The sequence below is a fragment of the Microtetraspora malaysiensis genome (assembly GCF_001528665.1).
GTDB lineage: Bacteria > Actinomycetota > Actinomycetes > Streptosporangiales > Streptosporangiaceae > Microtetraspora_A > Microtetraspora_A malaysiensis.
In genome coordinates, this window is record NZ_BBYJ01000015.1 from 112,755 (window position 1) to 168,598 (window position 55,844).

Consider the following 55,844-nt stretch of genomic DNA (forward strand, 5'->3'; position numbering starts at 1 on the left):
CCGGGGGATCCGCAGCTCCCAGATCACGTTGTCGTAGAACCCGCCTCCCGGCGAGAAGAGCGCGCTCAGCACGCTGTCCGGCGGGATGAACCGGCTGCCCACGCCGATCGACAGCATCGCCACGACGCCGACGGCGATCGCGAGGGCCACGAGCCCCGACACCGCCGTCGTCGCAGACCCTCGGGAGGGCATCCCAAAATCACCCCATAGCCCGGCAACAAGGACAGGAACAAAGGTAAGGCTAACCTAATTTCCTGTCGAGTGATCCGGGCGGGGTCCCCCTATGTGCTCATGAACGGTCCGGCGGTCAGCCCAGCGTGGGGCGGGTCGGCTGGTAGAGCCACGCGTCGAACAGCGGCCCCAGCTTCTTGCCGGAGGTCTGCTCGGCCATGGCGATGAACTGGCCCGTCGTGGCGTTTCCGTACTTGTACGTCGCCGTCCACTTCTTGAGCAGGGTGAAGAACGCGGTGTCGCCGATCTTCTGGCGCAGGGCGTGCAGCGCCAGCGCCCCCCGCGTGTAGACCGCGTCGTTGAACAGGTCCTCGGACCGCGCCTTGCCCGGCGGGTAGGTCCACATCGCGTTGGTCTTGTCGGCGTACGCGTTGCGGAACATCTGCTCGGCGGTCGCCCCGCCCGTGTGCTCGGACCACAGCCACTCGGCGTACGTGGCGAAGCCCTCGTTCAGCCACAGGTCCTGCCAGCGCTTGACGCTCACGCTGTCGCCGAACCACTGGTGCGCCAGCTCGTGCGCGATGATGCCGGCGTCGGGCGTGAAGCCGCCGTAGAGGGGCTTGGTCTGGTTCTCGAGGGCGTACCCGGCGTTGAAGTCGTCGATCACTCCGCCGGTCGAGGAGAACGGGTACGGCCCGAAGACGGTCGCCCAGTAGTCGGTGATCTCGGCGGTCTTCGTGTACAGGGTGTCGAGCGCGTCGCGGTACTTCGGGTCGGTCGCCGCGTAGACCGGGATGCCGCCGGGAGAGGTGCCGGTGCGCACGTCGAACTTCCCGGTGGTCATGGTCGCGAGGTAGCTCGCCATGGGGTGCTTCTCACGCCAGACGAACGTCGTCTTCCCGCCGCTCGTCTTGGGCGGGGCCGTCTGCTCGCCGTTGGCGATCGCGGTCACGCCCTGCGGAACGGTGATCTCGAAGTCGTATGTGGCCTTGTTGGACGGGTGATCGTTCGACGGGAACCACGTCTTGGCCCCGTCGGGCTCGGAGGTCACGAACGACCCGTCCGGCGTCGGGATGAACCCGTACGTGCCCAGGTTGGAGGAGTTGCGCACCGGGTCGGGCACCCCGGAGTAGTGGACCGTGACCGTGAAGGGCGCGTTCTTGACGATCATCTTCGGCGCGGTGACGACCAGCTCGTCGCCCTCGCGGGCGAACCTGGCCTCAGAGCCGCCCACGGTCACCTGGCTCACCGTGAATCCGTGCAGGTCCAGGTCGAACCGCGACAGGTTCTGCACGGCCGTGGCCTGGATCTGGGCGCTCCCCGCGAGCAGCTTGGACGCCGGATCGTAGGACAGCTTCAGCGTGTAGTGCCCGACGTCGTACCCCCCGTTGCCGTCGAGCGGGAACGCCGGGTCGCCGATGCCGGGAGCGCCGTCCGTGCCGGAACGCTCCAGAGGGGCGCTGGGCGAGGCCGCGGCCCCGCTACCGGAGGCACTGCCGCCATTGGTGGGGGCCGTCACGGCTCCCTCGGAGGGCGCGCACCCGATCATCGAGATCAGGGCGAGCGTGGCGAACGTGGTGGTCAGTCGGCGTGCGGCCATCATCGAGCCAGCGTATGCGAGGGAGCGGGCACCCTGCGTGACCTGGTGCCCGGCAACGGTGCGGCCGGTCGTCAGGCGTCCACGACGAGGGTGCGCGCGGTCTTGTCGTGCAGCGCCTGCTTCCTGCCGTCGAACACGATCCAGCCGAGGTCGAGGATCCAGAGGCAGCACAGCCAGGCCAGCACGACTTCGGTGAGCTGCCGGACGGCGGCCTGTCCCACGCCGATGCGCTCGCCGTTCTCGCGCACGACGCGCATCCCGAAGATCTTCTTGCCCGGGGTCTGGCCCTTCCAGTACGCGTGGAAGAGCCAGTAATAGAGGAAGCCGACGATGCTCGCCAGATAGGTGTGGGTGACGTCGACGAGGGTCACCGTGCCGGTCTGCGGGTGTTTGACGATGTGCCACGACGTCCACACGACCGGCGAGGAGATGATCGCCACGACGATGATGTCGAAGATGCCGGCGAACAGACGGCGCCAGCGTCCGGCGAGCGAGGGAGCCGCGGGCCCCAGGGGCGGCGGCTCCCACGGAGTCCGCGGCTCGGGTCGCGGTTCGCCTTCAGGCGGAAACGGTGGTTCCATGCCCTTTTGGTCACCTGGCTCCGCCCGCCCGAAAGCCCCAGCGGGGCAAAATCGCTAAAGGTTTCCGCGCAGCGCCTGCTCGCGCTCGATCGCCTCGAAGAGCGCCCTGAAGTTGCCCTTGCCGAAACCGAGCGAACCGTGCCGTTCGATCAGCTCGAAGAACACCGTGGGCCGGTCCTGCACCGGCTTGGTGAAGATCTGCAGCAGATAGCGATATCGTCACGCTCCGCCACTCTCCGTCACGATGGCCAAAGTGTGCAATGCATGACAAAATCGGTAGACAATCTGCCCAGTCATCACCCGCGGATCTGGGAGCACGTTGTGACGATCGATCAGCTCGATGTACGGCTCATCTCCATGCTCGCCGCCGAGCCGCGCATCGGGGTCCTCGAGTGCTCCCGGCGGCTCAACGTGGCCCGCGGCACCGTCCAGGCCCGGCTCGACCGCATGGTGGCGCGCGGCGTGATCACCGGATACGGCCCCGACATCGATCCCGCCGCCCTCGGGTACGGCGTGACGGCCTTCGTGACGCTGCAGATCAGGCAGGTCAGCGGGCACAGCCCGGTCGCCGACCGGCTCGCCCTCGTGCCCGAGGTGCTGGAGGTCCACACCATCACCGGCGGCGGCGACATGCTGTGCCGCGTGGTAGCCCGCAGCAACGCCGACCTCCAGCGCGTCATCGACCTCATCGTCGACGTGGACGGCGTCGTGCGCACGTCGTCGGTGATCGCGCTGGACTCGCCCGTTCCGTACCGGGTCCTGCCGCTCGTCGCCGCCGCCAACCGGGGTGAGAACCGAGGCTGAGCACGGAGCCGAGCACGGGGCCCATGACCGGGGATCGGCCCGGGGATGAGGGCTGTGGACCAGAACGCGCGACATCGTTATGGATCATTTACCGTTGAATGGTTCGCCCAGCTCTCGCCTGGGCAGCGAGAGCGTGAGCAACCGGGGGTAATACGTGGAGACCGAGGAGATTCCGGAGCAGCCGTCCGATCCTGAGCCGCCGTCCCGGCCGACGGGCAAGCGGCCGAGGCGGCGGCTCCTGCGGATCGCCCTGATCGCCTTCGGCGCCTGCGTGGCCGCGGTGGTCGGCCTGTTCGCCATCGCGTGGGTGATGACGCCGATCCCCGACACGACCCAGGACGACGCCACCGCGCAGGGGTCGGTGATCTACTACCGGAACGGCAAGACCGTCCTCGCCACCGAGGGCACCAACCGCAAGAACGTCCCGCTCAGCGAGGTGCCCGAGCCGGTCAGGCAGGCCGTCATCGCCGCCGAGAACCGGACGTTCTACAGCGACAACGGCGTCTCCCTCAGCGGCACCGTGCGGGCGCTGTGGTCGACCGTCACCGGCAAACAGCTCCAGGGCGGCTCGACGATCACCCAGCAGCTCGTCCGCAACTACTACAGCGGCCTCAGTCAGGAACGTTCCATCGAGCGCAAGCTCAAGGAGATCTTGATCGCCCTGAAGGTGGATCGGTCCAAGTCCAAGGACTGGGTGCTGGAGCAGTACCTCAACACGATCTACTTCGGCCGCGGCGCGTACGGCATCCAGGCCGCGTCCCAGGCGTACTTCAACAAGAACGCGCGCGACCTGACCCCGGCCGAGGGCGCCTACCTCGCCGCGGTGATCCAACAGCCGTCCCGCTTCGCGACGCCCAAGGGCGACGATCTCGACGCGGCCAAGGCGCGCTGGCAGGGGGTCGTCGACGGCATGGTCCAGACCCGGGCGATGACGGCCGAGCAGGCCACGGCCCTCACCTTCCCCACGCTGGCCAAGCAGAAGCCCCCGCTCTACCGCAACGCCAAGAACGGCTACATGGTCGAACAGGTGATCGCCGAGCTGCACCGGCTCGGCTACACCGACGAGGACATCCAGCAGGGCGGCCTCAAGATCACCACGACCTTCGACAAGAAGCTGATGAAGCTCGCCGAGGAGTCGGTGAAGGCGGTCCTGCCCGACAACACGCCCAAGAAGGTGCGGACCGGCCTCGCCGCCGTCGATCCCCGCACCGGCGAGGTCCTCGCGTTCTACGGCGGCGACAGCTACACGTCCAACCAGTACGACAACGCCTTCTCCGCCAAGGTCCAGGCCGGCTCGACCTTCAAGCCGTACACGCTGGCCGCCGCGCTGGAGAACGGCTTCAGCCTGACCAACCGGGTCAACGGCAACTCGCCGATGCGGATCGCCTCGGCCACCATCCCCAACTCGGGCGGCCACTCGTACGGCTCGTCCATCGACCTGGTGCAGGCCACCCGCAACTCGGTGAACACCGCGTTCGTGGACCTCGGCCAGCAGGTCGGCCTCGGCAAGGTCGCCAAGGCGGCCGAGGCGGCGGGCATCCCCGAGAGCCAGCTCGCCCAGCACGAGGCCGCCGCCACGTTCCCGCTCGGCGTCGCCTCGGTGAGCGCCGTACAGCAGGCGTCCGGATTCGCCACGTTCGCGGCGGAGGGCGTCCACCACGACGCCCACGTGATCCGCTCGATCACCGACACCAACGGCAAGAAGCGGAAGGTCACCACCCCCGGCGCGCAGGCGTTCAGCGAGGACACCGCCGCCGACACGACGTACGCGCTGCAGCAGGTGGTGCGCGGCGGCACCGGCACCGGGGCGCAGCTGCCGGACCGCCCGGTCGCCGGGAAGACCGGCACCACCGACAAGTCGGCCGCGGTCTGGTTCACCGGGTACGTCCCGCAGCTTTCGGTCGCGGTCAACATGTTCCGCGACGACAACAAGCCCGTCGAGGTCCCCGGATACGGCGCGCTGTACGGCGGCACGTTGCCGACCCAGATCTGGAAGCGCTTCATGAGCGAGGCGATGGACGGCAAACCCGTCAAGGATTTCCCGGCGCCGGCGTCGTACTACTACGGCGGCTACAACTCCTACGACCCGTACGGGTCATACGGCGGCTACGACCGCTTCGGCCAGGGCGGCGACCGCTTCGGCCAGGGTGGCGACACCGCGACGCCGAACCCCGACCCGGGGGCCACCGATCCGGGCTCCCCGGGCGGGACCCCCGGTGGCGGCGAGACCACCGGCCCCGGAGGCCCCGGGAACGGAGGCGGCGGCCCGGGCACCGGTGGCCAAGGGCCGGGTGGCACAGGCGACGGCGGCCAAGGGACAGGCGGCACAGGCGGTGGCGGCCCGGGAGGCGGTGGCACCGGAGGCGGCACGACGGAGCCGCCGGGGAACGGCGGCGACATCGAGGCGCCGCCCGACCAGCCGATCCAGTGACCACCGGCCCGGCCGGCGAGGGAGCCGCTGAGAGCGGCCGGTGACCGTGCGGCCGGCCGGCCGCCGGTGTTTCCTCATCGGGCGGCGTCGCGCGACCGTGGGCCGGCCGGGGAGCTATGTCGCGCGCGTCACCGGGCCAGCTCGGCCTTCAGCTCCTCCGGGGTCGTGACGGGCGCGCGGCAGGCGAACCGGCGGCACACGTACGCCGCGGGCGCTCCGTCCACCGTCGGCCGCCCTTCGAGCAGCGGGACCTCGACGTCCCGCCCGGCCGCGCCGCCGTCGGCGGGCTCCCCGAGCGCGACCACCAATCCTGGGACGGTGGACATGAGGGCGGCGCGGTGCAGCGCCTTCGTCCGCGGGTCGTCCGCCGGGCCGACGATCGCCACCTCGGCCAGGCCGTGCAGCGCCGCCTCGGCCACCGCCAGCCCCCACCCGGCGAACCTCGCGTACTTCCCGGCCAGGACGGTGACCGTGCCCAGCGCCTCCTCGGCGGCCTCCCGATGCCGGGACGAGCCGCTGAGCGCGGCGTAGGAGAGCAGCGCCCCCGCCGCCGCGAACCGGCCGGACGGCGTGGCGTTGTCCGTCGGGTCCTGCGGACGCTGGAAGAGCCGCTCGCCGTCGTCCGCCGTGTCGAAGAACCCGCCCGACCCGTCGGAGAACCGGGTCAGCAGCGTGTCGAGCAGCTCACCGGCCAGCGTGAACCAGCGCGTCTCGCCGGTCACCCCGTAGAGGGCGAGCAGGCCCTCGGCCACGTCGCCGTAGTCCTCCAGCACGCCCGCGTTCCGCCCCGCCCGGCCGTCCCGCGACGTGCGCAGCAGCCGTCCGTCGTCCACGTGCACCCGGGCGAGGAGCTCGGCCGCCGCCGTGGCCGCCTCGACGAGATCGGGCCGCTCGAACAGCGCCCCGGTCTCGGCCAGCGCCGCGATCGTCAGGCCGTTCCACGCCGCCACCACCTTGTCGTCCCGACCGGGGCGCGGCCGCGTCGCGCGCGCCGCCAGCAGCGCCGTACGGACCCGGTCGAGGCGGGCCCGGTCGCCGGGGTCGGCGCGGAGCTGGAGAACCGAGGTGCCGTGCTCGAACGTGCCGGTCACCTCGAAGACGGAGGCCGACCAGGAACCGTCGTCGTCCCCGAGGACCTCGCGGAGCTGGGCGGGGGTCCAGACGTAGAAGAGGCCCTCGCCGTGCCTGCCGTCCAGGTCGGCGCTGTCCGCGTCCAGCGCCGAGGCGAATCCGCCCTCGGGCGTCCGCATCTCGCGCAGCAGCCAGTCCGCCGTCTCCAGGGCCACCCGCCGGGCGAGCGGCGAGCCGGTCGCCCGCCACCAGTGGGTGTACACGCGCAGCAGGAGGGCGTTGTCGTACAGCATCTTCTCGAAGTGGGGCACGACCCATTCGGCGTCCACCGAGTAGCGCGCGAAGCCCCCGCCGAGCTGGTCGTACATGCCGCCCCTGGCCATCGCGTCCATGGTCTTCTCGGCCATGGCGAGGGCGTCCGGGGTCCCGTGCCGGAGCAGGAACTCCAGCACCATGGAGGGCGGGAACTTGGGCGCGCCGCCGAAGCCGCCGTTGCGGGGGTCGAAGCCGCCCGCCAGGTCGCGTACGGCCTGCTCCAGTGTGGCGGCGGTGGGCAGCGGGCCGGACGGCAGCCGGTTCTGCTCGTTGAGCGCCTCGACGATCTTCGCTCCCTGCCGTATGACGGCGTCGCGCTCGTTCTGCCAGGCCTGGGAGACGCTGTGCAGCAGCCGCTGGAACTGCGCGCGCGGGAAGTACGTCCCCGCGTAGAACGGATGACCGTCCGGGGTGGCGAAGACGGTCATCGGCCAGCCGCCCTGTCCCGTCATCGCCTGGGTCGCGGTCATGTAGACCGCGTCGACGTCGGGTCGTTCCTCCCGGTCCACCTTGATGTTGACGAACCGCTCGTTCATCAACTCCGCGGTCGCCCGGTCCTCGAACGACTCATGCGCCATCACATGGCACCAGTGGCAGGCGGAGTACCCGACGCTGATCAGCAGGGGAATATCGCGCCCGCGGGCCTCGGCGAAGGCGTTGGGACCCCATTCGAACCAGTCGACGGGGTTGTCGGCATGCTGCGCCAGGTAGGGGCTTGTGGCGTCCTTGAGCCGATTCATGAATGTCTCCCCGGCATGAGCGTCGCGACCGTCTTCTGTCCAGTAAACAGCCTGCGCGTACCGGGACTCATGACCAGGTACGCGACGAGCGGTCCCACCTGCTCACGGGGGAGGCGGCGTCCAGGAGCGGATCAGCGAAGTCGGTCACGCCCTGCACAACGGCGGTGAAGTCCTTCGGATATCCGGCGCCGTCGACGCCCTGCTTGGCGCGCCAGGCACTGTACGGAAGCTGCCGGGAGGCGGCCAGGTCGCCGATCACAGCGCTCAGCGGGCCGAGCACGAGCCCACGATGCGTGGCGGTCGCGTCGAGAGCGTGTCGCAGCGGCGCCGCCGACAGGTGGTGTCGGCCCGTGAGGCGCCAGACATCGGCATAGTCACGGTCCCGAGTGTTGGAGCTGGAGCGTTCCAAACAAGTGATGACCTTCTCCGCCAGGACGGTCTCGATGGGATAGCCGAGCAGGGGAAAGCTGCCGCCGTCCACCAGTTCGGGATACCGGATCCGCTGCGGGGCCGGGGTGACGGGGTCGCCGAAGCTGATGTCGAGTTGGAGCCGAGCTCGCGCCCGGCCCAGGTGGGCCGGAATGATCACCCGGACCCCGCCGTAGAAGTCGTCCTCTCTGATGGGGGACGTCCGGAGCGCGGAGTGTTCGAAGTCGATCCCGTCGTCCAGCGGCATGGCCGCGATCTTCGTTACATGTGCCAGCACAGTCTTCTCGTCGTTGCTGATCGCGCGTGCCAGGAGGTCGATGTCACGCGTGGTACGGCGAGCCTCGAACAGAGCCAGCAGCAGGCCGCCCTTGAGGACGAACCGGTCGGCGAGGTCCGACGTGCTGATCCGGAAGAGAAAGCGCTCCAGCGCGTAGAGCGTGATCAGTTCCTCGGTGGATCGGCCTTCCCGCCGCGCCAGAGTGCGCAGATGGTTGTACGCCCGTCCGACCGATGTGTCATTGGGGGGATATGGGGACATTATGCAAGCACCACCTCGATCGCCTGTTTCACCGGACCTTCGACGTCGAGAACTCGCGCGAACCGGAGCAGTTCGCCGCTGGTCGTCCCTCGTCGCCGAAGGTAGGAGCGAAGGGCACGTAGGGCGACTTCGTCACCTACGCGATGACGAAGTCGCATACAGTCGACCACGCTCCGTGCGGGACTGTAGATCCGAATGTGCTCGTCAGGGGCGACTTCGCGAATTTCCAGCCCTTCTTCGAAGGTGGCGAGGTTGAAGCGGTGTGCCGTCGTCGGCGGGTAGGAGATGCGGGGTAAACCGGCGTTCCTCGGGACGGCCACGTTGACGGCCGCCGGGATCTCGTCGGTCAGGTCGTGTACGGACAGAGCCGTTTCGAGGCAGAAGATGCCGCGTGGAACCCGTGTCCCGACCGCGAGAAGGTCGAGGAAGGTGGTCTCGGCGGCGTCGGTGCGGCGGTAGACGCCCCGGGACAACTCGTCGATCTCGCCGTTGTCGACGAGCCGCCTCACGGCGCGGGACGACAGGCCCGCCAGCCGCGCCTGGCCGGCCGTGAAGGTAGGTCCGAGATAGTCCGGGAGCTCGGAACGCACGTGCTCACCCCGCGTCAAAGTGCTACCAGCTTGGCTTTCCTGGTAGTAGTTTGATGCACCTACCCGGGCTTTTCCTAGTGGGTGGGGGGATGTGTTCTCGGGGCGGCACGGCGTAGGCTCACGGGGCGTGAGCTTGGATTTGGATTTCGCCGTCCGGCACGCGGGCCGGAAGGCGGACGAGTTGACGCGTCGCGACGTGGCGCGGGTGTTGCTGGCGGTGCCTTCGGGGCATGCCCTCGTCGCCCTTCCGGATCTGAGGCGCGAGCTGCTGGCCGCGGGAAACCCGCTGTCGGTCCCGTTCTGGGAGTCCGCCAAGGCGACGCTGTCCAGCATCGAGTCCGGTGTGGCGACGGTCGGTGACGTCCAGCGCTGGCTCGAATCGACGGGCAGTGAGCCGATTCTGCTCACCCGCAGCTACTTCGTCTGGCCGGAGGAGAGCGAGCGCGGGCCGGTCGCGACCGAGATGCACGCGCGCATGGTCGCCTACCTCGAAGAGCGCGTCGCGTCCGGCAAGATCGATGTGGACGCGCTGGCCGCGGGCGACGTGGACGCCCGGCACGCGTACGAGGAGCTGCAGGAGCGCTGGCTGGGCACGCCGCTGCCGGACGGCCGGGTGCCGGGCACGGCGGTCAGCGAGGAGCAGGAGGAGGAGCTGTTCGCCGCCTGGGACGAGGAGGAGGCGTACGCGCTGGGCGAGCTCCGCCGGGTCCTGGCCGAGCTGCCCGAGCCGCCGCTGCCCGCGAAGGAGCTGCGCTCCGCCGCTGTGCGGCTGCGCGTGACGCTCACCGAGGACAGCTATCCGGGCAACGTGCTGCGGGCCTGCGCCGGGTTCGACGACGGCGTGCTCCCCGACCGTGACGAGGACCTCTGGCTGGCGGTGGCGGCGGGCATCGCCTCGCCGGTGTCGGATCTGCCCGACGAGGAGGACGCCGCCCGGTTCTTCGACCTGGACGGAGAGCTGAGCCACGAGGACTCGATCCTCGCCTCGCTCTGCGCCATCAACCACGCCGACTGGCTCGCGACGGTCACCACGCTGGCGAGGTACGGCCCCGGCGCACTGGCCTCGCCGGAGCGGATCGCACGCTTCATCGCCGACTCGGAGGACGTCGCCCAGGACATCGAGGACGTCCTGACCGAGCCGGAGGATCTGGAGGCGACGGAGATGCTGTTCACCGCCGTCACTCCGCTGTGGGCGCATCTCGGCATCGTGGACAAGGCCGAGGTGTTCACCCCGCTCGGCTGGTGGGGCCTGCCGAAGGCGCTGGAGCGCGCCTGGTCGGCGGACTGATCACCCGGCCGGGACGCCGGGCGGTCACTCCGCCAGCAGGTCGCGGTACTCCGGATGGAGCTCGATGTAACGGGCGACGAACGAACAGCGCGGCTCGACCGTCCGCCCGTCCTCCCGCACCTGGTCGAGGGCGCCGCCGACGAGACGGCCGCCGAGCCCTCTGCCCTCGTACTCCTTGCGGATCTCGGTGTGGGTGAAGACGACCGTGTCGCCGCGCAGGACGTACTCCGCGAAACCGACGACCTCGCCGTCGAGCCGGAGCTCGTACCGGGAGGCCGCCGGGTCGTGGATCACTTCCGACGCTCTTCAAACCTCGCGCACGGGGAAGGCGGCGGGCTGCTCGCGCTCGTACGGCACCTCGATCTTGCCCATCTGCCTGTTCATGGACTTGATCAGGAAGAAGAGGGCGAAACCGATGGCCGCGACGACGATGAAACCGATGAGACCCGGGCCGATGGCCAGGTCGGTTGCGGTGGTTGGAGTCACGCTTCCAGCTTACGAGCAGGCAGGGGTGACCTCCGCGTGGATCCCCGTGAAGAGGTCGTCCTCCGGCAGCGTCGGGTCCACCAGCGACCGGGCGAGGTGGTAGTCCTCGGTCGGCCAGACCTCCTGCTGGATCTCGCGCGGGCAGACGAACCAGAACCCGTCGGGATCGACCTGGGTGGCGTGCGCGATCAGGGCCTCGTCGCGGATCTCGAAGTACTCGGCGCAGGGCACCTTGGTGGTGACCTCCCACTTCTGCGGGCGGTCCTCCCACCGGGCGATCCAGTCGGCGTACGGCGAGCCCATGCCGCGCGCGTTCATCGCCTCGTGCAACGCCTCGAACCGGTCCTTGCTGAACCCCATGTGGTAGTAGAGCTTCAGCGGCTGCCAGGGCTCGCCGGTGCCGGGGTACTTGTCGGGGTCGCCCGCGGCCTCGAACGCCTCCACCGAGACCCGGTTGGTCATGATGTGGTCGGGGTGCGGGTAGCCGCCGTTGTCGTCGTACGTGAGGATCACGTGCGGGCGGAACTCGCGGACCATCGCGACCAGCGGCGCGGCGGCCACCTCGAGCGGCTGCACGGCGAAGCACCCGTCGGGAAGGGGCTCGCTCTCGTCCTCGGGCAGGCCCGAGTCGACGAAGCCCAGGAAACGCTGCTCCACGCCGAGGATCTCGCGCGCGCGTTCCATCTCCAGGCGGCGTACCTCGCCGATGTTCTCCACGATCTCCGGACGGTCCATCTTCGGGTTGAGGACCGAGCCGCGCTCACCACCGGTACACGTGGCGACGAGGACGTCCACACCTTCTCGCACGTAGCGGGCCATCGTGGCGGCGCCCTTGCTCGACTCGTCGTCGGGGTGCGCGTGAACGGCCATCAACCTCAGCGGTGCACTCACGGCTCTCCTCAATGTGTCCAGTCAGCTCCCCGAAGAGGTTAGCTTCTGGAGGGGGCGAGACCCCCGGGTTGGACAATTGTTTCGGACAACACCGTATGACCCCAGGGAGATTCCGCGATGGCCGCCGAATCCAGCAGCAGGCCCGGCGACGGAGCCCGCGACGCCGGTGACAGTACCGGCGCGCCCGTCGTCGCGCCCATCCTCGGTACGCCCGACGACTTCCCCGAGCGGCCGCGCCTGCAAGGGCGCGCGCGGATCCTGACGTACGTGGTGATCAGCGTGTTCGTCGCCGTCATGGCGGGCGGCTGGGGGTACGTCATGATGGTCGCGCGCGGCAACCCGGACGTGCGCGGCGACGTGATCACGTACGACGCGAGCGCGTCCGACTCCGCCGTGATCACCTTCTCCGTGCACAAGCCCACCGACAGCGAGGCGAGTTGCCGGTTGCGGGCCGTCGACGTGAACCACACCGAGGTCGGCAGCAAGGAGGTGACCATCCCGAAGGGAAGGTCGGACCTCACGCTCACCGAGCGGCTGAGGACAAGTTCGCAGGCCACGAGCGTGCTCGTTCAGTACTGCGATCTCGTATAGTGGAATCTTTGGGGAAGCGTTCGAAGGCGTTAACTTGTAAGCCTTTCGAGTCACTTAGAGGAATCAAGGAGAGCCCGTGGCCGTCTCCCAGAACGACAACGTCACCTGGCTGACGCAAGAGGCGTACGACCGCCTCAAGGAGGAGCACGAGTACCTTTCCGGCCCGGGTCGCACGGATATCGCGAAGAAGATCGAAGCCGCTCGTGAAGAGGGCGACCTCAAGGAGAACGGCGGCTACCACGCCGCCAAGGACGAGCAGGGCAAGATGGAGGCCCGGATCTTCCATCTCCGCCAGATCCTGGACAGCGCCAAGGTCGGCGAGGCGCCCCGCGCCGAGGGTGTCGTCGGCCCCGGGATGACCGTGACGATCCGATTCGTGGGTGACGACGATGAGGTGACGTTCCTGCTCGCCTCCCGCGAGGAGAGCGGAGCGCCCATCGACGTCTACTCGCCGAAGTCGCCGCTCGGCTCCGCCATCAACGGCAAGAAGGTCGGGGAGAAGGCGATGTACACCCTGCCGAACGGCCGTCAGAACGAGGTGGAGATCCTCGACGCCGTTCCGTACGTCGGCAACTAGGGCGCGGCCTCGCCCACACCTGCTTCGGAACCCGTCGGCACGTCTTCGTGCCGGCGGGTTCCGGCATGTACGGCGATTGCGGTATTCGCCCCCGTACGGCAGTCTCGTTGATCGAGCTCGACGATCCCTTCCTGGAGCGGGCTCACGGGGCGGAGAAGGGGTGGCATGGTTCTCGACCGGCGCGCGCGGTCCTCGTTCCGGACGAGTGTCGCCCGGGTCGTGTCCGAGACCAGGCAGGACCTGGCCTATCGGCCGAGGATGGCCCGCCGCCGACGGATGCCCCGCGCGGCCGTACCCATCATCGGGGCGCTCCTGGTCTCCGTGTTCACCGCCGACCTGGTGGTGCTCAGCCGCGACCCCGGCACACCCCCGCCCGTACGGCGGGAGGCGACGCGGGCCGGCGCCGAGGAGCGCGGCCGGCACGTGGCGTCGGCCGAGCAGGTCAAGGAGACGACGCCGGCGGTGACGCCGCTGAAGAAGCTGCGCGACCCGCACCTGTTCGTGGTGGCCCGCACGTCGCTCTCCCCGGCCGTCGTGGCGAAGGTCCGCGCGGTGAAGGGCGTGGTCGCGGCCGAGGTGACCGACGCCGCCGACGTCATGATGGACGGCAAGCGGGTGCAGACCCTGGGGGTGGACCCCTCGACGTTCCGCCCCTTCACGCCGAAGACGACGGCGAAGGCGGACGCCCTGTGGAACAACATCGCCGCCGGTGAGGTCGCGGTCTCCTTCGACCTCGGTCAGGACGGCGGCATCAAGCTGGGCTCGACGGTGCCCGCGGGCGGGCGGCACCGACTGCGGGTCGGCGCGTACGCCACGATGGGCATGGGTTCGATCGCGGCCGTGGTGTCCCGGCCGACCGCGCGGTCGCTCGGCATCCCCGAGGGCAACGCCCTCGTCCTCAGCGCGCCCAAGATTGACTCGGGCAAGCTGCGCAAGGTGCTGCGGAAGATCCTGCCCAAGGGCAGCCAGGTCGCGGCGATCAACCCGGTGGTCGTCCTGCCACCCGGCCGGACCACCTCGCAGAAGACCTGGCCGGTGAGCGCCTTCATGTCGGTCGACCAGCTCAAGGTCGCGCTCCAGGCCGCGGTCAGCAAGCTGGGCCGCCCGTACGTGTGGGGCGCCGAGGGCCCGAACAGCTTCGACTGCTCGGGCCTGGTCCAGTGGGCGTACCGCCAGGCCGGGGTCCGGATGCCGCGGGTCACCCACCAGCAGTGGGCGACCGGCCCGCAGGTGCCGCTCTCCCAGGCGCAGCCGGGCGACCTCCTGTTCTGGCGGAACGACCCGACCAACCCCAACTACATCTCGCACGTCGCGATCTACTGGGGCAACGGCAAGATGCTGAACGCGCCGCGTACGGGCGACGTCGTCAAGATCGCCCCGATCTACACCCGGAACCTGGCGGGGGTGGTCCGGGTCAGCCCCTGGGTCGCCGCCCGCGTCCGCTGACCCTGATGTCCGCGCCGAGCGGCCGGGTGCGCTGCGGGCCTGCGGCACGCGGCCCCTCGCGTCCGCCGCGCCCCGGTCAGGCGAGCTTCACGGTCATCGGGTCCAGCCATCCGTACGGCGTGAGCGCGGCCTTGGCGATGCGCTCGGAGTAGCCGGCCACGTCACCGTAGTTCCAGAGCGGGATGGCCGGGAGATCCTTGACGAGCTGGTCCTCCGCCCGCTGGTAGAGCCTGATCGCCTTGGCCGAGGACCGCTCCCGGTCCGCTGCGCGGAGCAGCGCGTCGAACTTCGCACTGCGGTAGATCCTGCCGTCGTAGATGCCGTCGGACGCGAACATCGGGCCGACCGCGTTCTGGATGTGGGGGAAGTCGAGCTGCCAGCCCGCCCGGTACATCCCGTCCAGCTTCCCTGAACGGGTCATCCTCTCGAAGGCGTCGAAAGTCCCCTTCGCCTTGGCCGTGAACTTCACCTTGCCCTCGAACACCTTGTTGAGGCCGGCGACGAGGGGTTTGATCCACTCCCCGTGGACGCTGTCGGCGTTGTAGTACAGCGGCAGCACGGCCGGAGGCCGGAAGCCCGACGCGAGGGCCTTCGCGAGGTACTTGCGCGCCTCGGCCGGGTTGTACTCGCACACCTGCCCGCAGGCGTCCCGCCGGCTGCCTTCGGCGACGGGAGGCGTGAAGGAATGCGCCGGTACCCGCACGCCGAAGAAGACATCCTTCGTGATCGCCTCACGGTCGATCGCCATCGAGACGGCCTTGCGGAAGTCCGCGTTCGCCGCGACCTTGGTCGGGAAGGCGACGATCTGGATGGTTCCTCCCGCACGGTGGATCAGGCGGCCGCCCAGTTTGGTCTTCACATCAGTCAGCTGTCCCGACGTGGGCAGGAACCCCGAGAAGTCGATCTCTCCGGAGAGCAGGGCGGAGTAGGCCGCCGCTCCGGTCTTGACGGCCCGGTAGGCGATCGTCGAGACCGAGGGCTTGACGGTCCCCGCGTATCCGTCGAAGCGTTCGAGCACGCTCGTGGACGACGGAGACCAGGAGACGACGCGGAAGGGGCCGTTGCCGATCGGCTTCTTCTGGAAGCTCGCCGGGTTCTTCAGAACCGAGTCGGGAAGCGGGGAGAAGGCCACGTGGCTCAGCTTGTTCAGGAAGGGGCCGAAGGGCTTCGTCAAAGTGATGGTGAACGTGTGGCTCCCGGTCACCTTGAGCCCGGACATCCTCCGGGTGCTCTTCTCGAATGTGCCGTATCCCTGGATTTCCTCGAAGAGGAAGGCGTTCCCCGCTCTCTCCGAGGCGCTCAGGTTCCACGCCTCGACGAAGTTGCGCGCCAGTACCTCCGTGCCGTCGTGGAACTTCCAGCCCTTGCGCAACGTGACGTGGAAGACCCGGTTGTCCTTCGTCGTGATCGACTTGGCGACCGCGTAAGTCGACCGGGAGGTCGCGGGGTCGAACCTGGTGAGGCCCGTGAACAGCCCGGTCAGCACGTCGGCGCCGCAGGAGTCGGCGTCACCGACCGTCATGGTCCGGTACGGCGCGCACGTCGCGATGGTGATCTCCGCGGTGTCGGCGTGCGCGGTGCCGGCCAGTGCCGTGCCGGGCAGCAGGGTAAAGGCCGCGACGGCGGCGAGTCTCCGACGAGACATTTCTGGCCTCCATTGGCGATTTCCGGTGAAAATCCGGTTGATCACCTTATGAGGGAGGTCAGAATTCCGCCCTGACATCAGGGCCGCGACTTGGTCACGATTTCAGGGTCATGGGCCGGCGGTCATGGGTCAGAGGGGGAGGCCGCCTTCGAGGAGCGCCAGGGCCTCGTCGACCGCGTCGGGCAGGGAGCGGGCGGTGCCCGCGGTACCCCAGCTGTACAGCGCCGGGAGCATCGAGCCCAGCACGGCCCCGGCGAAGGTCCGCACGGCCGGGGAGGTCCGCTCCCGGCCGGTGCGCTCGGCGATCACCTCGGCCATCACGTCCACCGTGGTGAGCAGGTTGTCGAGGCTGCGGGCGCGTACGGCCGGGATTTTCATCATCAGGCGGATGCGGAGGCGGACATCCTCCAGCTCAGGCTCCGGCACCTGTGCGAAGGCCGTGCGGATCCCCTGACGGATGGCGGCGAGCGGGGGCAGCTCCGCGGGCTGCGCCCGGATCGCCGCCGCGATCAGGGGGTCGTAGTCGTCCTGGATGATCAGGTCTTCCTTGGTCGGGAAATACCGGAAGAACGTGCTCGGAGACACCTCGGCCGCCTCCGCGATCTGCTCGACGGTGGTGGCCTCGTACCCCTGCTCGGTGAACAGCCGGAGGGCGTGCTCCTGGATCGCCCGGCGGGTCTTGGCCTTCTTGCGCTCGCGCAGGCTCAGGACGGTCCGCTCCGGGGAGTCCGCGATCCGGTCAGCGCGCTGAGGTGAGCTCATGCTCCGATTTTGCCGTCTTCCGCGCGGGGCGGGGAATGAAGATCCACACCAGTACGGCGACGAGCAGGGACGCGGCGGCGCACAGCAGGATCACGACATCCATGCCGGAGACGAACGCCTCACGGGCGCCGCGCAGGAGCGCCGGGTCGCCGAGCGCCACCGCCGCCGTGACCGAGTCCCCGGCCGCCGGCGGCGCCCCGGACGGCAGGCCCGCGGCGTAGACGGCGGAGAGGAGGCTGCCGAGGGCCGCGACGCCCAGAGCGCTGCCGACCTGGCGCAGGGTCTGGAGCGTGGCGGAGCCGGAGCCGGAGCGCTCCTCGGGCAGCGTGGCGAGCACGCCGTCCATCGCGGGGACCATCGTGAGGCCGATCCCGGCGCCGACCACGGCCAGCCAGGCGGCGACGAATCCGTACGACGAGGTGACCGAGGTGGCGGCGCCGACGGCGAAGCCGGCCGTGAGGACCAGCAGGCCCGCGGTCATGACGGAGCGCAGTCCGAGGCGCTGGACCAGCCGTTCCCCGGCCAGGCCACCGGCCATCAGCCCGGCCACCATGGGGATCAGCCGGACGCCGGTGCCGAACGCGTCGTGGCCCAGGACGGCCTGGAAGTGCTGCGGCACCACGAAGAGCAGGCCGGACATGCCGAGGCTGACGATGGTGGTGCCGGCCGCGCCCCACAGGAAGACCCGGCTGCGGAAGAACGCGAGGTCCATCATGGGCGCGGCGGCCCGCCGCTCGACGGCGACGAAGGCCGCGAGCAGGGCGACGCCCGCGGCGAGGCTCGCCAGCACCCCCGGGTCGCGCCAGCCGTCGATCGGGGCCTGGATGACGCCGTACACGAGGGCGGCTAGGCCGGTCACGGACAGCAGCGCGCCCGGGAGGTCGAGCCGGGAGCCGGACGGGTCGCGGGACTCGGGCAGGAGCACGGCCGCCGCCACCAGACTGACCAGCACGACGGGGATGTTGACCAGGAAGATGGAGCCCCACCAGTAGTGGTCGAGCAGGTAGCCCCCGACGACGGGGCCGAGCGGCAGCCCGAGCGCCATGGCGGCGCTCCACGCGGCGATCGCCTTGCCGCGCTCCTCGGGGCCGAAGACGCTGGGCAGGATCGACATCGACAGCGGCATGATCAGGGCCGCTCCCGCGCCCATGAGCGCCCGCGCCGCGATGAGCGCGCCGGTGCCGTCCGCGAAGGTCGCGACCACGGACGCGACGCCGAACGCCGCGAGACCGGTCAGGAGGACGCGCTTGCGTCCGAACCTGTCGCCGAGGGCGCCCGCCGGGAGCATCAGCGCCGCGAACGGCACCATGTACGCGTCGATGATCCACTGCAGCTCGCCGGTGGTGGCCTTGAGGTCGGTGGCCAGCGTCGGCAAGGCCACGTTGAGGATCGTCGCGTCCAGCCCGAGGACCAGGACGCTGAGGACGAGCGCGCCGAGGGCCCACCAGCGCGCAGAACTGAGAGTCGCCATGAAATGAAAGTAACTCTCATAAGAGTTGAACTGTCAATTCCTGGCCTGGCGGCGAATATGGGTGTAATCTTGATTACATGGAGAAGGAAGAGCAGGTGCGGAGCTGGTTCGCCGGTCGGCTGCCGGAGGGCTGGTTCACCGGGGCGCCCGAGATCATGCTCGACCGCGAGGAGATCGCCGTCGTCGGCGCCGTCCCTCCGCTGACGGTGGCGGGCGGGCTGCCCGAATTGGAGCGTTCCGCCGCCCTGGAGGGCTATGTGGAGCGGTTCCGTGCGGAGACCAGGGAACGCCGCATCGAGATCGCCCGCGAGGCCGAGCGCCAGTTCCGGAGGAAGGTCGCCTGGGGCGTCGTCGTCGAGGGGCGCAGAGTGATGTTCACCACGTTGTCGGTGCCCGTCATGACCCGGCTGCGGCAGCCGGAGCGACAGGTCCTCGACACTCTTGTCGCCGCGGGGGTCGCGCGCAGTCGCAGCGACGCCCTCGCCTGGTGTGTACGTCTCGTGGGGCGGCACACCGACACGTGGCTCGCTGACCTGCGGGATGCCCTCCAGCATGTGGATCGGATCCGCTCCGAGGGGCCCGATCGCGTGGACTAAACCAATGCAGAAAATGGCCTAGGCCAGTTTCCGTGGCCTATACCAATATCGCGCGAGGGAGATGATCCGGCGCTCGGAACTCGTTTCTTTAATGTGTCGTCATGTGGGTAGGCTCCTCGAACCGTCATGGCTCCTGCCTGGACAAACATCCATTCCGGGGTCGTGTGGGACCTGAATGCCGCCGAATATAGGCCGTGGTCTACGCCAATTGGATTCGGTGGCCGTTCGTCGTCAATGATGATTTGGTCCTTCGAGAAAAAGGAGCCGGTTCCGTGTCCGTATCAGCAGAGGTACACGTCCCGACGACTCATGCCGAGCTGGCCGCCTGGGTGAGAGAGATCGCCGAGCTGACCCAGCCTGACCGGGTCGAATGGTGCGACGGTTCCGAGGCCGAGTGGACTCGCCTGACGAACCTGCTCGTCAAACAGGGCACTCTCACGCGGCTTGCCCAGCGGCCCAACAGCTTCCTCGCGACCTCCGACCCCAGCGACGTCGCCCGGGTCGAGGACCGCACGTTCATCTGCTCGGAGCGCGCCGAGGACGCGGGACCGACGAACAACTGGATCGCCCCCGGCGAGATGCGCCGCACGTTCGGCGAGCTCTTCAAGGGATGCATGCGTGGCCGCACGATGTACGTCGTGCCGTTCTGCATGGGCCCGCTGGGCGGCACGATCTCCCAGCTCGGCGTGGAGATCACCGACTCGCCGTACGTCGCGGTCTCGATGCGGATCATGACGCGCATGGGCGATGAGGCGCTGCGCCTGATCGAGGAGCGCGGCGACTTCGTCAAGGCCGTCCACTCCGTCGGCGCCCCGCTGGCCGAGGGGCAGCGGGACGTGCCGTGGCCGTGCAGCGACACCAAGTACATCAGCCACTTCCCGGAGACCCGGGAGATCTGGTCGTACGGCTCCGGTTACGGCGGCAACGCCCTGCTGGGCAAGAAGTGCTACGCGCTGCGGATCGCCAGCGTGATGGCCAGGGACGAGGGCTGGCTGGCCGAGCACATGCTCATCCTCAAGCTCACCCCGCCGAAGGGCGAGGCGCGGTACGTCGCGGCGGCCTTCCCGTCGGCGTGCGGCAAGACCAACCTCGCGATGCTCCAGCCCACGATCCCGGGCTGGAAGGTCGAGACGATCGGTGACGACATCGCCTGGATGCGGTTCGGCCCCGACGGCCGGCTGTACGCGATCAACCCGGAGGCCGGGTTCTTCGGCGTCGCCCCCGGGACCGGCGAGACCACCAACGCCAACGCGGTCGAGACCCTCTGGGGCAACAGCATCTTCACGAACGTCGCGCTGACCGACGACGGCGACGTGTGGTGGGAGGGCCTGACCGATGAGCCCCCGGCCCACCTCACCGACTGGAAGGGCCGTTCCTGGACGCCGGACTCCGACGAGCCGGCCGCGCACCCGAACGCGCGCTTCACCACCCCGGCCGGGCAGTGCCCGACGATCGCGCCGGAGTGGCAGGACCCGGCCGGTGTGCCGATCTCGGCGATCCTGTTCGGCGGGCGCCGGGCGACCGCCGTCCCGCTGGTCACCGAGTCGCTGAGCTGGCAGCACGGTGTCTTCCTCGGCGCCAACGTGGCCTCGGAGAAGACGGCCGCGGCCGAGGGCAAGGTCGGGGAGCTGCGCCGCGACCCGTTCGCGATGCTGCCGTTCTGCGGCTACAACATGGGCGACTACTTCGCCCACTGGATCGAGGTCGGCAAGAAGGCCGACCCGGAGAAGCTGCCGCGCATCTACTACGTCAACTGGTTCCGGAAGGGCGCCGACGGCCGCTTCCTGTGGCCCGGGTTCGGCGAGAACAGCCGGGTGCTGAAGTGGATCGTCGGCCGGCTGAACGGCGAGGAGGAGGCGGTGCCGAGTGCGATCGGCAACCTGCCCGCCGCGCTGGACGCCGAGGGCCTGGACGTCTCCGAGAGTGACCTGGCCGAGCTGCTCCGCGTCGACCCCGAGGTCTGGCGCGAGGAGGCCGCGCTGGTGCCGAGCTTCTTCGAGACCTTCGGGGACCACCTGCCCAAGGAGCTCTGGGAGGAGTACCGGGCCCTCGTCGCGCGGCTCGGCTAACTGGGAATTGCCCGTTTTGGGATGTTAGCGGCGGATTATCGCGGATAGCGTGTGAAACGTGCAGGGGCTACGGTGCGTGGACGGATCATACCTTACCGTTAATCCAGTGCCATGCCGGGACAGGCTCGGCGTCCCCTACGAGGTGACGTTGGACCTGTACCGGGATGGCCTGCCGTACGGGACGGTCGGGGAGCGGTGCGGCTGGTTTCTGGCGAGACTGGCCGGGGTGATCGCGGGCGCGAGAGCGGACGGCGGACCCCAGGCCGGCGAGTGGCCGGATCCGGAGGACCGCTTCCCCGGCGGGGAGGGCGAGCTCTTCGCCTTCCGCTGCCGCAGCAAGGTGGACGTGGTCGGCGGCGGCGAGCTGCGCTGCCAGGTGCGGACGCTGCCGTCGTGGGTGCCCGCGCGCCCGCGCCGCCGCGGCGCGCCGCTAGGCGAGTGGCAGGTCGTCCGCCGGGCCTTCCTGGAGGCGTGGGGCGCCGGCGGCGTCGGCCTGCGCGCCGAGCTGACCTCGGGCCGGCTGGCCGCGTTCGTGGACGGTCTCGTGGGCGACGCCGAGGAGCGGCTCGGCACGGGGTTCGAGATGGAACCCAACAGCAATCTCGTGAACGGAGCAGTCAGGTTCTCGCGGCCCTGATAATTGACGGAGCCATCGGGTCGCGAAGGAAGAGGGCTTTGCATGGGCGTGCGCGATCTCGTGTACAAGCTGTACGAGCGCAGGCTCGAGCGGAAGCTCTCCGGACCCGGCAGCACGGCACAGATCCCCCGGCATGTGGGCGTCATCGTTGACGGCAATCGGCGCTGGGCCAGGGCGATGGGCCTGCGCGACGTGAACCGCGGGCACCAGAAGGGCGCCGACAAGATCAGTGAGCTCCTGGGGTGGTGCCGGGAGGCGGGCGTCGAGTACGTGACGCTGTGGCTGCTCTCGACCGACAACCTCTCCCGGGACCAGGCCGAGTTGCAGCAGTTGCTCCAGGTGATCGAGGGTCTGGTGCGCGACCTCGTCGAGCAGGGGTGGCACGTCAACCCGATGGGTTCCCTTGATCTGCTGCCCGATCACACGGCTCGTGTCCTGAAAGATGCAAAAGAAGCTACATCGCACCGCCCTGGCCTGATTGTGAACGTGGCCGTTGGGTATGGAGGAAGACGTGAGATCGCTGATGCGGTGCGCTCTCTCCTCCAGGAGCACGCGAGCAAGGGCGCGAGCATCGAGGACCTCGTCGAGGTCCTCGACGTCGAGCACATCGCGGAGCATCTCTACACGCGCGGGTTGCCCGACCCGGACCTCGTCATCCGGACGTCGGGAGAGCTGCGACTCTCCGGATTCCTGCTCTGGCAGAGCGCCCACTCCGAGTTCTACTTCTGTGAGGCCTACTGGCCTGACTTCCGCAGGGTCGACTTCCTGCGGGCGCTCCGCTCATACGCCGCGCGGCACCGTCGGTACGGTTCCTGAAACGGCACGTGAACGCTCCCTTTCGGTCACAGTCCAAGTATTGGGATCAAAGGGAACGTTACGTACCGTAGTGGGAGAGGGCCTGTCCTTGATCGTGAGGGGGGCCGGAATCCCGGCCCGCTTCCGCAGGGCACGGGCCCGGTCCGTTGACCACCATCACGGCAGGGCGCCCCACCTCGGCGCCCGGGGGAGAACGCGTGGCACAGTCCTCGAGTAACCCGACCCGCACCTACATCCTTGACACCTCCGTCCTGCTCGCCGACCCGGCGGCGATGAGCCGCTTCGCGGAGCACGAGGTCGTCATCCCGGTCGTCGTCGTCACGGAGCTGGAGGCCAAGCGGCACCATCCGGAACTCGGCTACTTCGCCCGTGAGGCGCTGCGTTTCCTCGACGACCTCAGGGTGCGGTACGGGCGCCTGGACGAGCCCATGCCGATCGGCGAGGGCACGATCCGGGTGGAGCTCAACCACAGCGACCCGTCGCTGCTTCCCGCGGGGTTCCGGCTCGGTGACAACGACACCCGGATCCTCACCGTCGCCCAGAACCTGGCGGCGGAGGGCTGCGAGGTGGTGCTCGTCTCGAAGGACCTGCCCATGCGCGTCAAGGCCGCCTCGATCGGCCTGGCCGCGGAGGAGTACCGCGCCGGCATGGTGGTCGAGTCCGGCTGGACCGGCATGGCCGAGCTCCAGGTGACCACCGAGGACGTCGAGACCCTCTTCGAGAACGGCACCGCCGACCTGGAGGAGGCGCGCGAGCTCCCCTGCCACACCGGCCTGCGGCTGCTCTCCAGCCGCGGCTCCGCGCTCGGCCGCGTGATGCCGGACAAGTCCGTACGGCTGGTGCGCGGCGACCGCGAGGTCTTCGGGTTGCACGGGCGGTCCGCCGAGCAGCGGATCGCCCTCGACATCCTCATGGACCCCGAGGTGGGCATCGTCTCCATGGGGGGACGCGCGGGTACCGGCAAGTCGGCCCTGGCCCTCTGCGCGGGCCTGGAGGCCGTCCTGGAGCGCCGCCAGCACCGCAAGGTCATCGTCTTCCGCCCGCTGTACGCGGTGGGCGGCCAGGAGCTCGGCTACCTCCCGGGTTCGGAGAACGAGAAGATGGGCCCCTGGGCGCAGGCCGTCTACGACACTCTCGGCGCGGTGACCACGCCCGAGGTGATCGAGGAGGTCCTGGACCGAGGGATGCTGGAGGTCCTCCCGCTCACCCACATCCGCGGCCGGTCGTTGCACGACGCGTTCGTGATCGTGGACGAGGCCCAGTCGCTGGAGCGGGGCGTGCTCCTTACCGTGCTCTCGCGCATCGGCGCCAACTCGCGGGTCGTGCTCACCCACGACATCGCCCAGCGTGACAACCTCCGTGTCGGGCGGCACGACGGCGTGGTCGCGGTGGTCGAGAAGCTCAAGGGGCATCCGCTGTTCGCGCACATCACGCTCACCAGGTCCGAGCGGTCGCAGATCGCCGCCCTGGTGACCGAGATGCTGGAGGACATCACCTTCTGACGTGATCCTTGGCCGGGGAGGCGGGGCGGGCGACCGCCTCGCCTCGCCGCCGGCGCGCGTTCCGGGGTCAGGGCGGAAGGTGGCCGTTGAGCGGGGCCAGGTCCCAGTACTCCCGGCAGGTGTGGATCTTCAGGTTCCCGCTGCCGCTCTGGGCGATCTCCACCGCCCAGATCTCCGGGCGCAGCCGTGCCGTGCAGGTGATCTGGGCCATCGCGATCCGGGACATCTTCGGCCCGCTGACGAACACCCGCAGCCGCAGCCCGGCGCTGTCCGGGTCGTTGCGCAGGTTCGGGTCGGACGTGTACCGCACGAGCTGGACCTGGGCCAGCCGCATCCGCGAGAGGGTGGTGCCGACGCCGCTCGGCGGGCGCCGGCCGGCGCCGAAGAGGGCGGAGAGCACGTCATTGACGTGGCCGGAGGCCGCGGCCACGCTGATCGGCTCCAGCCGTCCGGACCGGACGAGATAGACGCGCACGATCGTCGAGTCCCCGCTGATGACCGGGGGCGGCCCCTTGTCGTTGACCCCGGTCGGGCTCACCCCGCACCCCGCGACCGCGACGAGGAGCAGGGCGGCCAGCGCGGCGCGGGCGGCGGCACGGTGCGCGGCCCCCATGAGCGGACGCGGTGAGAGGACGCGGTGCGCCGCCCCAATGAGCGGCCGCGACGAGGCGGTGCGTTTCGGGGCGGGGCGGTCCACGACGGGGTGGTTCACGACGGGGTGGTTCATGGCGCGGGGATCCACAACGTGAAGAGGGTGCCGGGCTCGCACCGCTTGACATCGATGGTGCCGCGGTGCAGTTCGGCGTTCGCCTTGGCGATGGCGAGCCCCAGGCCGCTGCCGACGCTGCGGGTCCGGCCCGCGCCCGCCTTGTAGAAGCGTTCGAAGACGTGGGGGAGTGAGCGCTCGGGAATGCCCCCTCCGTGGTCCCGTACGGTCACCTGGAGGCCGCTGGGCCGCACCCGGGCGCTCACCAGCACCGGCGGCGCCCCGTGGTGCAGGGCGTTGCCGACGAGGTTCGCGACGATCACGTCGAAGCGCCGGGGGTCGAGGGAGAACGTCAGCCCGATCGGGACCGTGAGCTGCACCCGGTCGCTCCAGCCGCGCACCTCCAGGCAGTCGGCCAGGGTGTCGCCCACGTCCACGTGATCGCGGCGCAGTACGGCGGCCCCGGAGTCGAACCGGCTGACCTCGATCAGATGCTCCACGAGCAGCTTGAGCCGGTCGATCTCCCGGAGCACGATGCGCACCGCCTCGCCCGCGTCGTCCGGAAGGCCCTCCGCCTCCTCGGAGAGCATGTCCGTCACGGCGGTCATCGCGGTGAGCGGGGTGCGCAGCTCGTGCGAGACGTCGGCGACGAAGCGCCGGGACATCGTCTCCAGCGTGCGCAGCTCCGACACCTTCCCCTCCAGCGCCTCCGCGGTCTCGTTGAAGATGCCGGTCAGCTCGGCCAGCTCGTCCTTGCCGCGGACGGGCAGCCGGATGTGCAGCTCGCCCGCGCCGAGCATCCGGGCGGCGTCCCCGAGCCGGCGCACCGGGAGCAGGACCTGCCGGGCCGACAGCAGGGCCACAGTGAGCGCGATGGCCAGCGTGATCCCGGCGGCCTGGAGGAGCGAGGCGCGCAGCCGGTTGAGCACGCCCTCCTCGTCGCTCAGCGAGACGAAGACGTACGTGCTGAGCCCGGTGGCGCGTACGACGCCGATCTGGTTGGCGCGGTGGATCTGGGTGGCGACCAGCAGCCACGGATGCCCCTTCAGCCGGAGCCGCTGGGAGACCAGGCGGCTGGTGGCCTGCCAGCGGAGCTGGTCGGGCACGTCGTCCATGGTGAAGGGCGACCCCCGGCTGGCGCGGCTGTGGCCCCCGTAGGCGACGAGGACGACGCGGTCGGGGCCGTTGAGCGCGTTGACCAGGTCGCCGAGGTCGTCGTCGGTGACCGTGGAGTCGCTCGGCCACACCACGTCGCTGGCGCCGACCGGGAGCGAGACCCGCGACAGCGTCTCGCGCACGTCGGAGATCGAGGTGCGCTCCACCCTGTCCAGCAGCTCTCTGCCCACGAGCTGGTAGCCGAGCCCGGCCACCGCCGCGGACGCGGTGATCGCCACCAGCAGGAAGGTCACCACCAAGCGGCCGCGCAGGCCGGTGGGAAACCAGCTCATGGGGGGCTGAAGCGGTACCCGAAGCCGCGGACGGTGTGGATGAAGACCGGATCGGCCGGAACCGGCTCTATCTTGGCCCTGATCCGCTGCACGCACGCGTCGACGAGGCGCGAGTCCGCGACGTGGGAGTGGTCCCACACCGTGCGCAGCAGATAGCGGCGGTTGAGCACCTGGCCCGGGTGGCGGACCAGTTCGAGCAGGAGGCGCAGCTCCGTCGGGGTGAGGTGGATCTCGCGTCCCTTGAGCGTCACCTTCAGTGCGCCCCGGTCCACGAGCAGGTCGCCGAAGCTGATCCGGTCGGACGAGGCGGACTCCAGCCGCCGCAGGACGGCCCGGATGCGCGCGTCGAGCACTCGCGGCTCGACCGGCTTGACCACGTAGTCGTCCGCGCCGGCCTCAAGGCCGACGACCACGTCGAGATCGTCGCCGCGCGCGGTGAGGAGGATGATCGGCAGGGAGTCCATCCGGCGGATGCGGCGGCACACCTCGACCCCGTCGATGCCGGGCAGCATCACGTCGAGGATCACGATCTCGGGGCGCCGCGCCCGCACGTGCGCCAGGGCCTCCTCGCCTGTCGCGTACGCGGTGACGGAGTGGCCCTGGCGGGTGAGCGCGAGCTCGAGCCCCGTGCGTACGGAGGGGTCGTCTTCGACCAGGAGGATGCCAGCCACGCGGACATTATGGACTGTATGTCGGGAATTCCCGGAGGTGTCATGAAACCGTAACGCGGCACGGACATGGCCAGGACGAACCGCATGCATGCTCGCGGAAAGGGTCCTCCCTTCGGTGCGGGGGTCCGAGGGGCGGACCCTGTGACGAAAATCACACAACCGAGGAAAGTCCATTTCCGGGGGGTTAGGGCAAAGAATTCGCCATCGGAGTTCCTTGTTCCGGTTGCACGACACCCCGGGGGACACGGCAAGCTCATAGGTCGTGAGTTCAGGTCAGCGGCTTAAGGAGCGCCCGTCGCGCTCCCGTTCCAAGCGTCGGTCGGGCCCAGGCCTGCTGACTCCCAAACGAGTGGTCATCATCGTCGTGTCCCTGGTCCTGGTCGGCGCGGGCACCACCTACGTCGTGCGTACGGCCATCGAGAACGCCAACACGCCGTCCAATCCGCTCGCCCTTCCCGACATCCTCGCCGGCGACCCCGCCTACGCCAATCCCGAGATCGACGCGATGAAGGCGCAGGCCGCGCAGAAGCTCAGGGGCGACAAGCTGAAGGAAGCCCGCGACGGCCAGAAGGCCGACCTGGACCCCGTGAAGATCGCGAAGAAGGCGCCCGGCGGCGGCGGGTTCAACCCGGCCGACTTCCCGCCCGGCTCCACCCCCGACCCCGGCAGCAACAAGGCCCTCGGCCGGCAGATGGCCGCCGCACGCGGCTGGGGCGACGCCGAGTGGGGCTGCCTGGAACGCCTCTGGGACAGGGAGAGCCACTGGAACGAGCGGGCCATGAACCGCTACAGCGGCGCCTACGGCATCCCGCAGTCGCTGCCGGGCAGCAAGATGGCCAGCGCCGGCGCCGACTGGCAGAGCAACGCCGCCACGCAGATCAAGTGGGGTCTCGGCTACATCGCCGGCCGCTACAAGACACCCTGCGGCGCGTGGGGCCACTCCCAGTCCGTCGGCTGGTACTGACCGGCGCGCGGCCCCACCCGTCCACCGGCCCCGGCCTGGGCAAAGATCCTTTCGACGCGCCCTATTACTGGTCAGGTTTGGTCGACCTTTCGGCAAGTCGGCAGAGACCCGTGGTACCGGCCGGGCACCCTTGGCCTCATGGGTGTGAAGGTCAGTGTTGTGGTCTCCACGTGCGACGCCGAACCGGCGAGCGACGCCTTCGACGCGTGCGTGCGCTCCGTCCTGGAGCAGTCGCTGCCCGCGGACCGGTACGAAGTGATCTTCGCGGACGACGGGTCCACCGACGGCACCCGCGAGCGGCTCGACGCCCTCGCGGCGACGCGCGAGAACGTACGCGTGCTGCACCTGGAGCACAGCGGCGGGTCCGCTCGGGGCCGCAACGCCGCCCTGTCCCTCGTGCGGGGCGACTACGTCTACTTCATGAACCAGCACGACCGGCTGGAGCACAGCGCCCTGCAGAACATGTACGGCATGGCCGTACGCGCCGGGGCGGACGTGCTCGTCGGCAGGCTCGTGGGCGAGGGGACGCCGCTCTCGGCGTTCACCGGCAGCCGGGAGCGCGCGGACGTCATCCGGGACCGCCTGCTGGCGCTGCCGACGGCGCACAAGCTGTTCCGCATGGGCTTCCTCGCCGGGAACCGGATCGGGTTCCCGGACCGCCCGCTGTCCGAGGAGGCGTTCGTCGCCCACGCCTATCTCGCCGCCGCGGCCATCTCCATCCACGCCGGGCAGATCTGCTGCCGCGTCGCCGCCCAGCGCGAGGACCCGCGGGAGGATCCGGCCGCGCTGGTCGCCGGGCTGCGGACCATCCTCGACATCGTCGAGGCGTACACACCGCCGGGGCAGCGGCGCGACCGGATGCAGGCGCACTGGTTCCGCGTGCTCGGTCTTCGCCGCCTCGGCGGAGCGCGGTTCGAGGCGATGGGGGAGCACCGCCGGACCGTCCTGTTCACCCGGCTGCGGGAACTCGCCGCCGAGCGCCTGCCCGACCGGCTCGACGGGTACCTGCCGGTCCACCTGCGGGCGCGAGCCGCTCTGCTGCGCGCCGGGCGGCAGGAGGAGCTGGCCCGGCTCGTCGCCGCCTCGCGCGGGACCCGGCTGAGCGCCGAGCTGCAGGAGGTGCGCTGGGACCAGAGCGTGTTCACCATGGACCTGGCCGTCGAGATCGTCGACGCGGGCGGCGCGCCGCTGCGGTTCCACGCCGAGAACGGCCGTCTCTACTGGCGGCCGCCCATCCCGATCGAGGGCCTGCTGTCCCCCGAGATGGCCGACGTGACCGAGGCGGCCCGCCGGGCGCGCATGGAGGTCTACGTCCGGGACACGGAGTCCGGCGTCACCTACTTCCTCCCGGTGACGAGCACGGTCCAGCACGCCCGCGACGGTGACGGCGTCCGGGTCTGGGCGGCGGGTCAGGCCCGGCTCGACATCGGCTCCGCCGCGCTCGGACGGCCGCTGCGTCCCGGCCTGTGGGAGGTGCACGTGCGGATGCGCGGCGTCCACCCGGCCCGCACCCGGGTGGCGCGGACCGAGGCGCCGATGAACTGCGCGGGCGTCCTCGCCGACTATCCCCGGCGACTGGTCGTGCCGTGCTGGTCCGGGCGGGGCGACCTCAGCGTCTGCATCGAGCCGAGGTCGTTCTCCGAGTCCATCGCGCTGGTGTCGCCCCGGGCGTCGGTGACCCACAGCGACGACGACGTCTTCGTTGTCGTGCCGGTGCCGTACGTGCCGCCGAGCGGGGGGCCCGCGGTCGAGCTGGTGCTGCGCCAGCTCGGCGGCCGGGGCAGGGACATGACCGTCCCCGCGCTGGTCGAGCCCGGCGTCCCCGGCCGGCTGCCCGGCCAGCTCGTCGCCAAGGTGCCCGTACGCCGGCTGGGCGGCGAGGGCTGCCTCGGCCCCGGCGCGTGGCGGCCGGGGCTGCGGATGGAGGGCAAGGACGTCGATCTCCGCTTCACGCTGGAGGTCGGGCTGCGGGGGCACGTCCGGGTGCGGCCGGCCGACACCCGGCCGACGCCGTCGCTGCTGCGCAGGATCGCCGCGCGGATCCCGGGCTACGCCGCCCAGGGCTGAGCCGGGGCTACGCCTCGCACAGGTGGGCGACCAGGGCCGCGCGGAACTCGGCCGGCTTCTCGACGTGCGGGCTGTGGCCGGAGCCGGGGATCGCGACCTCGCGGTAGTTCCCATAGCGGTCGAGCACGGCGCGCGTCTGAGTGACCATCGGCTGGGCGGGCGTGCCGTCCCAGTCGGGCACCGCGCCGATCGCCCCCAGGTGGGCCAGGTCGAACAGGGACGTGTCGGAGACGATGACATCCTCGGCGCCCCTGATCCACAGGATGGGCGGCTTGGGGTCGATCGTGTGCAGGTCGTCGATCCGGAAGTACGTCGGCGCCATCGTGTTGAGCACGCCCCGCTTGCCCGGCGCGACGCCCGGCCAGGCGGTCGCGGCGACGCTGTCGCCCGGGTAGTGGTCCTCGCCCAGCCGGGTGGACAGCATCGACTCGACGTAGGCGTCCTCGTCCTCGCCCAGATCGGTGCCGGGCACCACGTACGCGGTGCGGAGCACGGAGCGCGGCGACAGCGGCGAGTCCGCCGTCCGGTCCCCGGCCCGGAGCGCCTCCACGAAGTCCGGGCTCGCCGTGCCGCCGCCTGAGCCGGCGCCGTCCGGGTGGGTGAGGACGCCGTCCGGACCGGTCGTCCCGCCGAACCCGTACGGCGAGACCGGGTTCACGAGAGTGGCGCTCCGGACCGCCTCAGGCCGGTCGCGGAGCGCCTGGAGGACGACGCCGCCGCCCATGCTCCAGCCGACCAGGTGGGCGGGGCCGATCACGTCGAGGAGCGCCAGAACGTCGTCGGAGTAGTCCCGCAGCCCCCGCGTCGCGTCCACCGGCGCCGGGTCGGAGTCGCCGAACCCGCGCAGGTCGACCGCGAGCGGGCGCAGGCCGCCGGTGTCCGGCGACTCGGCGAGCGCCGCCATGGTGGGACGCCAGAAGGTGCTCGACGAGACGTTCCCGTGGACGAAGAGAACGGGATCGCCGGTCGTTCCCGGCACGGAGAGGACGTTGAGCGTCGTACGCGCGGTGCTGATCCGCTCGGCGGAGATCATGTGCGGCTCCAGGTGGATGGGGGTTGGGGTGTCAGATCGTCGCGTTCCTCAGGCCTCCTGGGCGGCGTCGGCGGTGGACGCGCCGCGGGGACCGGAGGTCGGCTCGATGGCGGTCAGATCGCGATCGCGGGTCTCCTTGGCGGCGACGACCGCGATCACTGTGAGCACCGCCGAACCGGCGACGTAGAGGGCGATCGGCAGACCGGAGTCGTACTCCTGGAGCAGTGCGACCGCGATGATCGGCGCGAGGGCGCCGGCCACGATGGAGGCGAGCTGGTAGCCCACGGACACTCCGGAGTAGCGCATCCTCGTGGCGAACAACTCGGAGAAGAACGCGGCCTGCGGGCCGTACATCGCTCCGTGGAAGAGCAGGCCGACGGCGACCGCGATCGTCGCCAGGACGAAGGAGCCGCTGTCGACCAGCGGGAAGAACGCGAACGCCCAGAGGCCGACGCCGACCGCGCCGATCAGATACACGGGGCGGCGGCCCAGCCGGTCCGAGAGCGCGCCCCACATCGGGATGGTGACGAAGTGGATCGCGGAGCCGATCAGTACCGCGTTGAGCGCGGTCTCCTTGGGCATGTCCGCGGCGGTGGTGGCGTACACGAGGACGAACGCGGTGATCACGTAGTACGAGACGTTCTCGGCGAGCCGCGCGCCGATCGCCACCAGGACGTCGCGCGGGTGGTGGCGCAGCACGTCGAGGATCGGGGCCCGCGGCTCGGGAGCCTGCCCGGCGAGCGCCTGCTTGAACACGGGCGACTCGGAGACGGTGAGCCGGATCCAGAGCCCGACCAGCACCAGCAGGCCGGAGAGCAGGAACGGGATCCGCCAGCCCCAGGCGAGGAACGTCTCGTCGGACTGGATCGCCGCGAGCAGCGCGAGCACCGCGGTCGCCAGCAGGTTCCCGCCCGGCGCGCCCGCCTGCGGCCAGGAGGCCCACAGGCCGCGCCGCGCGGGATCGCCGTGCTCGGAGACCAGCAGGACCGCGCCGCCCCACTCGCCGCCGAGGGCGAAGCCCTGCACCAGCCGCAGCGCGGTGAGCAGCAGCGGCGCCGCGGCGCCGAGCGTGGCGTACGTCGGCAGGCAGCCGATCAGGACGGTCGCGCCGCCCATCATGAGGAGGCTGACCACGAGCAGCCGCTTGCGGCCGAGGCGATCGCCGTAGTGCCCGAAGACCAGACCGCCGAGCGGCCGCGCGAGGAAGCCCACGGCGTACGTGAGGAACGCGAGCAGTGTGCCGGTCAGCGCGGTCTCGGCCGGGAAGAAGAGCTTGTTGAACACGAGCGCGGCGGCTGAGCCGTAGAGGAAGAAGTCGTACCACTCGACCGTGGTGCCGATCAGGCTGGCGCCGACCACCTTGCCGATCGAGGTCCGTGTTTCGTTGGCCACGGGGAACTCCTCAAGGTTGGGGGGTCTGGCCAACATACGATGTGACCAATATCACTCATATGGCCGCTTCGCACATACCTCAGGCATCGGTTATGTGGCTCCGCAGGCGGTGCAGTCGCAGGGCGAGCTGGATCTCCAGGGCGCGCTCCGGCTCCTGCCAGTCGGCGCCGAGGAGCTGACCCACCCGGTCGAGCCGCTGGGTGACCGTGTTCACGTGAATGTGCAGGGCGTCGGCCGTACGGGACAGGGAGCCACCCGCGCCGAAGTACGCGGTCAGCGTCCTGATCAGTGCCGTGCCGCGCCGCCCGTCGTAGTCCAGGACCGGGCCGAGCGCGGAGCCGAGGAAGCCCGAGACGTCCCGCCCCTCGCCCATCAGCAGGCCGACGAAGCCGAGTTCGTCCGCGCTCGCGCCGTCGCCGTCCCGCCCGAGCGCGATCAGCGCGTCGGCGCAGCGCTGCGCCTCCCGGTACGCGTCGGGCACCCCCGAGGCGACGGTCCCGGGGTCCTTCTCGGCGGCGGATCCGGAGGCGGCCGCGCGGGCGGCTCCGGCGGTGGCGGGCCGGCCGAGCGACGAACTGAGCTCACGGGCGACGCGGCGCGCGACGGCGCCCGGCGCGTCTCCCGGCACCAGCAGCACGACCTCGTCGCCGCGCGCGGCCGCCAGGCCGTGGGCGAGCGTCGCGTGCGACGACGCCCAGAAGGCGGCGCGTTCCCGCTGCCCCTCGTGGCGGGCGACGACGAGCACGTGCGGCAGGTCGAGGTCCACGCCCAACCGGCGCGCCCGTTCGCCGAGCCCGGTGAGGTCGGGCCGGGAGATCAGGTCGTCGAGCAGTTCGCCGCGCACCCGCCCCTCGGCCTCGGCCACGCTCCGCCGGAAGAGCAGCAGCAGCGCGGTGACGATCGCGCCACGCTCCAGGATGCGCTGGTCGGCCGCGGCCACCTGCTGCTCGGTCCGCAGCACCAGCGTGCACACCGGCGCCGCCCCCACGTCCACCGACGCGACGTACGCGCCGCCGCGTTTCACCGTACGGCCGAGCGCGCGCGAGGAGCGGGCGGCGTCGAACACGCCGCTGTCGAGGTCGGCGGCCTCGCCGACCAGCGGGCGGCCCTCGTCGTCGAGGACCGTGACGGTGCCGCCGAGCACCTCGGTGACCACGGCGGCGACGTCCTCGACCCCGCCCCCGCGCAGCACCAGCCCGGTCATCCGGTCGTGCGCGTCGGCGGCGCGCTCGATGGCCTCACTGTGCGCGCTGATCAGGCTGTTGGCCTCGCTCAGCTCGGCGAGCGCGGACCGGGTCTCCTGGAGCAGCCGCGCGGTGTCGATCGCGACGGCCGCGTGCGCGGCCAGCGAGCAGAGCAGCGCCACCTCCTCCTGCACGAAGGGGCGCGCGCTGCGGTTGGCGGCGAACAGCACCCCGATGACCTGGGTGCCGAGCCGCAGCGGCACGCCGAGGATGGCCACCAGGCCCTCCTCGTGCACCGCCTCGTCGATGGTGTTCGTGTGTCGCAGCCGCTCGTCCGCGAAGTAGTCCGCCGTGTTGTACGGCGTGCCCGACTCGGCGACCAGCCCGCCGAGGCCCGCGCCCATGGCGAGCCGCAGCCGCCGGAAGCGCGCCGAGATCGAGCCGTCGGTGACCCGCATGTAGGTGTCGCCGCGCTCCGGGTCGTGCAGCGTCATGTACGCGATGTCGGTGGACAGCAGCCGCCTGGCCCGCTGCACGATCGCCGCCAGCACGGCGTCGAGGTCGGTCAGCCCGGCCAGGTCGCCGGCGGTGTCGAAGAGGGCCGACAGCTCCGCCTCCCGCCTGGCCCGCCTGCGCAGCATGGCCCGCACCTTCAGGGCGGCGAACTTGTCCTCTTCGAGCTCGGCGGTGTCGAGGCCGGCCGCGCGGGCCTGGAGCACCGGCCCCTCGAACTCCACGGCCGAGGCCTCCCGCGCGAGGAGTTCGAGATAGGGGTTCACTTAGTGTGCGCTCCATCCTCCGTCGAGCGGGACCGAGGCTCCGGTGATGAACGAGCCCTGTGGACCGCAAAGATAGGCCACCAGCTCGGCGACTTCGTCCGGCTCCACCAGCCGCTTGATCGCGGCCGGGGCCAGCATGATCTGCTCGACCACCTCGTCCGGGCCGATGCCGTGCGTCCGCGCCTGCGCCGCGATCTGGTTCTCCACCAGCGGGGTGCGCACGTACGCGGGATTCACACAGTTGGAGGTGACGCCGTGGGACGCGCCTTCGAGCGCGATGACCTTGGACAACCCCTCCAGGGCGTGCTTGGCCGTCACGTACGCGGACTTGTACGGCGAGGCGCGTAGGCCGTGGACGGAGGAGATGTTGACGAACCGCCCCCAGCCGCGCTCGTACATGCCGGGCAGGACGGCGCGGGCGATCAGGAAGGGCGCCTCGACCATCACCTTCAGGATCTTGGCGAAGATCTCGGGCGGGAACTCCTCGATCGGGGCGACGTGCTGGAAGCCCGCGTTGTTGACCACGATGTCCGCCGAGATGTCCGCCCGGATGCCGGTTGAGGCGTCCGCCCAGGTGTCCAGGAAACCGGGGTCGGAGAGGTCCACCGCGACCGCGGTGCCGCCCGTCTCGGCGGACACCTCGGCGGCGCTCTCGGCGTTCATGTCGGCGACCACCACGTGGGCCCCCGCCGCGGCGAGCCGGAGCGCGCACGCCCTGCCGATGCCACTGCCCCCACCTGTGACCAGGGCCGTGCGGCCCTCAAGGCTCGTCATGCCGATCAACCCTAGGAATCCCGGGGCGACCGGCCCATGGTGGCCGTGGACATATATGACCCCTCTTCTATGTGGCTTCGCCGCGCCCGTCGCCTGAGGGGGTGGACGGCGCCGTACCTGCCGCGGCGGTCAGGGTCGCACCGCGCCGGGTGTCACCGTCGCGTTGCTTTATCTACGTTCAACGTAGTATTTTGATCGCTGTCGAGAAGATCGACGGCGGTCGGGGGTCAGGTGCGCTGCTCCACGATCGCCGGGCTACTCGGCAGGCGTCACCTTGTGGGGAACTGCGGTCCATCCGGGCCGCGACCGGAGATCGCCGCCGCTCCGGGGCGGTGGCGATCTCTGTCGCCTGCGGTGAGCGGCTGATCGAATCGCGTCGAGGCTCGGCCTGCCGCCGGTGCTCCGCGTCCTTGTCGCGGTCGTTCCACCGCACGGGTCGCGCATGGCGCGCGTCCGACTGACCTGGAGATTTCATGCGTCGTGTCATGTGGGTGCTGTCGTTCGCCTTGATATCGGGGTGTGCCGCCGAACAGGCCGCCGCCCCCGTTCCCACCAGGGGGCCGGATCCGCGCCCCAAGATGGAGCAGATCAAGGCCGACTGCATGAAGCAGCGCGGCTTCAAGTACATCGCCTACGTCGTGCCGGATCGGCCGGAGCCCGATCTGGGCACATACGAGGCGATGAGGACCTATCGCCAGAAGTACGGCTTCGGGGTGTTCGCCCAGCTCGTCTACCCGAAGGACCCCTTGACGGGCAGCATGGAAAGCGCCCGAGACGCCAGCGCCGGCGACCCCAACGAGGCGATCACGCAGAAGCTGAACGAGTCCCAGCTCGGTGCCTACCTCGAGGCGATGGGCGGCTGCTACGCGAAGGCCGCCAAGCAGGTGCTGCACAAGGAGGCAGGCTCGGAGCTGGAGGCGGTCGGACTCCTGCAAGGAGCCAGGGATGACCTGGAGGAGGCCGAGATCAACGGCGACCCCGAGCTGGTCGGGCTTGTCCCAGGCTTCGCCGACTGCCTCGCGACCAAGGGGCAACGGGTGCCGCCGGCCATACTGCCGACCGCGATGGCCAAGAGAGGGAATGACGCCTTCTGGGACCAGATGAAGGCGCTGGGCGACAAGGAGTCCAAGGGGCGGCCGCTGCCGGACTTCACCCCGGCGCAGGCCAGGCCGTACCTGGATCGGGAGATCAAGGCGGCGCTGGAGGACCTGGAGTGCGGCAAGGAGTTCTACACCCGCTTCGCCCCGAAGCGGGCCTCGATCGACGCCCGGGTGTGGGCCGAGTACGGCCCGCTGGTCGGACGCTGACCCCGATCGCCCGGCCACCCGCCTGCCCCCCGGCGGAGCGCAGGCCACGTCCGGGGGGCGTCCGCGTCCGTGGGCGCGGTGATTCTTCGGATGCTCCCTAATCTCGATCGCGGGTTGAGCGATCCGCCGGCTGCTCGGGCCGGGTCATGGACAGGACGTCGAGGACCTCGTCCAGCTGCTTCTCGGTGAGGGTGCCGTCGGCCACGTGACCGCGTTCGACGACCACCTGCCGGATCGTCTTGCGTTCGGCGAGGGCCTGCTTGGCGATCTTGGCGGCCTCCTCGTAGCCCACGTAGCGGTTCAGCGGCGTGACGACCGACGGCGACGACTCGGCGTACTCCCTGAGCCGCTCCACGTTGGCGGTGATCCCGCGTACGCACCGCTCGGCCAGCAGCCGGGAGACGTTCGCGAGCAGCCGGATCGACTCCAGGATGTTCCGGGCCATCACCGGGAGCATCACGTTGAGCTCGAAGGAGCCGGACGCGCCCGCCATCGTGACCGTCGCGTCGTTGCCGACGACCTGTGCGACGACCATGGTGACCGCCTCCGGGATCACCGGGTTCACCTTGCCCGGCATGATCGACGACCCGGGCTGAAGGTCGGGCAGGTTGATCTCGCCGAGCCCGGCGCGCGGGCCCGAGCCCATCCAGCGCAGATCGTTCGCGATCTTGTTGAGGGAGACGGCGACGACCTTGAGCGCGCCCGAGAGCTCGACCAGCGCGTCCCGCGCGCCCTGCGCCTCGAAGTGGTCCCTGGCCTCGGTGAACGGCAGGCCGGTCGCGCGGCCCAGCTCCTCGATCACGGCCGCGGCCCAGCCGGGGTCCGGGGTGTTGATGCCGGTGCCGACGGCGGTGCCGCCCAGCGGCAGCTCGGCGAGCCGGGGGAGCACCGCCTGGATGCGCTCGATGCCGAGCTCCATCTGCGTGGCGTATCCGCGGAACTCCTGTCCGAGGGTGACCGGCGTGGCGTCCATCAGGTGGGTCCGCCCGGACTTGACCACGTCGGCGAACTCGACCGACTTCTCCTCCAGCGCGGTCGCCAGGTGTTCCAGCGCGGGCGTCAGGTCGTGGGTGACCGCCTGCGTGGCGGCGACGTCGATCGACGACGGGAACACGTCGTTGGACGACTGCGCGGCGTTGACGTGGTCGTTGGGGTGGACCGGCCGTCCCAGCCGCTCCGCGGCCAGTGTCGCGATCACCTCGTTGGTGTTCATGTTCGACGACGTGCCGGAGCCGGTCTGGAACACGTCCACCGGGAACTGGTCGTTCCACCGCCCGGCCGCGACCTCCTCCGCCGCCTCGCGTACGGCCCGGGCCATGTCCTCGTCGAGGACGCCGTACGCGGCGTTGACCGTGGCGCAGGCGGCCTTGATGCGCCCGAGCGCCGAGATGTGCGCGGGGTCCAGGCCCCGGCCGGAGACGGGGAAGTTCTCCACCGCCCGCTGCGTCTGCGCCCCCCACTTGGCTGAGGCGGGCACCCGAACCTCACCCATGGAGTCGTGCTCGATCCGGAAGTCGTTCATGTTTCTGTCCTATCAAGAGACCGCCGGCGCCGTTCCGCCCGCCCGGCGGCCGGTCCGTCTCGGCGGCCGAACTCCTCCTTGACTGGCCTGTGGAATTTGTTGATCGTGAAACTTGACGAGGCCCCAGGGACGGGCCGTCCGGCGCGGCCGGACACGACGCCGTGAAGCGAGGGACGGATCGCGGCGGCCGGGCGGACGGCCGGCTGGGGCACCGAGCCGCCGATCTGAAAGGGAGACATGGATTTCGTCGACACTGTGCGGAACGCGCCGGCGCGGGCGCTCCCCGTCGAGGAATACCAGGCCGAGTTCGCCGAGGTGTACGCGTCGGTGACCGAGCCGGCGCTCAAGCTGGAGCGCGCCCAGCATTTCGACGAGGAGGACTTCCCCAGCTGGGTCGCGTTCCTTGAGGGCGACTGGAACCGCTCCCTCGCGCTCCTCCGGGAAACCCGGGACGCCCTCGTCGGCTACTACCGCGGCCACGCCGAGTTCCGGCGGGTCCGGATCGCCGAGAGCCCGCTGACGCCGTACATGCGATGGGAGATGCACGCCTTCGTCGAGCGGGTGGCGGCGGGGGAGCGGATCAGGGTCCTGCCCGCCGCCGAAGTGGCCGATCTGGAGCGTTCAGGACCGCTCCCCGAACTGGTGATCCTCCGCCCGGACCGGATGTACGAGGTGCTCTACGACGCGGGAGGCGTGCACACGGGCGCGCGGCGCATCACCGATCCCGAGGTGGTGGCGTACGCGCGCGGCGTGGTGTCCTCCCTCTTCGGCCGCGGCGAGGAGCTGACGGCGTTCTTCGCCCGTGAGGTCGCTCCGGCGCCCTGCTGATCAGCCGCGCCGGAGCGGCCCCACCGCCCCCGCCCGGCCGTACGCCGGCGGTGTGGCGGGTCGCGTTGTCAGAGCTCGGCGAGAGCCTGCTCGATGCGCCGCCACGCCTCTTCGGAGGCCCGGGGCCGGAAGGTGGGGACACCGGGGGAGAGGAAGGCATGGGGGGCCTCGGGGATCACGACCATCTCGTGCCGGATCCCGTCGGCCTTGAGCCGGTCGGCGATCGCCGTGCGCTGATCGGCGGTGATCACGTGGTCGCGTTCGCCCACGATGACGACGATCCGTCCCGTGATTCCGGGGGTGAGGTCCAGGGTCGGCTCCGGACGGCTCACGGGGATGTCTGTGCCGGTCAGCCACCCCGCGTACAGCACGATGGTCACGGCGAGCTCGTCGAGCCGGGTGGCCGCGTAGTACGCCAGATGGCCGCCCATGCTCATCCCGACCATGCCGATCGAGCCGGTCACCCCGGCCTGGTCCCGGAGGTACGCCATGGCCGCACGGACGTCGGTCAGCACGCCGTCGCGGGTCAGTTCGCCCATCAGAGCGAAGCCGCGGGCGCGCCCCTGGTCGTCGGCGGCCAACTCGACCCCCGCGTCCGACCGGTGGTAGAAGTCCGGCGCGATCACGACATATCCGAGAGCGGCAATCCGTTCGGCGACCGTACGGACGTCCTGCGTCAGCCCGAACAACTGGTGGGCGACGATGACGCCGGGATATTCCCCCGGGGCGGCCGGCCGCGCCACGAAGGCGTCCATGACGCCGCCACTCTCGCTCACAGGCTGACGTGTTCGGTGTGAAGCGGCGGCATCAACTCGACCACCGCTTCGGCCACACCGCGCGCCGATGCCGGGTTCTGCCCGGTGACGAGGCGGCCGTCCCGGACGACGTGCGCGGTGAACGTGGCGGCCGGTACGTGCCGCGCACCCTGCTCGATGAGCCGGTCGGCCAGCAGGAAGGGCACCACCCCGGTGAGCCCGACCGCCTCCTCTTCGGCATTGGTGAAGGCGGCCACCCGCTTGCCATCGACCAGGTAGGAGCCATCGGACAGCGTGACCCCGACGAGGGCGGCCGGGCCGTGGCAGACGGCGGCGACGATCCCGCCGTTCTCGTAGATCTGCTGGGTGAGCGTGCCGAGCGCGGGACTGTCGGGGAAGTCCCACATGGTGCCGTGACCGCCCGCGAAGAAGATCACGTCGTAGCGGGACGCGTCCACCGCATCGGGAGTCGGTGTGTCGGCGAGCTGGGCGGCGATGCGGGGGTCGTCCAGGAAACGCCGCTGCGCCGGATCTGTGAGGTCTTCGCCGTCGCGCGGTGGGCGGCCTCCGGCGACGCTGACCAGGTCCACCTCGTGGCCGGCCGCGGTGAACACCTCCCACGGGTGGGCGGCCTCCGGCAGGTAGAACCCGGTCGTGCGCCCGGTCTCGCCGAGGTCGGCGTGGCTGGTGAGGGCGATCAGGATGCGCTTGGGCATGGATGTGCTCCTTGGGGGCCATCAACGAGACGCTTCTTCCGATGAAGAACACCCAGATCATCGCCCACCACATTCATTGGCATCCAATAGAAATCGTCCGGTGATGCCATCAGATTTCTGATAGATATCGAGACTTGTGGCCCTGTCTTTCGATCTGCTGCGTACCTTCCTCGCCGTCTACCGGTCAGGATCGGTGACCCGTGCCGCGGAACTGCTCGCGCTCTCCCAGCCCTCGGTGACCGCCCAGGTCAAGGCGCTTGAACAGGCCCTGGGGCGGCCTCTGTTCGACCGGTTGCCGCGGGGCATGGCCCCCACCGTCGCGGCCGACCAGCTCGCCCGGCGGGTCGCCGCACCGCTCGACGCGTTGGATGAGGTGGTCCTGGGTGACCTCAGCGGTCCCGCGGAGGCGTTCGGCCGCGCCGTCCATCTGGGCGGTCCGGCCGAGCTGGTGTGCTCACGCGTGCTGCCCTCGCTCGCCTCGATGGTCACCCAGGGGCTGCAGCTGCGCGTGACCCTCGGCCTTCCCGACGAATTGCTGGCTGCGCTCGCCGACGGCGGCCTGGACCTGGTCATCTCCACGGTGCGGCCACGGCGCCGGGGGCTGCGGGTGGAACCCCTGTGTGATGAGGAGTTCGTGCTGGTCGCCGCCCCGGGCTGGAGCGGCCACGATGTGGAGCGGGCGCCGCTGGTCGCCTATGCGGAGAACCTGCCCATCCTGCGCCGCTATTGGCGGACGGTTTTCGACACCCGCCTGACCCGCACCCCGGCCCTGGTCGTGCCGGACCTCCGCGGTGTCATGGCGGCGGTCGTCGCGGGCGCCGGCGTCACCGTCCTGCCGCGCTACCTGTGCGCGGCCGAACTGGCCGACGGCCGGCTGCGTACGCTGCTCGAACCCGGACTGCCCCCGATCAACACCCTTTTCCTGGCCTCCCGCGCGGGCGCGGCGCATCCGGCCGCCCACGCGGTCCACGGCCACCTGCTCCTTCAAGGGTCCCTATGGTCAGGATGACCGGGCATCGTGGAGCTCAGACGCTCCCCGGTCAGCCGAGCAGGGCCGTCATCACGATGACGACCAGGACGAGGAACGCGACGACCGCGAGACCCATCAGCAGGAGCACGCGGATCCGCCCGGTCCGGTTGGGCGCCGGAGTGGCGTGCATGGCGAACAGGTCGGTGCCGAGGCCGCCGCGCCCCGGGGGGACGGGGCCCGGCAGGTGCGTGACCGGCGTCGGAGAGCCGGGCGGTGTCGGGCCCTGGACGCGCGGCGCCTGGCCGGGCAGCAGACCGCCGACGGTCGTGTCGTCGCGTCCGCTCCGGTCCACGGCCTTCGCCGCCGGGCTTCCCGGAACCGGGGGGCGGGCGGGCGCCGGGATTCCGGCGCCTCCCGGCGCGTTCCCGGGCGTGTTCCCCGCCGCGGCGGGGAACACGGGCCGGCCCGGCGGGCTCTGAGGGGAGGCCGGGCGGGTCGAGGCGGGCGGCGGGGGGAGCCGGAGTCCGGCCTTCGGCCGGATGACCAGCATGGTCTTGTCGGCGTCGACCGCCCCGGCCGGTTCAGGGGGAGAGCTCGGGGCCGGTGATTCCGGGTGAGGGGCGGGGGCCGGCGACTCCGGGGGAGGGGCTGGGGTCGGTGACTCCGCGGCCCTCGTGGGCCGCTCCCGCTCCAGCCGCCGTACCGGAGGCGTGGCGGCAGGCGACGCGTTGATGGGCGTGTCGGCGACCGTGCGCAGCATCGCCGCCGCCCGCTCGGATGTGAGCCGCAGCGTGTGGTCCTTCTCCAGCAGGCCGTCGAGGACGGGCCGGAGCGGACCGGCCTGGGTCGGCGGGTCGGCCGACTCGGTCATCAGCGCGCTCAACGTCTCCGCGACCGACGCCCGCTCGTACGCGGCACGGCCCTCGACGGCGAAGTACAGGGTCGCGCCGAGTGACCAGAGGTCGGACTCGGGCCCGGCGTGGTCGCCGCGGGCCCGTTCGGGCGACGTGTAGCCGGGGGAGCCGATCACCATGCCGGTTCTGGTCAGCGCGCTGTCGCCCTCCGACTTGGCGATGCCGAAGTCGGTGAGCACGACCCGTCCGGTGTCGGTGATCAGCACGTTGCTCGGCTTCACGTCGCGGTGCAGGATGCCCTGGGCGTGCGCGGCACGCAGCGCGTCGAGCAGTTCGTAGCCGACCTCGGCCACCAGGCGGGGTGGCAGCGGCCCCTCGTCCTCGATGACCTGTTCCAGCGACCTGCCCTCGACGAGCTCCATGATGATCCACGGGCTGCCGTCGATCTCGATGGCGTCGTAGACGGTGGCGACCGAGGGATGGCTGATCCGGGCGGCCGCACGGCCTTCACGGATCATGCGTTCCCGGAGCTCCCGTCGCTGTTCGGCGCCGAGGGACGGATCCTGGCGGATCTCCTTGACGGCGACGTCGCGCCCGAGCGTTCGGTCGAAGGCCCGCCAGACGGTGCCCATCGTGCCGCGCCCCAGCATTGTGATCAGTTCGTACCGGTCGCTGAGCAGCCTGCTCCCCATGGCATGAAAGATATCTACTCCACGCCGGGGAGCGCTTTGGGGTCAGTTGAGAAAACTCTTCGGCCAGAATCGCCGGGGCAGAAGTATCTGGACCACCAGCCGCAGCACGCGCGGTGCCGAGCTTCCCGACATCGGCCGCTCGGCCGGCTTGCGGTGGACGCCTTCGGCGGGGCGGCGCCGCTGTACGGGCACCTCGGCCGAGTCCTCACGGGGCTCGCGCTGGAACGCGTGCGGCGGCGTGCGCGGCGTCGGTCGCGACTCGGCGCGGTGCTGTCCCCGGTGGGTGGGGCGGCGGACCGCGGGCGGCAGAGCCGCGGGTGAGGGCCGCGCCGGCCGGTGGATGATCGGCTCCTCGCTGGTGCCGCCCGCCGCGATCCGGGCCAGCGCCACCGCGGCCCGCACCCCGTCGAGCCGCGCGTCCGGGTTGATCTGCAGCAGGCCGCGCAGGACCGGGGCGAGGGGGCCGGCCCGCTCCATCGGGATCGGCGCGCCGCTGGTGAGCGCGGCCAGCGCGGCGGCGGCGGTGCGCCGGCCGTGCAGGCCGCGTCCCTCGACGGCGGTGTACAGCGTGGCCCCGAGCGACCACAGGTCGGCGGCCGGGCTCGCCTTGGCCCCGAGCACCCGCTCGGGGGCGATGTATCCGGCGGAGCCCAGCACGATGCCCGCCTGCGTGATCGAGACGTCGCCTTCGAGCGCGGCCAGTCCGAAGTCGGTGAGCACGGCCCGGTCGTCGGTCACGAGCACGTTGCTCGGCTTCACGTCGCGATGCAGGATGCCCTTCGCGTGGACGGCGCGGAGCGCGCCGAGCACCTGCCGCCCGATCTCGGCCACCCGCTGGGGCGGCAGCGGGCCGACCCGCCGGACCAGCTCCTCCAGCGACTGCGCCCGGAGGAGCTCCATCACGATCCAGGGGCGGTCGTCCTCGGTGATGACGTCGAACACCGTGATGACCGACGGGTGGGCGACCATCGCGGTGGCCCGGCCCTCGCGCTCGGTCCGCGCGCACAGCTCGGCGCGCAGGTCCTCGTCCAGGACGAGCGGGAGCCGTACCTCCTTGACCGCGACCTCGCGGTCGAGCAGCTCGTCGCGCGCCCGCCAGACCGTGCCCATGCCCCCGCGCCCGACCGGCTCGACAAGCCGATACCTCGCGGCGAGCTGGTATCCGGACGGCGCACGCATGGGTGGCAGCTTACCGATTTGTGTAATGCGACCAGTAGAGACCATGCCGCGAAATTGTTGAGATCTTTTGTCAGATCTTCTGACTGAAATCATGACAGGACGCGGTGTCCGGATCGGCCTCTCCGGCCACCGGACGGGAGGGCGTGCGGCGGCCCGGCAGGCGGGCGCTCTGGCGCCCCGAAGGGTGCCGTCGAGGTCTCGCTTCACGGTCGATTGAAAACAAATCTCCAATCTGGTTTTATGGATGCATGGCCGGGGGGTGCCCGGCCGATCCCCCTCTTCGAGGAGCAACGATGAAGCTCACCCAGGCCGCCGCGGCGACGTTCGGACTCAACGACGACTCGTGGAAGCGGCACGCCAACGCCTGGAGCGTGTGGAGCCGGATGGCCGGGCTGGCGCCGATCCTGCTGCCGATCTACTTCCGTGACGTGTTCGGCTGGTGGGCGCTGGCGCCGATCGCGGCGGGCGTGATCTGGATGTGGATCAACCCACACGCGTTCAAGCCGGTCCACGAGCCGCGCAGCTGGGCGGAGAAGGGCATCTACGGCGAGAAGATGTACGCCGCCGACCGGTCGCTGGCGGCCGAGGCGCACCGGCCCGCGATCCGGTGGCTGATCGCCATGGCCGCCGCGGGCGCCGCGATCATGGTGTACGGCCTGGTCCGCGTCGAGGCCTGGCCCGCCGTCTTCGGCTGGGCGCTCGTCTTCATCTCCCAGCTGTGGCAGATCGACCGATTCGTCGCCATCTATGAAGAGGGCCTGCGGCGGGCCGCCGCAGAGGGCGACGTCGAGTAGCTCCCTGGCCGCAGTGCCGTGCCCCGAAAGAAGATGGGACAACCATGCACACCCCGCATGCTGATCATCGGCTTGGCCGTGTTCGCCATCGCGTCTCTACTGGCCTCGCGGGCGACCTCGCCCGCCGTACTGATCGCCGGGCGGGCGTTGATGGGCGTCGGCGGTTCGCTGGCCATGCCTGCCACCCTGTCCATCCTGGTCACCGTGTTCGACGAGAGCGCATGAAGCCGTGAAAACATATGAACAAAGCGTTCGCGTGAAGGAAGGTTGTCTCCGATGCCGCCCGCGTTCACCGCTGAGGAAAAGGCCCACATCACCGCCCTGCTCCTGGAGACCGGGGAGAGGCTGTTCACCGCCCAAGGGCTGCGCAAAACCTCGTTGGAGGAGCTGATGGCCCCCACCGGAGTGGCCAAGAGCAGCTTCTACGTCTTCTTCGACTCCAAGGAAGCGCTGTATCTGGAGCTGATGATCCGCCAGTCCGGCGAGGTCAAGCGCCGGGTCATCGACGGCGCCCTGCTGGGCACCGACGACCCGCGTGAGGGGCTGCGCCGCTTCCTGCACGCCACCCTCGCCGAACTCTCGGCCAACCCACTGTGGCGCCGTCTGATGACCCACCCGGAGGAAATGCAGGCGGTGGCCCGCAAACTCGACCCGGCGCGGGTCACCGCCATGAGCGACAACCCTGTCACGGCATTGACGGAGTTCGTCGCTGACCGCTCTGGTCGCGGTGAGCTCGTCCACGCCGACCCGGCCGTCATCATCGGCGTGCTGCAGTGCGTGCTGCTGGTGCCGATGTTCGCCGACCGGCTCGGTGACCCCGATATCCACCACAAGATCCTCGACCTGCTCGTCGACATCGTCGCCTCGGGTCTCACCAGGCAGAGGTGACCCGCACCGACGCCGGCCGAGCCCGCTGCCGGCGCCGATGTGATCCGCGCCGGCAGCGGGGCGAGGACGCCGTTACTTGACGCCGTTGCGGGTGGGGATGCCGACGAAGGTGGCGCCGCCGTCCTGCTGTCGCTGGTCGAAGAAGTCGTTGCCCTTGTCGTCGACGACGATGAAGGCGGGGAAGTCGACGACCTCGATCTTCCAGACGGCCTCCATGCCGAGCTCGGGGTACTCCAGGACCTCGACCTTCTTGATGCAGTCCTGGGCGAGCCGCGCGGCCGGGCCGCCGATGGAGCCCAGGTAGAACCCGCCGTACTGCTGGCACGCCTCGGTGACCTGGCGGGAGCGGTTGCCCTTCGCCAGCATGACGAACGAGCCGCCCGCCGCCTGGAAGCGCTCCACGTACGAGTCCATGCGCCCGGCCGTCGTCGGGCCGAACGAGCCGGAGGCGTACCCCTCGGGGGTCTTGGCCGGGCCGGCGTAGTAGACGGCGTGGTTCTTCAGGTACTCGGGCATCTCCTCGCCCGCGTCCAGCCGCTCGGCGATCTTCGCGTGGGCGATGTCGCGGGCGACGACGAGGGGTCCGGTGAGGGAGAGCCGCGTCTTGACCGGATACTTCGTGAGCTCGGCGAGGACCTCCGGCATCGGGCGGTTGAGGTCGATGCTGACCACGTCGTCCGAGAGCTGCTCGTCCGTCGTGTCGGGCAGGAACCGGGCGGGGTCGGTCTCCAGCTTCTCCAGGAAGACGCCCTCCGGGGTGATCTTGGCCAGGGCCTGCCGGTCGGCGCTGCAGCTCACCGCGATGGCGACCGGGCAGGACGCGCCGTGGCGCGGCAGCCGGATCACGCGCACGTCGTGGCAGAAGTACTTGCCGCCGAACTGGGCGCCGATGCCGAGCTTCTGGGTGAGTTCGAAGACCTTCTTCTCCATCTCGAGGTCGCGGAAGCCGTGCCCGCTGGTCGAGCCCTCGGTGGGGATGGTGTCGAGGTAGCGGGCCGAGGCGTACTTCGCGGTCTTGAGCGCGAACTCGGCGCTGGTGCCGCCCACCACGATCGCCAGGTGGTACGGCGGGCAGGCGGCGGTGCCGAGCGAGCGGATCTTCTCCTCCAGGAACTGGAGCATCCGCTTCTCGTTCAGGACGGCCTTGGTCTCCTGGTAGAGGAACGACTTGTTCGCCGAGCCGCCGCCCTTGGCCATGAACAGCAGCTTGTACTCGTCGGCGTGCCCGTTGGGGTCCTCGGCGTACAGCTCGATCTGGGCGGGGAGGTTGTCGCCGGTGTTCTTCTCCTCCCACATGGTCAGCGGCGCCATCTGGGAGTAGCGCAGGTTCAGCTTGGTGTAGGCGTCGTACACGCCCCGGCTGATGTGCTCGGCGTCCCGGCCGTCGGTGAGGACGTGCCGGCCCCGCTTGCCCATGACGATCGCGGTGCCGGTGTCCTGGCACATCGGCAGCACGCCGCCGGCGGAGATGCTCGCGTTCTTCAGCAGGTCGAGGGCGACGAACCGGTCGTTGCCGCTGGCCTCGGGGTCATCGATGATCTTGCGGAGCTGGGCGAGGTGAGAAGACCGCAGATAGTGCGAGATGTCGTGGACGGCGGCCTCGGTGAGCAGGCGCAGCGCCTCTGGATCGACCTCAAGGAACCTGCGGCCGGCCGCCTCGGTGATCCGTACCCCCTCCGTGGTGATCAGACGGTATTCCGTCTCGTCCGTGCCAAGCGGCAGCAGGTCGGTGTAGTCGAACTCGGGCATCGTCTTCGATCCTCTGGTGTCTCGCCGGTTCCTCCGAGCGGAGGATATGCCCGCGGGCGCGCGGGCGTGGCCGAGGGGGCCGCCCGCCGGTACGCGGAGCGAGTCCGAGCAGGATGCCCGCGACGACCACGGCGGCCCCGCCGACATCCGCGAGCGAGGGCACACCGAGACCGAGCACCACCGAGGTCACGAGGGCGCCGATCGGGATCATCCCGGCGAACAGCCCCGCGCGGTCCGGACCGAGGCGGGGGAGCGCGCTGTACCAGAGGAAGAACGCCACGGCGGTCACGATCACCGCCTGGTAGCCGATGCCGAGCGCCTCGGTCGCGGTCGGCATCCGCAGCACCGCCGTCCCGTCCAGCACGAGCCCGATGACCAGCAGGTACGGCACGGCGAGCGCCGCGGAGTAGGCCGAGACCCGGACGGCGCCCAGCTTCGGCAGCAGCGGGAGGGCGAGCAGGGAGAACAGCGCCTCGCAGGCGAGCGCGCCCAGCGACCAGAGCAGGCCGCGCAGGTTGCCGCTGCCGAGACCGGTGGCCAGGGTGGCCCCCGCCATGACGACGAGCGCCGAGGCGACGATCCGCGGGGAGGGCGCCGATCGTGCGCCGCCCGCGAACAGCGGGCCGAGCAGGGCCAGCGTCACGGGCGTCGCACCGAGGACGGTCCCGGCCAGCGTCGGGCCCGCCGCGATCGCCGCCTCGATGAGGCAGAGGTTGAAGAGCGCCAGCCCCGTCAGGGAGAGCGCCGAGAGCAGCGCGAACTCCCGTGCCGTGAGCCGCGGGAGGGAGAGGCCGCGGGCGCGGGCGGCGGCGAGCAGGATGGCCGCGGCGACGGCGTAGCGCAGGGCCTGCCCGCCGTACACCGGGTAGGTCGAGATGAGGTCGGACACCGCGGTCAGGGTGCCCACCAGGAACATTCCGGCCGTCGCCCGGGTCGCCGCCGGCCCGAGCGCGGTGCGGGTGCTGGTTTCCGTTGTCACGATTGGCGATGCTAGGAAGGCAATGGCTCTCTCAGAGAGTCCAATCAGATGGAAAAATCGAGGACCAATTGGCCGATCTTCATCTCGTCGTCGATCGGAGCCGGGGCGGCCTGGCCGGGCAGATCGCCAGGGAGCTCCGGGAGTCGATCCGCTCGGGCCGGCTCGGCCGGGGCGCGCGGCTGCCTCCCAGCCGCGATCTCGCCAGGGACCTCGGGCTGTCCCGGGGCGTCGTCGTCGAGGCGTACGAGCAGCTCGTCGCGGAGGGCTTCCTGGAGGCGCGGGTCGGCGCGGGCACCCGGGTCGCCGCCGGGCCGGTGTCGCGGCCCGAGGAAGGCGCCGCGGAGCCCGGGGCGAGCCACGACGGCCGCCGCCCGACGACTCCGGACCTGACCGCCTTCCCGAGGCAGGCGTGGCTGGCCGCGATGCGCCACGTGCTGGCGACCCTGCCCGGCGACTGCCTCGACTACGGCGACCCGGGCGGAGTGGCCGAGCTGCGCGAGGAGCTGGCCGGCTACCTGCGCCGGGTGCGCGCGGCGGACGCGGACACCGGGCGGGTGGTCGTCGTCACCGGCGTCGCCCAGGGGCTGAGCCTGGTCGTGCGGGCGCTCGCCGAGTCGGAAGCCGAGGCGGGAAGCCCGGTCGCGAAAGGCGAAACCGGAAGCCTGGTCTCGGAAGGCGGGGCAGGAAAGTCGGCCGCGCCCGTCGTGGCCGAGGCCGGCGGCGGCGGTCCGGTCCTGCTCGCGGTCGAGGAGCCGACGAGCCCCCGGCAGCTCCCGCTGCTCCGGCGGGCCGGCGCGTGCCTGGTCGGGGTGCCGGTCGACGCCGAGGGGATCGACGTGGCGGCGCTCGCCGGGACGGGGGCGCGGGCGGTGCTGCTCACCCCGGCCCACCACTACCCGACGGGGGTCGTGCTGTCGCCGCGCCGCCGGGCCGAGCTGATCGCCTGGGCCGCCGCCACCGGCGCGATCATCCTGGAGGACGACTACGACGCCGAGTTCAGGTTCGACCGGGAGCCGATCGGCTGCCTCCAGGGACTCGCTCCCGACCGCGTCGTCCTCGCCGGGAGCGTGAGCAAGTCCCTGGCCCCGGGCCTGCGGCTGGGCTGGCTCGTGGCGCCCCCGGCCATCGCCGCCGCCGTACGGCGGGCCCGGGGAGAGCTCGATCTCGGCTCTCCGGTGATCGACCAGTACGTGCTGGCCCGGTTCATGCGGACCGGCGGGTACGACCGGCACCTGCGGCGGATGCGCAGGGAGTACCGGCGGCGCCGGGACGCGCTCGTCCGGGCCCTGGCGGAGCACCTGCCCGAGCTGAGAGTGCACGGCATCTCCGCCGGGTTGCACCTGTACGCGGAGCTGCCCGGCGGGTGGGACGCGCGGCGCGTGGGGGAGGCGGCCCGCGCCTGCGGCCTGGCCGTCGATCCGCTCCCGTCCGCCCTGGTGATCGGCTTCGCCCGGCTCTCCGAGCACCGGATCGCCGACGCCGTACGCGAGCTGAAGGCGCGGGCAGATGGTCAGAATGTCTGGACATATCCTTGACCTGGGCGTACGCCGTCCGGGATGTTGGACGGGCGGCACGATGCGGATCTCCCGTGCCGCGCGGGCCGCTCGACGAGGAGACGAGATGACGCACATTCCCGCGGGTTCCGCGCCCTCCGGGCCGTGGGGCCTGGAGATCACACCCGAGCTGGCGGGCTGGGTGTACACCGGCCTGCGCGTCGTCGAGCTCGGGGACGAGCCGGTCGAGTTCGCGACCGGCCCCGAGGAGATGCTGGTCGTTCCTCTCGCCGGGGCCTGTGAGGTCGTGGCGGACGGCGTCCGGCTGGAGCTCGCCGGGCGGCGTTCGGTCTTCCAGGGGGTCACCGACTTCGCGTACCTGCCGATCGAGGCGTCGGTGCGCCTCGCCGGCGAGGGCCGGATCGCCCTGCCGGCCGCGCGTGCCACCCGGCGGCTCCCCGTCCGGTACGGCCCGGCCGACGCGGTGCCGGTCGAGACGAGGGGCGGGGGAGCGGCCACCCGGCAGGTCAACAACTTCTGCGCCCCGGAGGCGTTCGAGTGCGACCGGTTGATGGCGGTCGAGGTGATCACGCCCGGCGGCAACTGGTCGTCGTACCCGCCGCACAAGCACGACACGCCCGGCGGCCACGAGGCCGTGCTGGAGGAGATCTACTACTTCGAGGGCGGGCCCGGCTACCAGCGCGTCTACAGCTCGCCGGGAAACCCCATCGACGTGCTCGCCGAGGTCGGCTCCGGCGACGTCGTGCTCGTGCCGTACGGGTATCACGGGCCCTCGATGGCGTCCCCCGGGTACGACCTCTACTACCTCAACGTCCTCGCCGGGCCGGGCGAGCAGCGGTCCATGGCGTTCTCGGACGATCCCCGGCACGCGTGGATCCGCGAGTCCTGGAACCGGTGACCGCTCGCGCGACCACGAGGACGCCGGGTCACGTGGCCGAGGACGCGGGCGCCGGCGTGCGGGGTTGGAAACCGCGCGCCAACAGGATGATCATCGCCGCCAGTGTGAGCGGCGCGGCGAACGCGATCCGGTAGTCGGCGGCCTCGGCGATGCCTCCGACCAGGGCTGCTCCCACGATGAAGCCGACATAGTTGAACATGTTGACCCGCGCGATGGCCACGCCGGACCCGGTCGGGTCGAGCCGCCCGGCCGCCGAGAACGACTGCGGCGCGACCACCGACAGGCCGATCCCGGTGAGGGCGAAGCCCGCGATGGCGAGTGGCTGGGTGGGCGCGGCCACGATCGCGACGAAGCCGGCGGTGGCGACCGCGCCGCCGATCCGGACGATCGCCGCCGGGCCGTACCTCCGGACGGCGAGGTCGCCGCCCACCCTGACCAGGAACGTCGTCGCCTGGTACGCGCCCAGCGCCAGCGGCACCACGGACGCCGACGCGTGCATGACCTTGTCCATGAAGACCGAGCCGAAGTTGGAGATCGACGCGTCGCCCACGAAGAGGAAGGCCATCGCCAGGCACAGCGGGATGATCGGCTTCCAGGGGAATCGCGTCTCGGCGCGCGTGGCCTCGGGAGCCGTGCGCTCCTCCTCCGGACGGCAGAGCCAGCGTGCGGCGACGACCGCGACGGCGGCGCCGGGCGCCATGACGATCGCGAAGGTGGCCCAGAGGTCCAGGCCCAGCTCGGCGGCGGCCGACGCCCACAGCGCGCCGAGGACGGCGGCCGCGCTCCACAGCGCGTGGAACCCGGTCAGTATGGCCCGGCCGTACCGGCGCTCGACCGCGACGCCCTGCATGTTCATGCCCGCGTCCACGCCGCCGAGGCTGATGCCGAACAGCGCGAGGGTCACCATGAAGAGGGGGACCGTGGGGGCGAGGCCGGCCAGCACCACGGCGGCGCACGTCAGCGGCTGGAAGGCGCGCAGGATTCGCCGGCTGCCGAAACGCGCGGTGAGCGTGCCGGCCAGCACGCTGCCCGCGCCCGCGATCACCGGGACGATGAGCAGCAGGATCGTCAGCTCGCCGTCGCTCAGCCCGTGCTTGCGCTGAAGCACGGCGACCTGTGTGAGCAGGGTCGCGAACGTGAGCCCCTGGACGAAGAAGATGGCGAACGTGGCCAGCCGCGCCTGGCGGTCGCGTTCGGTGGGGCGCGATGGGGGCGATGGCGGCGTGGACGTCGGCAACGCGGCCTCCGAGGGGGGAAACGTGAGGGGGGTTCAGGTTATGGCCCGCCGATCACGCGGTCAATGGTCGCTACAAGTGCCGTCGGTCCCGCACATCACGGCCCTTCGCCCTGCCGCGACAGGGGGAGAGGGCGTCGTACGGCGGGCGCGCGACGTCCGGGGAGGAGACGGGGTTGTGCGTGGAAGGGATGGCCCGGACGGAGGAATCCCGTGGCGGCGGCGTGCCGGACAGGAACGCGCGGAAACGATGCCCGCCCGGCCTGGTCCCTTCGGGCGCGGCAGCGCTTAGTCTCGACATGTGAGCTTCGAGTCCCGCGCGAGTAACTTCATCTCCGCATTCCTGGGCTCCGGCCCGTCCGGAGCCGCCGGATCGGCCGGTACCTCTCCGTCCGAGCTGCGGGCGTCCGACGCCGACAGGGAACAGGTGATCGGCATCCTGCGAGACGCCCTCACCGACGGGCGGCTCACCCTCACCGAGCACGAGGAGCGGGTGGAACGCGCCTACGCCGCCCGCACGCTGGGCGAGCTCGTCGGGCTCACGGCGGACCTCGTCCCGCCGGAGCGCCAGCCGTTCCTCATGGACGGCCGTCCCGTCGTCGCCCTCTTCCGTACGGAAAACCGCGGCGGCCGCTGGGTCGTGCCCTCGGAAGTGCCGGTCACCTCGCTCGGCGGACGGGTCACGATGGACCTGTGCGAGGCGCTGTTGCAGTCCCGCCATGTGGTCGTGCGGCTCGCGGTGATGGCCGGGACCGTGACCCTCGTCGTCCCGGAGGGGGTCCGCGTTGTCAGCGCGCCGGACGCCCGGATCAAGACGTTCCACGACGAGGTACGGCTGCCGCCGGGCGCGACCGACCATGCGCCGGACGCGCCCGTCATCGAGCTCGTGGGCTTCGTTTACGGCGGGAAGGTCATCGCCCGGTCGCCGAAACGCCCCAAGAAGGGGTTGTTCCGCCGGTCCTGACCCGGCGGAACGGGTCCCGATCCTGTCGGGATGCCGGGTCTCAGGTCAGACCGCGGTGTCGAAGTTGATCGCGCTGTAGGCGCTCAGCTTCCAGAGCTGGTGCTCGCTCTCGATCTTGCGGATCGTGCCGGAACGGCCCCGCATCACCAGCGAGTTCGTCACGGCGGCCCCGCCCTGGTAACGGACGCCCGGCATCAGCTCGCCGTCCGTGATGCCGGTCGCGGCGAAGAACACGTCGTCGGAGCGGACCAGGTCGTCCATGGTCAGCACCTGGTCGAGGTCGAGACCGGCGTCGAGGGCCTTCCTGCGCTCCTCGTCGTCGCGCGGCCAGAGCTTGCCCTGGATGACGCCACCCATGCACTTCAGCGCGCAGGCCGCGACGATGCCCTCGGGCGTGCCTCCGATGCCCAGCATCAGGTCGACGCCGGTGCCGGCGCGGGCGGCCATGATGGCTCCCGCCACGTCGCCGTCCGTGATGAACCTGATCCGCGCGCCGGTCTCGCGGATCTCCTTGACGATGCTCTCGTGCCGGGGCCGGTCCAGGATCACGACCGTCACGTCGGACGGCTTGGCGCCCTTGGCCCGCGCCACGGCGCGGATGTTGTCCGCGACCGGGGCATCGATGTCCACGGCGTCCGCCGCGTCGCGGCCGGTCACCAGCTTCTCCATGTAGAACACGGCGGACGGGTCGTACATCGAGCCGCGCTCGCTGACCGCGATGACGGAGATCGCGTTGTTCATGCCGAGGGAGCACAGGCGGGTGCCGTCGATCGGGTCCACCGCGACGTCGCACTCGGGGCCGGTGCCGTCGCCCACGTCCTCGCCGTTGTAGAGCATGGGGGCGTTGTCCTTCTCGCCCTCGCCGATCACGACGACGCCCTTCATGGACACCGTGTTGATCAGCTGTCGCATGCCGTTGACGGCGGCTCCGTCCGCACCGTTCTTGTCGCCGCGGCCCACCCACCGTGCCGCCGCCATCGCGGCCGCCTCGGTGACGCGGACCAACTCCAGGGCGAGGTTGCGGTCGGGCGCGCGCTCCCCGGTCGCCAGCGCTGCCGGTACGTGATCAGCCATCGTTCCCCTTAAATGTGGCGTCGTAAGAGTTGATGTTAGTGGCGTATGTCGTTCTTGTCCGATTGGTCTGGACCGGTTGCCGCAGGCAGGAGGGCATTTCCGTCGCTGCCGACGCCGGGCGGGCGGCGCGGGATATGGTCGCCGAATGAGCAGCGACACGGAGCCGTCGGTCACCGCCCGCACGTCGGAGCGGGGCGCCGCCACAAGGACCGCGCTCCTCGAAGCGGCCAGGGAGACCTTCATCACCTGCGGTTTCGCCGAGACCGGCGTGACAGATGTGGTGGCACGGGCCGGGGCCAGCGTCGGCAGCCTTTATCACCATTTTTCGGGGAAGGCCGACCTTTACCTGACGTTGTTCGAAGATTTCCAGAGCCGGCAGACGCAGCGGACCCGGCACGCCATCCAGGAGGCCAGGTCCCGGGGCGCGTCCGAGCCGATGTCCCTGTTTCTCGCCGGCGCCCGGGCCTACCTCGACGGCTGCCTCGCCGAGCGCGACCTCACTGCGCTGTTTCTCCGCGGAGACGGCCCGACCGGGTTCGAGGTCGTGATGCGGGACCGGCTGCGCCAGTGGACCCGGCGCAGCGCGGCGCTCTTCGAGCACGAGGACGCCCTCGTCCTCGTCGTCACCGGCGCCCTCGCGGCCGTCGTCCAGGAGGTGACCCTCTCCGAGGACGAGGAGCGCGCCCGCGTGATCGCGGAGCAGGCGCTCGCCCTCATCGGCCGCATCCACTGACCTCGCCCCGGCAAAGCGGGCACGTCCCTACCCGGACGATGCCCTGACGACCACACGGTCGATGTCGCACAGAGCCGGACGCGGCGGGTGCGGCAGGCACGCGACGCCCCTGTCCGGACCGCCGTCCGGTGCCGGTAGGCTCCCCTGACGTGCGCCGATTCACTGAGGGCTTCTACGGCTACGCGTTCGCCCTGATCGTTTGCCTGGCCGCCGGCTCGTTGATCCTCTTTTTCATGCCGAACGGCAAGAACGAGCACATCCCACGCATCGATTTCTCGATCGACAAGGTCAACGCCGCGCGCGCCGCGTCGTACACCGTCGAGACGCCCAAGGACGTACTTTCCGACTGGGTGCCGACCAGCTCCCAGATCACCCAGAAGTCCGACGTCGTGACGTGGCGGCTGGGTTTCGCCACCAAGAAGCGGATGCACGCCATGGTGGCGCAGAGCAACGAGCAGCCGTTCGCCGAGTTCGCCAACCGGATGGCCAACTCCGACAAGGCCACCGGCACCCGGCAGATCAACGGCACGGCCTGGGAGGAGCGGTTCCGCCAGGACAAGAACCAGCGGTCGCTGGTCCGGGTGCTCCCGGATCACGCGGTCGTGGTCACCGGATCGGCCGACTGGGACGAGCTGACCGAGCTCGCCGCGTCGCTGGTGGTGCAGCCCAAGCCCGCGAACTGACCCGGGACAGCCGCACGCCGTAACCGGCCACCGCGGCCCCGCCCCGCAACCGGCCGTGCGTCGCCTTGGACGAAGAGCGTCCCAAAGGCGTCGGAAAGGGGCCTGAAGCGCGTCCAGAAGGGCGTCAGGGGCGCGTCAGAAGGGTGTCTCCTCCTGGGGCTCCTGGCGCTGCGCCATGGCCGCCGCCAGCTTGACCCTGGCGCCCTGGAGCCACTCCTCGCAGATCGCGGCCAGCCGCTCGCCCCGCTCCCACAGCTCGATGGACTGCTCCAGCGTGAGCCCGCCGGTCTCCAGCCGCCGAACCACGTCGGTCAGCTCCTCGCGGGCTCTCTCGTAGGAGAGAGTCTGCTCCGCGCCGGGCGCCTGGTCGGAGGTCGTCTGCTCGGGGGATGCCTTCTCGTCTGCCACGTCCCCCACCCTAGAGTCCGCGTACGACAGGTCGGGGT

Annotated in this window: 54 protein-coding genes (1 of these 54 only partly in view); 24 read left to right on the top strand and 30 right to left on the bottom strand. The window is 70.7% G+C overall.

Annotated elements, in window-relative coordinates:
• From AWQ71_RS20110 to AWQ71_RS41750, 4 genes are all read right to left on the bottom strand, one after another.
• A protein-coding gene (locus AWQ71_RS20110) for a FecCD family ABC transporter permease (protein ID WP_067135391.1) crosses the window boundary here: on the bottom strand, positions 1–192 show its 5' portion. The gene continues 819 nt to the left of window position 1, outside the view; only the first 192 of its 1,011 coding nucleotides appear in the window; the start codon lies at positions 190–192; its stop codon lies off the left edge, out of view.
• A 115-nt stretch (positions 193–307) separates the two neighbouring features.
• Positions 308–1,774, bottom strand: a complete 1,467-nt coding sequence (locus tag AWQ71_RS20115; RefSeq protein WP_369407207.1) for a M1 family metallopeptidase — start codon at positions 1,772–1,774, stop codon at positions 308–310.
• Positions 1,775–1,842: 68 nt separating this feature from the next.
• Complete coding sequence (locus AWQ71_RS20120) at positions 1,843–2,352, bottom strand: RDD family protein (RefSeq protein WP_067135393.1); 510 nt, start codon at positions 2,350–2,352, stop codon at positions 1,843–1,845.
• A gap of 54 nt (positions 2,353–2,406) precedes the next feature.
• Entirely contained in the window at positions 2,407–2,535 is a 129-nt protein-coding gene (locus AWQ71_RS41750; RefSeq protein WP_439650371.1) for a hypothetical protein, read from the bottom strand.
• 138 nt (positions 2,536–2,673) lie between these two features.
• Here AWQ71_RS41750 and AWQ71_RS20125 point away from each other — a divergent pair, with 138 nt between their 5' ends.
• Together AWQ71_RS20125 and AWQ71_RS20130 are read left to right on the top strand one after the other, a co-directional pair.
• Positions 2,674–3,156 carry an Lrp/AsnC family transcriptional regulator gene (locus AWQ71_RS20125; protein WP_245658378.1) on the top strand — a complete coding sequence of 161 codons (483 nt, stop codon included), beginning with the start codon at positions 2,674–2,676 and terminating at the stop codon, positions 3,154–3,156.
• 154 nt (positions 3,157–3,310) lie between these two features.
• A complete protein-coding gene (locus tag AWQ71_RS20130; RefSeq protein WP_067135396.1) occupies positions 3,311–5,587 on the top strand; it encodes a transglycosylase domain-containing protein in 2,277 nt (758 codons plus the stop codon).
• A 128-nt stretch (positions 5,588–5,715) separates the two neighbouring features.
• On the opposite strand, the gene AWQ71_RS20135 is transcribed toward AWQ71_RS20130, so the two are convergent.
• The 3 genes from AWQ71_RS20135 to AWQ71_RS20145 form a co-directional block, all read right to left on the bottom strand.
• Positions 5,716–7,713 (bottom strand): thioredoxin domain-containing protein, encoded by a 1,998-nt coding sequence (locus AWQ71_RS20135; RefSeq protein WP_067135399.1) that lies wholly within the window; start codon positions 7,711–7,713, stop codon positions 5,716–5,718.
• A gap of 67 nt (positions 7,714–7,780) precedes the next feature.
• Positions 7,781–8,680 carry a nucleotidyl transferase AbiEii/AbiGii toxin family protein gene (locus AWQ71_RS20140; protein WP_067135401.1) on the bottom strand — a complete coding sequence of 300 codons (900 nt, stop codon included), beginning with the start codon at positions 8,678–8,680 and terminating at the stop codon, positions 7,781–7,783.
• Positions 8,680–9,270: a type IV toxin-antitoxin system AbiEi family antitoxin domain-containing protein gene (locus AWQ71_RS20145; protein WP_067135615.1), complete on the bottom strand. Its 591-nt coding sequence runs from the start codon at positions 9,268–9,270 to the stop codon at positions 8,680–8,682. The genes AWQ71_RS20140 and AWQ71_RS20145 overlap by 1 nt, the downstream gene beginning before the upstream one ends.
• A 127-nt stretch (positions 9,271–9,397) precedes the next feature.
• On the opposite strand from AWQ71_RS20145, the gene AWQ71_RS20150 reads away from it, so the two are divergent.
• A complete protein-coding gene (locus AWQ71_RS20150) occupies positions 9,398–10,558 on the top strand; it encodes a hypothetical protein (RefSeq protein ID WP_067135403.1) in 1,161 nt (386 codons plus the stop codon).
• Between the two features lie 24 nt (positions 10,559–10,582).
• On the opposite strand, the gene AWQ71_RS20155 is transcribed toward AWQ71_RS20150, so the two are convergent.
• The 3 genes from AWQ71_RS20155 to mca are packed head-to-tail and all read right to left on the bottom strand — an operon-like array spanning position 10,583 to position 11,935.
• A complete protein-coding gene (locus AWQ71_RS20155) occupies positions 10,583–10,852 on the bottom strand; it encodes a GNAT family N-acetyltransferase (RefSeq protein ID WP_067135405.1) in 270 nt (89 codons plus the stop codon).
• Between the two features lie 12 nt (positions 10,853–10,864).
• On the bottom strand, positions 10,865–11,044 hold the full coding sequence (locus AWQ71_RS20160; protein ID WP_067135407.1) for a hypothetical protein: 180 nt from the start codon (positions 11,042–11,044) through the stop codon (positions 10,865–10,867).
• A gap of 9 nt (positions 11,045–11,053) precedes the next feature.
• Positions 11,054–11,935: a mycothiol conjugate amidase Mca gene (gene mca, locus AWQ71_RS20165; RefSeq protein WP_067135409.1), complete on the bottom strand. Its 882-nt coding sequence runs from the start codon at positions 11,933–11,935 to the stop codon at positions 11,054–11,056.
• 117 nt (positions 11,936–12,052) lie between these two features.
• On the opposite strand from mca, the gene AWQ71_RS20170 reads away from it, so the two are divergent.
• From AWQ71_RS20170 to AWQ71_RS20180, 3 genes are all read left to right on the top strand, one after another.
• A complete protein-coding gene (locus AWQ71_RS20170) occupies positions 12,053–12,526 on the top strand; it encodes a DUF4307 domain-containing protein (RefSeq protein ID WP_084259082.1) in 474 nt (157 codons plus the stop codon).
• 76 nt (positions 12,527–12,602) lie between these two features.
• Positions 12,603–13,103 (top strand): transcription elongation factor GreA, encoded by a 501-nt coding sequence (gene greA / locus AWQ71_RS20175; RefSeq protein WP_067135410.1) that lies wholly within the window; start codon positions 12,603–12,605, stop codon positions 13,101–13,103.
• Between the two features lie 165 nt (positions 13,104–13,268).
• On the top strand, positions 13,269–14,549 hold the full coding sequence (locus tag AWQ71_RS20180; RefSeq protein ID WP_084259083.1) for a C40 family peptidase: 1,281 nt from the start codon (positions 13,269–13,271) through the stop codon (positions 14,547–14,549).
• Positions 14,550–14,625: 76 nt separating this feature from the next.
• On the opposite strand, the gene AWQ71_RS20185 is transcribed toward AWQ71_RS20180, so the two are convergent.
• From AWQ71_RS20185 to AWQ71_RS20195, 3 genes are all read right to left on the bottom strand, one after another.
• The gene (locus tag AWQ71_RS20185; protein ID WP_067135412.1) at positions 14,626–16,194 is read right to left on the bottom strand and encodes an ABC transporter substrate-binding protein; all 1,569 of its coding nucleotides are present in this window, start codon (positions 16,192–16,194) and stop codon (positions 14,626–14,628) included.
• Between the two features lie 129 nt (positions 16,195–16,323).
• Positions 16,324–16,956, bottom strand: a complete 633-nt coding sequence (locus tag AWQ71_RS20190; RefSeq protein ID WP_067135414.1) for an acyl-CoA-like ligand-binding transcription factor — start codon at positions 16,954–16,956, stop codon at positions 16,324–16,326.
• On the bottom strand, positions 16,934–18,427 hold the full coding sequence (locus tag AWQ71_RS20195; protein ID WP_067135416.1) for an MFS transporter: 1,494 nt from the start codon (positions 18,425–18,427) through the stop codon (positions 16,934–16,936). The genes AWQ71_RS20190 and AWQ71_RS20195 overlap by 23 nt, the downstream gene beginning before the upstream one ends.
• A gap of 77 nt (positions 18,428–18,504) precedes the next feature.
• On the opposite strand from AWQ71_RS20195, the gene abmR reads away from it, so the two are divergent.
• From abmR to phoH2, 5 genes are all read left to right on the top strand, one after another.
• The gene (gene abmR, locus AWQ71_RS20200; RefSeq protein WP_067135418.1) at positions 18,505–19,023 is read left to right on the top strand and encodes an ATP-binding transcription factor AbmR; all 519 of its coding nucleotides are present in this window, start codon (positions 18,505–18,507) and stop codon (positions 19,021–19,023) included.
• A 272-nt stretch (positions 19,024–19,295) separates the two neighbouring features.
• Complete coding sequence (locus AWQ71_RS20205; RefSeq protein WP_067135420.1) at positions 19,296–21,092, top strand: phosphoenolpyruvate carboxykinase (GTP); 1,797 nt, start codon at positions 19,296–19,298, stop codon at positions 21,090–21,092.
• 106 nt (positions 21,093–21,198) lie between these two features.
• Positions 21,199–21,729: a hypothetical protein gene (locus AWQ71_RS20210; RefSeq protein WP_067135422.1), complete on the top strand. Its 531-nt coding sequence runs from the start codon at positions 21,199–21,201 to the stop codon at positions 21,727–21,729.
• A gap of 42 nt (positions 21,730–21,771) precedes the next feature.
• Positions 21,772–22,545: an isoprenyl transferase gene (locus tag AWQ71_RS20215; RefSeq protein WP_067135424.1), complete on the top strand. Its 774-nt coding sequence runs from the start codon at positions 21,772–21,774 to the stop codon at positions 22,543–22,545.
• A gap of 197 nt (positions 22,546–22,742) precedes the next feature.
• Positions 22,743–24,047 (top strand): RNA 5'-3' helicase PhoH2, encoded by a 1,305-nt coding sequence (gene phoH2 / locus AWQ71_RS20220; RefSeq protein ID WP_245658379.1) that lies wholly within the window; start codon positions 22,743–22,745, stop codon positions 24,045–24,047.
• A gap of 67 nt (positions 24,048–24,114) precedes the next feature.
• On the opposite strand, the gene AWQ71_RS20225 is transcribed toward phoH2, so the two are convergent.
• From AWQ71_RS20225 to AWQ71_RS20235, 3 genes are read right to left on the bottom strand one after another with little or no spacing between them, the layout of a single operon-like run.
• Positions 24,115–24,774: a hypothetical protein gene (locus AWQ71_RS20225; protein WP_067135426.1), complete on the bottom strand. Its 660-nt coding sequence runs from the start codon at positions 24,772–24,774 to the stop codon at positions 24,115–24,117.
• Positions 24,771–26,201, bottom strand: coding sequence for a sensor histidine kinase (locus tag AWQ71_RS20230; RefSeq protein ID WP_067135428.1), 1,431 nt, complete (start codon positions 26,199–26,201; stop codon positions 24,771–24,773). The genes AWQ71_RS20225 and AWQ71_RS20230 overlap by 4 nt, the downstream gene beginning before the upstream one ends.
• A complete protein-coding gene (locus AWQ71_RS20235) occupies positions 26,198–26,872 on the bottom strand; it encodes a response regulator (protein ID WP_066938252.1) in 675 nt (224 codons plus the stop codon). The genes AWQ71_RS20230 and AWQ71_RS20235 overlap by 4 nt, the downstream gene beginning before the upstream one ends.
• 349 nt (positions 26,873–27,221) lie before the next feature.
• Here AWQ71_RS20235 and AWQ71_RS20240 point away from each other — a divergent pair, with 349 nt between their 5' ends.
• Positions 27,222–27,836: an aggregation-promoting factor C-terminal-like domain-containing protein gene (locus tag AWQ71_RS20240; RefSeq protein WP_245658380.1), complete on the top strand. Its 615-nt coding sequence runs from the start codon at positions 27,222–27,224 to the stop codon at positions 27,834–27,836.
• A 138-nt stretch (positions 27,837–27,974) separates the two neighbouring features.
• The gene (locus AWQ71_RS20245; RefSeq protein ID WP_084259085.1) at positions 27,975–29,903 is read left to right on the top strand and encodes a glycosyltransferase family 2 protein; all 1,929 of its coding nucleotides are present in this window, start codon (positions 27,975–27,977) and stop codon (positions 29,901–29,903) included.
• 7 nt (positions 29,904–29,910) lie between these two features.
• Here the strand turns inward: AWQ71_RS20245 and AWQ71_RS20250 are convergent, their stop codons facing one another.
• Genes AWQ71_RS20250 through AWQ71_RS20265 form a run of 4 tightly spaced genes read right to left on the bottom strand, consistent with a single transcriptional unit; the run spans position 29,911 to position 35,065 of the window.
• A complete protein-coding gene (locus AWQ71_RS20250; RefSeq protein WP_067135433.1) occupies positions 29,911–30,936 on the bottom strand; it encodes an alpha/beta fold hydrolase in 1,026 nt (341 codons plus the stop codon).
• A gap of 48 nt (positions 30,937–30,984) precedes the next feature.
• The gene (locus tag AWQ71_RS20255) at positions 30,985–32,364 is read right to left on the bottom strand and encodes an MFS transporter (protein ID WP_067135435.1); all 1,380 of its coding nucleotides are present in this window, start codon (positions 32,362–32,364) and stop codon (positions 30,985–30,987) included.
• 43 nt (positions 32,365–32,407) lie between these two features.
• Entirely contained in the window at positions 32,408–34,291 is a 1,884-nt protein-coding gene (locus AWQ71_RS20260) for a helix-turn-helix domain-containing protein (RefSeq protein WP_067135437.1), read from the bottom strand.
• Complete coding sequence (locus tag AWQ71_RS20265; RefSeq protein WP_067135635.1) at positions 34,292–35,065, bottom strand: 3-hydroxybutyrate dehydrogenase; 774 nt, start codon at positions 35,063–35,065, stop codon at positions 34,292–34,294.
• Positions 35,066–35,538: 473 nt separating this feature from the next.
• Here AWQ71_RS20265 and AWQ71_RS20270 point away from each other — a divergent pair, with 473 nt between their 5' ends.
• Positions 35,539–36,372 carry a hypothetical protein gene (locus tag AWQ71_RS20270; RefSeq protein WP_157570454.1) on the top strand — a complete coding sequence of 278 codons (834 nt, stop codon included), beginning with the start codon at positions 35,539–35,541 and terminating at the stop codon, positions 36,370–36,372.
• Positions 36,373–36,469: 97 nt separating this feature from the next.
• Here AWQ71_RS20270 and AWQ71_RS20275 read toward each other — a convergent pair whose 3' ends face one another.
• Complete coding sequence (locus AWQ71_RS20275; protein WP_067135441.1) at positions 36,470–37,894, bottom strand: class II fumarate hydratase; 1,425 nt, start codon at positions 37,892–37,894, stop codon at positions 36,470–36,472.
• 237 nt (positions 37,895–38,131) lie between these two features.
• Here AWQ71_RS20275 and AWQ71_RS20280 point away from each other — a divergent pair, with 237 nt between their 5' ends.
• The gene (locus tag AWQ71_RS20280) at positions 38,132–38,722 is read left to right on the top strand and encodes a DUF6879 family protein (protein WP_067135443.1); all 591 of its coding nucleotides are present in this window, start codon (positions 38,132–38,134) and stop codon (positions 38,720–38,722) included.
• Positions 38,723–38,790: 68 nt separating this feature from the next.
• Here the strand turns inward: AWQ71_RS20280 and AWQ71_RS20285 are convergent, their stop codons facing one another.
• Both AWQ71_RS20285 and AWQ71_RS20290 read right to left on the bottom strand, forming a co-directional pair.
• Positions 38,791–39,498 carry a dienelactone hydrolase family protein gene (locus AWQ71_RS20285; RefSeq protein WP_218001879.1) on the bottom strand — a complete coding sequence of 236 codons (708 nt, stop codon included), beginning with the start codon at positions 39,496–39,498 and terminating at the stop codon, positions 38,791–38,793.
• Positions 39,495–40,193, bottom strand: coding sequence for a type 1 glutamine amidotransferase domain-containing protein (locus AWQ71_RS20290; RefSeq protein WP_067135445.1), 699 nt, complete (start codon positions 40,191–40,193; stop codon positions 39,495–39,497). The genes AWQ71_RS20285 and AWQ71_RS20290 overlap by 4 nt, the downstream gene beginning before the upstream one ends.
• Positions 40,194–40,335: 142 nt before the next feature.
• On the opposite strand from AWQ71_RS20290, the gene AWQ71_RS20295 reads away from it, so the two are divergent.
• Entirely contained in the window at positions 40,336–41,202 is an 867-nt protein-coding gene (locus tag AWQ71_RS20295) for a LysR family transcriptional regulator (RefSeq protein WP_439650372.1), read from the top strand.
• A gap of 31 nt (positions 41,203–41,233) precedes the next feature.
• On the opposite strand, the gene AWQ71_RS42690 is transcribed toward AWQ71_RS20295, so the two are convergent.
• Complete coding sequence (locus tag AWQ71_RS42690) at positions 41,234–42,709, bottom strand: serine/threonine-protein kinase (RefSeq protein ID WP_067135454.1); 1,476 nt, start codon at positions 42,707–42,709, stop codon at positions 41,234–41,236.
• A 42-nt stretch (positions 42,710–42,751) separates the two neighbouring features.
• On the bottom strand, positions 42,752–43,888 hold the full coding sequence (locus tag AWQ71_RS20305) for a serine/threonine-protein kinase (RefSeq protein ID WP_067135456.1): 1,137 nt from the start codon (positions 43,886–43,888) through the stop codon (positions 42,752–42,754).
• Between the two features lie 293 nt (positions 43,889–44,181).
• Here AWQ71_RS20305 and AWQ71_RS20310 point away from each other — a divergent pair, with 293 nt between their 5' ends.
• Genes AWQ71_RS20310 through AWQ71_RS20315 form a run of 3 tightly spaced genes read left to right on the top strand, consistent with a single transcriptional unit; the run spans position 44,182 to position 45,570 of the window.
• On the top strand, positions 44,182–44,682 hold the full coding sequence (locus tag AWQ71_RS20310; RefSeq protein ID WP_067135457.1) for a DUF6653 family protein: 501 nt from the start codon (positions 44,182–44,184) through the stop codon (positions 44,680–44,682).
• Positions 44,683–44,739: 57 nt separating this feature from the next.
• Complete coding sequence (locus AWQ71_RS40345) at positions 44,740–44,907, top strand: hypothetical protein (RefSeq protein WP_174550733.1); 168 nt, start codon at positions 44,740–44,742, stop codon at positions 44,905–44,907.
• Positions 44,908–44,958: 51 nt separating this feature from the next.
• Positions 44,959–45,570, top strand: a complete 612-nt coding sequence (locus tag AWQ71_RS20315; RefSeq protein ID WP_067135459.1) for a TetR/AcrR family transcriptional regulator — start codon at positions 44,959–44,961, stop codon at positions 45,568–45,570.
• A gap of 72 nt (positions 45,571–45,642) precedes the next feature.
• On the opposite strand, the gene AWQ71_RS20320 is transcribed toward AWQ71_RS20315, so the two are convergent.
• Together AWQ71_RS20320 and AWQ71_RS40350 are read right to left on the bottom strand one after the other, a co-directional pair.
• Positions 45,643–47,319: a fumarate hydratase gene (locus tag AWQ71_RS20320; RefSeq protein WP_067135461.1), complete on the bottom strand. Its 1,677-nt coding sequence runs from the start codon at positions 47,317–47,319 to the stop codon at positions 45,643–45,645.
• Positions 47,204–48,298: a DMT family transporter gene (locus AWQ71_RS40350; protein ID WP_245658382.1), complete on the bottom strand. Its 1,095-nt coding sequence runs from the start codon at positions 48,296–48,298 to the stop codon at positions 47,204–47,206. The genes AWQ71_RS20320 and AWQ71_RS40350 overlap by 116 nt, the downstream gene beginning before the upstream one ends.
• A gap of 68 nt (positions 48,299–48,366) precedes the next feature.
• Here AWQ71_RS40350 and AWQ71_RS20325 point away from each other — a divergent pair, with 68 nt between their 5' ends.
• Positions 48,367–49,833, top strand: coding sequence for an aminotransferase-like domain-containing protein (locus AWQ71_RS20325; RefSeq protein WP_067135463.1), 1,467 nt, complete (start codon positions 48,367–48,369; stop codon positions 49,831–49,833).
• Between the two features lie 85 nt (positions 49,834–49,918).
• Entirely contained in the window at positions 49,919–50,710 is a 792-nt protein-coding gene (gene iolB, locus AWQ71_RS20330; RefSeq protein WP_067135465.1) for a 5-deoxy-glucuronate isomerase, read from the top strand.
• A gap of 28 nt (positions 50,711–50,738) precedes the next feature.
• On the opposite strand, the gene AWQ71_RS20335 is transcribed toward iolB, so the two are convergent.
• Positions 50,739–51,947: an MFS transporter gene (locus AWQ71_RS20335; protein WP_067135466.1), complete on the bottom strand. Its 1,209-nt coding sequence runs from the start codon at positions 51,945–51,947 to the stop codon at positions 50,739–50,741.
• Positions 51,948–52,245: 298 nt separating this feature from the next.
• On the opposite strand from AWQ71_RS20335, the gene AWQ71_RS20340 reads away from it, so the two are divergent.
• A complete protein-coding gene (locus AWQ71_RS20340) occupies positions 52,246–52,908 on the top strand; it encodes a DUF1707 SHOCT-like domain-containing protein (RefSeq protein WP_245658383.1) in 663 nt (220 codons plus the stop codon).
• A 45-nt stretch (positions 52,909–52,953) separates the two neighbouring features.
• Here the strand turns inward: AWQ71_RS20340 and glpX are convergent, their stop codons facing one another.
• Positions 52,954–53,982 carry a class II fructose-bisphosphatase gene (gene glpX, locus AWQ71_RS20345; protein WP_067135469.1) on the bottom strand — a complete coding sequence of 343 codons (1,029 nt, stop codon included), beginning with the start codon at positions 53,980–53,982 and terminating at the stop codon, positions 52,954–52,956.
• A 145-nt stretch (positions 53,983–54,127) separates the two neighbouring features.
• On the opposite strand from glpX, the gene AWQ71_RS20350 reads away from it, so the two are divergent.
• Positions 54,128–54,715, top strand: a complete 588-nt coding sequence (locus AWQ71_RS20350) for a TetR/AcrR family transcriptional regulator (protein ID WP_067135471.1) — start codon at positions 54,128–54,130, stop codon at positions 54,713–54,715.
• A 149-nt stretch (positions 54,716–54,864) separates the two neighbouring features.
• Positions 54,865–55,398, top strand: a complete 534-nt coding sequence (locus tag AWQ71_RS20355) for a DUF4245 domain-containing protein (RefSeq protein ID WP_067135473.1) — start codon at positions 54,865–54,867, stop codon at positions 55,396–55,398.
• A 135-nt stretch (positions 55,399–55,533) separates the two neighbouring features.
• On the opposite strand, the gene AWQ71_RS20360 is transcribed toward AWQ71_RS20355, so the two are convergent.
• Positions 55,534–55,806 carry an exodeoxyribonuclease VII small subunit gene (locus AWQ71_RS20360; protein ID WP_066938299.1) on the bottom strand — a complete coding sequence of 91 codons (273 nt, stop codon included), beginning with the start codon at positions 55,804–55,806 and terminating at the stop codon, positions 55,534–55,536.
• Between the last annotated feature and the right edge of the window lie 38 nt (positions 55,807–55,844).

What these genes read in the sequence shown, in the direction of transcription:
- AWQ71_RS20115 (WP_369407207.1), bottom strand. Translation starts at nt 1,774, where the DNA reads ATGATGGCCGCACGCCGACTGACCACCACGTTCGCCACGCTCGCCCTG.
- AWQ71_RS20120 (WP_067135393.1), bottom strand. Translation starts at nt 2,352, where the DNA reads ATGGAACCACCGTTTCCGCCTGAAGGCGAACCGCGACCCGAGCCGCGG.
- AWQ71_RS20135 (WP_067135399.1), bottom strand. Translation starts at nt 7,713, where the DNA reads ATGAATCGGCTCAAGGACGCCACAAGCCCCTACCTGGCGCAGCATGCC.
- AWQ71_RS20140 (WP_067135401.1), bottom strand. Translation starts at nt 8,680, where the DNA reads ATGTCCCCATATCCCCCCAATGACACATCGGTCGGACGGGCGTACAAC.
- AWQ71_RS20170 (WP_084259082.1), top strand. Translation starts at nt 12,053, where the DNA reads ATGGCCGCCGAATCCAGCAGCAGGCCCGGCGACGGAGCCCGCGACGCC.
- AWQ71_RS20180 (WP_084259083.1), top strand. Translation starts at nt 13,269, where the DNA reads ATGGTTCTCGACCGGCGCGCGCGGTCCTCGTTCCGGACGAGTGTCGCC.
- AWQ71_RS20185 (WP_067135412.1), bottom strand. Translation starts at nt 16,194, where the DNA reads ATGTCTCGTCGGAGACTCGCCGCCGTCGCGGCCTTTACCCTGCTGCCC.
- AWQ71_RS20190 (WP_067135414.1), bottom strand. Translation starts at nt 16,956, where the DNA reads ATGAGCTCACCTCAGCGCGCTGACCGGATCGCGGACTCCCCGGAGCGG.
- AWQ71_RS20195 (WP_067135416.1), bottom strand. Translation starts at nt 18,427, where the DNA reads ATGGCGACTCTCAGTTCTGCGCGCTGGTGGGCCCTCGGCGCGCTCGTC.
- abmR (WP_067135418.1), top strand. Translation starts at nt 18,505, where the DNA reads ATGGAGAAGGAAGAGCAGGTGCGGAGCTGGTTCGCCGGTCGGCTGCCG.
- AWQ71_RS20215 (WP_067135424.1), top strand. Translation starts at nt 21,772, where the DNA reads ATGGGCGTGCGCGATCTCGTGTACAAGCTGTACGAGCGCAGGCTCGAG.
- AWQ71_RS20225 (WP_067135426.1), bottom strand. Translation starts at nt 24,774, where the DNA reads ATGAACCACCCCGTCGTGAACCACCCCGTCGTGGACCGCCCCGCCCCG.
- AWQ71_RS20230 (WP_067135428.1), bottom strand. Translation starts at nt 26,201, where the DNA reads ATGAGCTGGTTTCCCACCGGCCTGCGCGGCCGCTTGGTGGTGACCTTC.
- AWQ71_RS20245 (WP_084259085.1), top strand. Translation starts at nt 27,975, where the DNA reads ATGGGTGTGAAGGTCAGTGTTGTGGTCTCCACGTGCGACGCCGAACCG.
- AWQ71_RS20250 (WP_067135433.1), bottom strand. Translation starts at nt 30,936, where the DNA reads ATGATCTCCGCCGAGCGGATCAGCACCGCGCGTACGACGCTCAACGTC.
- AWQ71_RS20255 (WP_067135435.1), bottom strand. Translation starts at nt 32,364, where the DNA reads ATGTTGGCCAGACCCCCCAACCTTGAGGAGTTCCCCGTGGCCAACGAA.
- AWQ71_RS20265 (WP_067135635.1), bottom strand. Translation starts at nt 35,065, where the DNA reads ATGACGAGCCTTGAGGGCCGCACGGCCCTGGTCACAGGTGGGGGCAGT.
- AWQ71_RS20270 (WP_157570454.1), top strand. Translation starts at nt 35,539, where the DNA reads ATGCGTCGTGTCATGTGGGTGCTGTCGTTCGCCTTGATATCGGGGTGT.
- AWQ71_RS20275 (WP_067135441.1), bottom strand. Translation starts at nt 37,894, where the DNA reads ATGAACGACTTCCGGATCGAGCACGACTCCATGGGTGAGGTTCGGGTG.
- AWQ71_RS20280 (WP_067135443.1), top strand. Translation starts at nt 38,132, where the DNA reads ATGGATTTCGTCGACACTGTGCGGAACGCGCCGGCGCGGGCGCTCCCC.
- AWQ71_RS20290 (WP_067135445.1), bottom strand. Translation starts at nt 40,193, where the DNA reads ATGCCCAAGCGCATCCTGATCGCCCTCACCAGCCACGCCGACCTCGGC.
- AWQ71_RS42690 (WP_067135454.1), bottom strand. Translation starts at nt 42,709, where the DNA reads ATGGGGAGCAGGCTGCTCAGCGACCGGTACGAACTGATCACAATGCTG.
- AWQ71_RS20305 (WP_067135456.1), bottom strand. Translation starts at nt 43,888, where the DNA reads ATGCGTGCGCCGTCCGGATACCAGCTCGCCGCGAGGTATCGGCTTGTC.
- AWQ71_RS20310 (WP_067135457.1), top strand. Translation starts at nt 44,182, where the DNA reads ATGAAGCTCACCCAGGCCGCCGCGGCGACGTTCGGACTCAACGACGAC.
- AWQ71_RS40345 (WP_174550733.1), top strand. Translation starts at nt 44,740, where the DNA reads ATGCTGATCATCGGCTTGGCCGTGTTCGCCATCGCGTCTCTACTGGCC.
- AWQ71_RS20315 (WP_067135459.1), top strand. Translation starts at nt 44,959, where the DNA reads ATGCCGCCCGCGTTCACCGCTGAGGAAAAGGCCCACATCACCGCCCTG.
- AWQ71_RS20320 (WP_067135461.1), bottom strand. Translation starts at nt 47,319, where the DNA reads ATGCCCGAGTTCGACTACACCGACCTGCTGCCGCTTGGCACGGACGAG.
- iolB (WP_067135465.1), top strand. Translation starts at nt 49,919, where the DNA reads ATGACGCACATTCCCGCGGGTTCCGCGCCCTCCGGGCCGTGGGGCCTG.
- glpX (WP_067135469.1), bottom strand. Translation starts at nt 53,982, where the DNA reads ATGGCTGATCACGTACCGGCAGCGCTGGCGACCGGGGAGCGCGCGCCC.
- AWQ71_RS20350 (WP_067135471.1), top strand. Translation starts at nt 54,128, where the DNA reads ATGAGCAGCGACACGGAGCCGTCGGTCACCGCCCGCACGTCGGAGCGG.